Source organism: Bradyrhizobium genosp. SA-3 (assembly GCF_004212635.1).
GTDB lineage: Bacteria > Pseudomonadota > Alphaproteobacteria > Rhizobiales > Xanthobacteraceae > Bradyrhizobium.
In genome coordinates this window covers 1-56,337 of the sequence record NZ_PSRT01000018.1, presented here as the reverse complement: position 1 = coordinate 56,337, position 56,337 = coordinate 1, and the positions used below count along the sequence as shown (strand labels likewise).

Sequence of the window (56,337 nt, the reverse complement as noted above, 5' to 3'; positions counted from 1 at the left end):
GTCTGGCTCTTGGTTGACCGGCGGCTCACTCACAAGGCCGCTATGCGCCCAAGCGGCCTTCCCGGCCAAGTCGCAGTTTCACCCGCAGGCGACTGGCAGCATTTCTGTCGTTCTGGCGCTTAGGTCTGCTTCTGTGGAGCAGCTCACTGCAACCGCCGCGAAGTCTATCAGCCCTGCGAGATCACCCGCGGGGTCACGGAGCTGAAATCGCACTCATGTGTGAACCGGCTCACCAATCGTGCCGGCAATTTGTCGTATCATTTCTCCAAGATCGCGCTCCAAGCGTGTGGCAGGTCTTCGTCGCGTGTCTCGCTTGACCCCTGAGGCGCCTCCTCTGCCTTGCTGCGGAGGCGCGGCCTAACGACCGAAAGCGACACGGCCGGACCAAACCGTCTCGCGCACCGCGGCGATCTCAACGCTTCGAAAGGAACTCTCCATGCTCACCTTTCTGCGGCAAGACCCTTCCATTCCGGTCGATATCCAAGACACCGAGTTCACGCGGGATCTGCTCGGCCGATACGTGTGCAGCACCTATGACGAAGCAGCGAATAACGGCGGCAAGCCGTTTGATGTAGTTGTCATCGGCGCAGGCATGTTCGGCGCCTATGTCGCCGACAAGATCTATCGCGGCAGCGCCGACCAGAACCTCCGGGTGCTCCTGCTCGACGCGGGAGGCTATTTTGCTTCAACGCACGTGCAGAACCTGCCGCATCTCGGCCTCAATGCGCCGGATACCGTGCTGGTCACGCGTAACGATCAAGATCCGGGTGGGCGCAATGGCGTCTGGGGCATTCCTTGGCACAGCAACGAGCCGTTCACCGGGCTAGCGTACTGCCCGGGAGGCCGATCGCTGTTCTGGGGAGGCTGGTCGCCGCGGCTCACGCCGGCTGATCTGGCTGCGTGGCCCAAAGGCGCGCGCGATTTTCTGACAGCGAACTACCCGGACGTCGAGTTCGAAATCGGCGTTCAGGACAAGGCGGACTACCTCTCGGGTCCGCTCAATGCGGCGGTCAATGCAGCGCTCCAAGGCGTGGCGAGCGGCGCGAACATTCCCAATGTGACCGTCGATGTCGTCGAAGAGGCCCCGATCGCGGTGCAGGCAGGCTCACCGGGGCCCGGCCTTTTTTCCTTCGACAAATTCAGCAGCGGACCCATGCTGCTGGAGAGCATCCGCGACGATATCGCGAAGCGTTGGACGTTGAACGATAATTCGCGGCGGCGATTCTTCCTCGTTCCGCGGTGCCACGTGATCCGGCTACAGAACAGCGGGGGCAAGGTCACGGGCATCGATCTCACCTACAATGGTCAGTTTCGATCGCTCTCCGTTCCGACAAACCTCAGTCCCGATTGCCAGATTATATTGGCGGCGGGGACGATCGAGTCGACGCGGCTGGCGATCGAGTCGTTCCCGATCAATCGTGGTGCGTACAGCATGGGCGCCAACTTCATGGCGCATCTGCGCACGAATCTGACCGTGCGCGTCAAGCGCAGCGCGCTCGGGCTCGGAGCGGTCACCACACTTGAGCAGGGCGGAGCCATCGTGCGCGGCGAGATCACGAATCCGGACGGCAGCAAACGCCGCTATCATTTCCAGGTGCTCGCATCGGCCGAGAAAGGACAGAACCCGGAAGCAACGATGTGGACCATGGTGCCCGACATCGACCTGTTGCGGAACCTGCTTTCGAACGAGGACCCGGATTGGGTGGCGATCGTTTTTCGCGGTCTCGGTGAAATGGACGGCGACAAGAGCGCAGGCCCGGGCGGCGTCACGAGCTTCGTGAACCTCACCAATGCGGCCGATCCGCTTCAAAACGACGGCATGAGCGCGCGCGCGTGGGTCAATTTCACGCCGACGCCAAACGACTACGCGGCCTGGAGCAAACTCGCCGCCGCAGCGGTCAGCCTGGCCGGACGCCTCGGCAGGAGCGCCGGCGACGTCCAGTACCTGTACAACGGCGGCTGGCAAAGCACCCCACCCGCCGATCCGTTTGGTGCCACCAAGGACCAGCTGGGCAATACGCATCACGAAGCGGGCACGTTGTGGATGGGCGAGGATCCGGCCACATCGATTACCGACTCCAACGGACGATTCCATCACATCTCCAACGCCTATGTTGCTGGCCCTGCTATGTTCCCCACCGTCGGCTCGGCGAATCCGTCTTTGACCGGCCTTACGCTCGCGCGTCGGACGAGCGCGGCCGTCGTTGCGGCATCGACGCCGACGCCTTTGGCGCGTTTCAAGCCGCTCTACGCAGGAAGCTTGGCAGACTGGCAGATGTCGGGGTCCGGAAGCTTCCTGCCGGTGTTCGACATTCTCGAGTCCGTCGGCGGGCCCGGATTGCTCTGGTACACGCGCGAGAGCTTCTCCGACTTCGTGCTCGAGCTGGAATGGCAATACGCCAACCGCACGGACAACTCCGGCGTTTTCATCCGCGTGCCCTACCTGAACAGCTCGAATCCGAACGACTGGACGGCCGCAATCGACCAAAGCTACGAGATCCAAATCGATCCGCGAGGATACAACTCCGAAAAGAATGTGGAGAACGATCCGCTGCGAAGCACCGGTGCCATTTACAACATCAACGCCGCGGCCCGCGGCGATGTTGCGAAAGGCCCGTGGCAATGGAACAAATTCCTAATTGAGGCGATCGGAAATCGCATCAAAGTGACGCTTAACGACGTGCTCGTGAACGACTTCACGGATCCCACGTCCCGGTCTCTTCGCGGCCACATCGCGCTACAAAACCATCACGATGGATCGAAGGTGCAATTCCGCAACATCCGCATCAAGACGGTGTTGCCGGGAGTCACTGAGCTGCCTGTCCCAAGGGTCGCTTAGTCTTCTCATCGCCGTCCTGCACAAGATGGGGCGCTCCGCCGGAGCGCCCCTGGCAGTTGCGCGATCTGCATCGGAGGGCGGTCGCATTTGGCGTGATTTCAATGGCTTATCGAAATGGGCAAACGCGTAAGTGCATTTCGGGCCTATAGGCGCTTTTCAGGCACAGCTCCAAAGCTCTGAACTAGGTCGGGGTTTCGGGATGCCACGCCTCGCCATCGCCCGCTATTTGGACAGATGCCACGGCGAAGCCACGTGTTCACGCCACCCGCCACTGAGATTTCGGCCAATAACCGCCGTCAAACTGGCGGGGGTGGCGCGGCGTTTCTGTGGGCGTCTGCGGAGAAGCCGTATGATCGGAGCCTGCGGCTGCGCGGTCAGAGCTCCGTTCCCCGTCCCCGTGGCCGAGCAACTCTTTGCGTTCGCCGGTCAGTTGCTCCAGCGCTGACCGACTTCGTCATCCTGGTCACTGCCACCGCCAGGCCTCATCCTATGCGACCTTTCGACGATTGAGGCCGAAGCCTATCAACAGAGCCGCAATCATGAGTAGCTGGGCCGCGACCGTTTGCGTGGTTGGGAACAGACCAACCAACGAGATGCGTGGCACCAAGCGTAACGGCGCGATGCTGACGATGCCGGCCTCTTGCAGGGCGGCGATGCCCTTGCCCGCCAGCACGACCGTCAGAACCGCCATGAGCCACGAACTGTAGGTGAAGAACTTGCCGATTGGCAGCCGGCGACTATAGCGCAGCATCGCCCACGCGATAAGCGCCAGCGCCGCGCACGCGCTCAGCGCGCCCGCGAGTATCGTGCCGCCGTTTCCCTGGGTCCATAGCGCCGCGTAGAAGAGGATCGTCTCGAATACCTCGCGGTAAACCACGATGAAAGCGAGCCCGAACAGAAACCAGGCCGAACCACCGGACAACGCCTTTGCCATCCTTTCGCGAATGTAGCGCTGCCATTGATCGGCTTGTGCCTTGCCGTGCATCCAGATGCCAACCGAGAGCAGGACGACGGCGGCGATCACCGACCCGAATCCCTCCGTCAGCTCCCGGCTCGCGCCGCTGATTCCGATCACCCAGGTCGCGATGACCCAGGTTGCGAAGCCGGCGACGAGGGCGCCCACCCACCCCGCATGGACGTAGGGCATGACCTCCATCCGCTCAGCCTTGCGGAGGAACGCGATCATCGCAACGACGATCAGCAGCGCTTCCAGTCCTTCGCGCAGCAGGATCGTTGCCGCTCCGAGAAACGTTGAGAGGCCGCTTGCCGCATTGGGGGAAAGCGACGCCTCTGCATCATCAAAAAGATCGTCGAGGACCTGTACGCGATCGGCGAGCGCATCGGCATTTTCTCCGCTCTGGATGGCGGCACGGTAGTCGCCCATCGCGCTCTCGATCCGCTCCAGAAGCGCACGATTGCGCGCCCCCAGCGCCGGTTCGACCGGCTCAAACCCATCGAGATAGGCAGACAAAGCTAGCTCGCCCGCATGCTGGCGGTCCCCCGCACGATAGGCGGCAAGGCTCTCGGTCAAGCGGCCGCGCACCAGCGACAGGGATCCGGTCTGCTGCTGCGTGACCGTTTCTGGATGGCGACGCAAATAAGCCATGAGAGCGTCGGCCTTGTCCTGTCCGATCTTGCTCGCGAGCGCTGCGGGCGTCGTCCCGACGAGCGTCTTCAGATCGGGAACGAGCCTATGAAGCGAGGCGTCCTGCTTCCACAGCCGCTCGCCTTCGGCCGCGGCGACATCGTGGAAGGCGAAATGACCGGCGTAGAGGGCCAAAGCCCAACGATCATCAGTCGGAAGGCGGTCGAAGCTCGGCATCGCCGTACCATCAAGACCCTGGGTGATCACCTGGTAGAGCGCGAACACACTGCGCTGGCGAGCACGCTCGGCGTCCGTGAACGCTATGGGCGGCGTATCAAGCTTGACGGCATCTGGTCCATGGCCGTCGCCCGCGTCTCCATGGCAGGCGGCGCAGTTCTGACCGAACAACGCTGCGCCGCGTGCGAAGTCCGGAACCTTGTTCGGCGCCAGCGGCACGGGGTAGGTCGCCAGCAACGCAGCCGCCAGGCCATGCGCTATAGCTGCTACTTGCTCGGCGTCAGACTTGTCTGCGATGGCGCGCTGCAGGCGGGCAGCTTCCGTCGCAAGCGCTTGCCGTTCCGGCTTAGGTGGGAGTGCAGCGATCTTTGCGGCAACGGTCGCCGCGAACTCATTCTGCTCGGCATATTCGGAAGGGCTTAAGACCGAGCCATGTGATACGGCGCCGGCGTAATCCACCGCAATGTAATCCAACAGTCGCCACGTGGTTTCGACATCGCTCGTCTCGGCCCTCGCTGCGCCGCAGAATACCAGAGCGACCAGCGTGGCAAGCACTGCGAGACGCGGCGGTAAAGATAGCATGCTCACCGGGATGCCAAATTGAAGGTTGGGTCCGAGGACGGTCGTACCGCCGGTTTCGGATCGGTGCAATTTGAGACGTTCTAATTCAGCTCCAGGTCAACTTCTTTTGAGGCATGTGCGCCGGCCTTCTCGCCGCGGTAGGCGCTCCCGCTAACCGCGCCGGGCGAGTAGCGGCGACGACAGCAAGCGTCGCCTTTGCGCCATCGGCTCCGCCCTTCTCCGGCGCGCCAGCAAGTAACGCGATACGGCGTCCGAAAGACTGCTAGACTTAAGTTTCGGAGTTCGTGAGATCGTGCTTCGGCGCCAGGCCCACCCTACGTGGAGAAGGCCATGAGATTTGCGGTCGCTTCATTGTTGCTGGCAATTGCGCTCGGATTGGGTGCGGCCGTGGGAATTATGCCTGCTGCCGCCCGGACCTTCACTGAATTCATGCTGCCTCCCGCCAGCCGTCCGTCCGCAATCACCACTGGGCCAGACGGTGCGCTCTGGTTCACCGAGGCAGCGGGCAAGATCGGGCGAATGACCATCGATGGCAGCATCACCGAATTCCCGATCAAGGGCGGCGGCGTTTTGCATTCCATCACGACGGGGCCTGACGGCGCGCTGTGGTTCACCGAGTTCACGGCGAAGAAGATCGGGCGCATTCCGACGACCGCCACCGTCGAAAACCTAAAGCTGACCGAATTCGCAATCCCTGGATCGACGGGGCCACTTGGCATCACGACCGGGCCAGATGGTGCCTTGTGGTTCACCCAAGCGGTTGGAGATAAAATCGGGCGGATCACGACGACCGGCGAGGTCACCGAATTCAGGATTCCCACCGCCAGGAGCGGCGCGATCGCAACTGGGCCCGACGGCGCGCTGTGGTTCACATATTTTCGCGGCAAAGTCGGGCGGATGACTACGACGGGCGCGGTCACCGAGTTCACGATCTCCCCAGGAATAGTAGCCCCGCGGGTATTACGAGCGGGCCAGATGGCGCACTGTGGTTCACCGAGTCGGTTAGTGGCAAAATCGTGCGAATGACCACCGATGGCGAGATGACCGAATTCGCCCTTCCTAATCCTGATGCCCAGCCATGGGGCATCGCGACGGGGCCAGATGGTGCCTTGTGGTTTACCGAAGCCAGTTGCGTTCGCCAGCAAGCTTCGCGCTGCATCGTTGGCAACAGAATCGGTCGGATCACGACCAGCGGTTCAGTCACCGAGTTCGCGATTCCTTCGGACGGTAGCGAAACCCACAGCATCACGACCGGGCCGGATGGCGCGCTGTGGTTCACTGAGTATTATGGGAGCAGAATCGGACGCTTGGTGCTTCCTTGATCGTCAACGGTTCGTTGCGATTGCACGATCGGCGTCCCCACGATGCATTAACTTCACGAACCATACATGGCGGGGTCTAATGTCCCCAACACGCTGACGACGCCCACGACGACTAGGCCCACCACCTGCTCCCCAAGAACGTGACCGCGAAGCTTTGCCAGCATGCTTTCGGACCCGTTCGCAGTCGGCGATTGGGCCATAGCCGGAACAAGCCAGAACCGGTTGGCGGCAGCCAACAGCACCATTAGAGCGAACAGCCCCGATTTCACCAACAGCAGCTGACCGTAAGTCGTAGAGATCAAGTGCGACAGAGAGCCGACGAGGAACCAACTATTGATCGAACCGGAGGCAAGGAGGACCGCTACCGCAGCGTAGCCCATTCCGGAAAAACGCGACAAGACGCGCACGACTCCTCTATTCGGTACCCTGACCTTCTGATTGGAAGCGAGAAAGAGACTTAGAGGCAAAAGACCGCCCAGCCAAGCGCCAGCCGCAAGCAGGTGCGCTACGTCGCTAGTGACGTGAATGCGTGCCGAGGTCCCTTCGTTGACCTGGGTGTGCCCAATTCCGGCCAATGACACGAGGAGGATCGCTGCGAGAAACGTCACAATTGCGATCGCACGACGGTTCAAGTGAGATACGCCAGGCAACTGGATCGCCGCAACGAGGAGAATCATAAGCGGTGCGCGCACCGCCCATACGTGACCGAAATCGGTGTCCCATAGCACTGATGCCAACGTGTCACGATCCACGGCGTCTGCAAGCTCCCCGGACATGTTCGCCACGGTCAAGCCGAACCAGGCAAGGCCGCTTAAGAGCGCGCCAAGCGCGGCCGTGATCAGGATAGGATTCAGTTGGCGCCCAAGTCGCTCTGAGCTGTCGGCGCTCAGGCACGAATAGAGCGGGAAGAGTGCAGCACCGAAGGAAATAATGACGCAGGACAGATGAACGAAGCGGGCGCCAACGAGGCCCGCCTCCAGCATCATTGCGAAACCTTGAACGAGAAGTGGCCCTTCACCTTGTGGGTATCGGCTGAAACAGCATGCCACTCGACGTCGTAAATTCCGGCAGACAGCGACTTGACGATCGGAACGACAAGCTGTCGCTTATCATTCGGATCGATGGATGGACCTTCCGTCTGGATGAGAGCGCCCCTGCTGTCCTTGATTGTCAGCCCTGAGAATTTAGGGATGACATTCTCGCTGAAGGTCAATCGAACCTCTTTCGGAGGCGGTACCGTGGCATCCTGTCCGGGATTGCTGGCTTGGAGGGCCGGGTGAGCATAGGCCGATCCGGCCATGAGACCACTCACAAGAATAGCCAAGCTCGCGACAACACGTAGCATCGTCTCTCCTACCTAATTCGCACTCGTTCGGCCTAATTCGTGCACGTTTGGATATCGCCTTATGTCCAAATCCGGTCGCCGTATCAGCCTTTTTCGCTGGGCACAATCCATTTGCGGCGCAAGGCGCCTGCGGATCATGTCCTAGTCATCGTGATCGCCACCATTCCAGTCATGGTGCGGGCCACGGTGCCAATCGTCATGGCGCCCCTCGTGCGGGCCGTTGTGCCTGCCATAGTGCCAGCCATAGTACGGATCCCAATGGAACCCGCTGTGCTGACCATAATGCGGTCCGGAGTGCCAATCGTGGTGCCAGCCGGAGTGCCAATCGTGTTCGCGGGGTCGGTACCAGCCTTCCTCATCATGGGCACTCGCGGCGTGCGTCAACGTCACAAGTAGCGCGGCTCCGCCGACGAGGCACAACACCGGTCTTAGGCTCTTCTTTTGAAGCTCGTTCGCGTCCATCATCGTCCTCCGCGAGCGTGAACTGACTCGGAACCGTAAGAGATCCCATCCGATGGACATTTTCGAAGAGGCGAGCTGAACGAGATCGGAACGGCAAGTTTAATTTTGGTTCATCGGCCCCTGCCCGTCCGGCACGATTGGACCGACGGACTTCACCTCCGGATTGCCGCCTCCATTTGGTGCAAGCGCGTTGCAGCAATTGCGGTCGCGTCCCTGAAACTATGGAGCGGCATCTGCATAAGCATTCCGCTCGCGCTTCGCGCGGGTGTAAAATGTCAGCAGAATGTGCGTCCCGTAGTCGGACGGCTGACGTAGATTACTGGTCGAGATCAGGCAGGCCCTCGACAACCAGGAGTAACGACCATGAAAACCACCACTAATTTGTGCTTGGGGGCGGCGTTGGTTCTCTGCATCGCAACCTCGAGCTCAACTCTCGCCATGGCTCAAGGAATGCAAGGCATGGGTGCCGACATGATGCAAGAAGGCAGCGCGTCCAGGACTACAACTTCCAACATGCCCGAGCATGGGATGAGACAAGGCATGATGGATTCCGGGATGATGCGACGCGGCATGGAGCAAGGCATGATGTGTCCGATGATGGGCGGCATGATGCAGGGCGGCATGGGCCAAGGGATGATGGGGTCCAACATGATGGGGCAAGGAATGATGGGCTCCGACACGACGCGCGGCGGCACAGGCGGAATGTTTGGATCGCACGTGACCCCGATGATGAACCTGTCCGTCGAGGACGTGCGAAGCTATCTCGGCGTGCAGCTCGAGCGGCTCAACAATAAGCGGCTGAAGATTGGTAACGTCAGTGCCGACGGCGGGAGTATTAGTGCCGCGATCGTTACTGTCGACAATTCACTTGTGCAAAACCTGAAAGTCGACCGCCACACCGGGACCATTGAGTACGAAAACTGAAGCAATTTCTCGCCGGATGAGAGTTGGATGCAATCTGCCCCGCTGTGCCGATTGCGATAGTATATGCCCCCGCTGGGTGGCCTGTCTGAGAAATGCGAGGAGATCAGCGCGTTGCTGATCATTCTTGATGCCTGCGAACGTCATCTCATTGCCGGGTACGAAATGTTGCGGGTCCTTAAGCCACTGGTCGAGGGTGCCGATCGTTCCAGAGCACTCCCGAACTCTTCAGGGCGGAAGAGTAGCGTGGGAAGCTTGCCAAGGCTCCTGCCTTGCGGTTCCAAAGCTCCGCCAGACTTGGGCCCGTCATATTTCGGTTTGGCTCGAGCGAATGGCAGGCGGCGCACGCGGTAAATACGTGCTGGCCGCGCGTCGCATCTGCTTCGCCCGGCCGCGCTCGCGAACATCGTGATGGGCGCAATCGGAAGAAGCCGGTTCATCATTGCCTCCCTCGGAGCCAGGCGCTTATCGTGGTCGCGCGCTGCCCTCGTACATAAACGTCATCGGCTTCGGGCCGCGCATGTATCCGGTCTCGAGTCGATCGAACTGGAAACCGGCGTCCTCGATCAGCGTTCCGATGGCGCGGTTGAGATGGCAACCGCCACCGATCCGTTTCCAAATCGGAGTCAGACGATCCCGCCACCGCACCACGCTTGGGTCGGGGGCGCGCCCGTGTTCCACGAACAAGAGACGCCCGGCGGGCCTAAGCACGCGACGCATTTCGCCCAGCGCACGCGAGGCATCTGGAACGCTGCACAACGTCCAGGTCGTTACGACGGTATCGATGCTTGCGTCCTCCAGTGGGATCTCTTCGGCCGAACCCTCTACGAATTCAACTTTGCCCGACCCCGGACGCTCGGTGCGGCGCGCCATGGCAAGAAGCTTCGGCGAAGGATCAAGGCCGATCACCTGCTGTACCGTCGGCGAATAGAACGGCAGGTTCAGCCCGGAACCGATCCCGATCTCGAGCACGCGGCCCTGAGCCGCCGGGACAACGCGTCGGCGGTAGGCGGCGAGGTTCTTCTGCCGCATCGAGAAATTGATCAGGATCGGAAGGATCTGCTCTTGATAAATGCCCATAGCGACATTCGCTCCCAATAATCATCGGATGTGCTCTGCTCACAGCTCAATGCCGATCGCTATTGCTTTGCAGTGGTCTCTTTGCTCCTCGCCTCCGCCGTTAGCGCCTGGAGGGCTTTCACGTCCATTGCGCCCGTGGTGATCTTATCGCCGATCGCGAAGCCGGGCGTGCCAGTGATGTGCAGCGCTTGCGCGAGCCTGAAGCTGCGGGTCGGCCGACTCGGCTTGCTCCATCAACGGGGCCATCATGCGGCAATACGGGCAATTGTAGTCGAAGAACTCGGCGACCGTGGCATTGCCGTCCGGATTTCCGCCAACGGGACTGCTTGGATCATGGAATACCTCGTCGGCATGCGCCTTCAGAGCCGCCTCGGCTTCGTTGGCGGCCTGCTCGCCGCGTTGCGCCTCGAGGCGATTGATCGCTTCTGCGATGATCTCGGGATGCTCCAGAATGTAGCTGCGCACGCGCTGTTCGAATTCGTGTTGCGGAACACCGATACGATCGTTGAGCCCGCCTCGCAGCTGCAGAGCATTGCGCTCGGATGCGAACCAGGTGCCGCCCGCGATCAGCAGGACTAGCGGCAGAAGCACCCAGCCCACCAGTTTCCACCGCCGTGGTGGCGCGCTGTGGTTACTCATCTCTCCTCCCTGTCGCATCGCGGTCGTCCTGAAGACGCTATTTCACTGATCCTTGGGCGACAGATTGCCGGTTCGCTGGAGGCCGCATCATCGGCTCAAGCTCAACCAACCTCATTCTTTCATCGTGTCGTCGTGATGATGCATCATGGGAGCCATGTCACTGGGCCGCATGGCGCCGACCTTCGCAACCGGAACCGTGACGTCGACTTTGCCCGCCTTGGCAAACGTCAAACTTAGAGAGAAAGTCTGACCTTCTTTGAGCGGCTGCTTCAAGTCGACGAGCATAATGTGCATGCCGCCCGGATCGAATTTGGTCTTTGCATGAGGTACCAGATCGACGACGGGCATTTCGCGCATACGGGACATGCCATTCTCTTCTGTGGTGCTGTGAAACTGAACCTTGTCCGCAATCGGCGTCGTCGCGCCCAACAACTGGTCTGGGGATTCGCCGTTATTGATCAATGTAAGGTATGTTGCGCCGGTCTTGGCTCCGCCGGGCGTCGCTCGCGCCCAAGGTCGCTCGACTACGATTGAGCTCGAACCTGACATTTGCGCGTTAACCTGAACGCTGGCTGCCAAAACGAATGCGATGCTCAAGATCGGCTTGATTGGTTGTTTCATCAGTCGTCCTATCCGTTCTTGTGGACCATTTGCTTGCGCAGCCAAGCAGCGATCTCATCTCCACCTTCGCTGCTCTGGATCACATTCGCGAATCGCCCCTGTGGATCCATCAGATAGAGGTACGCGCTGTGCGAGACCGGATAATCGGCGTAATCCACTTCGGATTTCTGCGCTTCGGCGTACACGCGATATGCCCTCAGCACGCCGTCGATCTGCGCCTGGTTTCCAGTCAGGCCGACAATGCGAGAATCAAAGGACTTCAGGTAATCAGTCATGACGACAGGGGTGTCGCGCTGGGGGTCGACCGTGACAAAGAGCGGTTGGAGCTCGCTGGCATTTGGGCCAAGCTTTTCCAAGGCCGCACTCATGTTGGTGAGCGCGGTCGGACACGCATCCGGACAGAAGGTGTAGCCGAAGTAGATCAGAAGCCACTTGCCGCGGTAGGTCTCATCGCTCACTGTCTTGCCGTCGGTCGTTACCAGCGTGAACGGCCCGCCAATCGCTGCCGTGCCAGACGTGACGACCTTCGGATACGGAGTCGCCACAAACCATGCCTCAGCCAGCGCGATCGCGCCGGCGGCCGCAACAAGAGCTATGATGGTCAGGCGTCTGGTTCGTGTCTTCATCGACGGCTACTGTTTGGCCTTGGCATCCGGCGATCGAGGAGCGCGCCACTGGTCGTTGGGTCGGCCACTGCTGTCATCTCTGCCCATCATCGCGCCGCAATGGTTCATCATCCCTATCCGTTCCATCATTCCGCTCCCCCGACCCATCATTCCGACCATCGTCGTGGAGCTGGACGAGGCGTGATCGTCGGCATAGAGAGCCGGAGCCATGGTCACTGCGGCGACCAAGAACGCGGCGAATACAAGCAGAGTTCTAGCGGTTGATTGCATGTTCGGTCTCCTTTCGTCGGTTTCCGATTTCCGCAGGCTCGCCGCGCGTTCTTTCGGCGGCGTCCCCAGGATTTCGGTCTGGACCCCGACCCTGAGCGACATCTGCCGTTGCCTGGTCAAGGACCGGAGAATTCGTTGCCTGCCAGCCGACATTCGCTGCGCTTTGTGATGTGGAGGTTGCGCAAGAGCGGCCGATCAGGCGGTTCATGCACAGACCGAGCCCGCACATCACCAAGCATGGCAGTACGCTCAGCAGGACGGGCGCAATACCGGCAGCCACGAGCCAGTTCCATCCGAACGCGGTGCCGACGATCACGGCGATAACCGCGAGGATAACCAGTGCGCGCCGCTCCCCAAGATAACGCCAGGGCCGCCACGCGCGTACAGCAGAGATATCATCTGCTCTTATTTTCGTCTGAGGAGTCATCAGCTGTTTCTCTATTGAGGATCACTTCGTTAATGGGCGACATCAGCCAGTCGAACACACGCCGGAGCAGGCCGAGCGACGCGTGCAATCGATCAGGGTCTTGCCGCTGAGCGAAGCGATCGCCGGTATTGGTCATGACGGCTCGGAGCGTGTCGGCGATTTCTGGGGAATCCCACTCGGCCGGGCCAAGCGCGCGCCCGACTTCCTGGCCAGCGCGATCGATAATGAGCGTCGTCGGCAAGCCGATCGCGCCTACAGCACGCAACGCCTGCCCGGAAGGGTCGGTGTAAACGGCAAGGTTGCGAATGGTGACCTCGGAGTAGAACTTGCGGACGGCTTCGTGCCCGCCGCGATCCACCGAGAGAGGTACAACTTCGAGCTCGGCCCCGCCCAAGGCCGCTTGCAGCCGATCGAGCGCGGGCATTTCCTTTCGGCAGGGCACGCACCAGGTGGCCCAGAGATTGAGGACCACGACCTTTCCTTTGAAGTCAGCCAGACTTCGCGGTCGGCCTTCCTCATCACTGAACTGAACAGCGGCGACAGGTCTTGGGCTGTTATGCAGGACCACCTTTTTCGCTGGCTCCTGAGCAACGGCCAATTGAGTGGCCGCTGCGAGTGCGATTGCGACAGCGATCGCGGACTGAATCCGGCCGATACAGGGGACAAGCATCATTGCTGCTCAACCTTTCCGATCGATGGCAGGATCGCATCCACAAGCCGTTTGGGGACGATCGTTGGCCAACGTGCTTGTGGGGCGATGCGGGCCGACCTCGCCCGCTACCGACTGGCTACACGGTGGCGTAGACGGTCGGTGCCTTGTCATCCTTAGTCACGGCGTAGATAACGAATTTCTGCGTCTTCGGGCCGGTCATGCCGGGGGAGCCGGTCGGCATCCCGGGAAGGGTGATCCCCGCAATCGGCGGCCGCTCGGTCAGAAGCTTACGGACCACCTCCACCGGAACATGCCCATCGACCACGTAGCTGCCGACAAGCATCGTGTGACAGCCTTGATATTTCGCTGGCACGCCGGCATTTTGGCTGATCTCGGCGAGATCGTTGGTGGGCTTCACGTCAACGGCAAAGCCGTTCTGCCGAAGATACGCGGCATAGCCCTCGCAGCAGCTGCATTGCGGATTCTTGTACAAGGCCGCCTGGGTCGGAGCGGCAAACACTGGCAGCGGCAGCACGAGCGTCGTTAGCGCAGTACCAAGGAAGAATGTCCGCCTATTCATGTCGTTTCTCCTTTGCAAAGATCGGGTTGCTCATGCAACGCGTAGCACCGTCATCATTCCTGACGCCTGGTGGTCGGTGACATGGCAATGCAGCATCCAGTCGCCGGGATTGTCGGCGACAAAAGCGATCTCGACCGTCTCTTTCGGCCGTACGAGAACGGTATCGGCCCACTGCCGGTGCGGCACCGGTGCGCCGTTGCGGCTCAGGACGCGGAAACTGTGCCCGTGGAGGTGCATCGGATGCCACCAAGCGGTCTCGTTGCGCATCGACAGCACGCAGCTTCGTCCGCGCCGGAGCGTAAACAGCGGCGGCATCCCGGCGTGACCGTCGCCTGTCATCGAATGACCATTGATGGACCAGTTGGCTTTGTTGCCCATGCCCATCATTCCGCCCATCCCCATCATGCCGCCGCCACCCATCATGCCGCCCTGCAGCAGCAGTTGGCGCCGTTCGGCGGCGGTCAAGTCCGGCTCTGGCAAAGGATTGCGTGGCAAACGGAGCGGTGAATCGAGGCGATGCGCGCGGAGTGGCGGCTCGTCTTTGTAAGCGAGTTGAGTGAGCCAATAGGACAGGTCGTCGTAGAAATCGTCGACCACGCGGTATCGCCGTCCCGGTTCACCCTGCATATCGAGGATGAGGTCGACGCGCATTGCGGGAGCAAGAAGCAGGCGACCATTGTCCGGCTCATGCGGTTCGCAGGGCTGGCCGTCGATCGCGACGATTGTCGGACGATGGCCCTCGAAGCGCAGGGACATGATGCGAGCGAGCGAGGTGTTGATGAGACGCAGGCGAATGCGCTCCCCTGCCCGTACTGACTCCTCTTCGGACACCACACCGTTCACCGTGACGGTGTTGCCGACGCGGCCGGACATGGCGGCTTCCATGCCGTTGCCGAATCCAGACGCGATTTGCGCGTCAGATTTGAGCCGCCAGTCGCTCAACACCCAGACAACGTCGCGGTCGACCGGTACGGGTTCCGGCTCTTCAATGATCAGAGCTCCGGCCAGGCCGCGCCCCAGTTGCTGCAGACTATCGGCATGCGGATGGTACCAGAACGTGCCGGCGTCGGGCGGCGTGAATTCGTATGTGAAGCTTTCGCCAGGCTTGATCGGCGGCTGCGTGAGGCCGGGAACGCCGTCCATGGCATTCGGCAGACGTATGCCGTGCCAGTGGACGGTCGTATCTTCCGGTAACTGGTTTCGCACCACCAACCGAACGGGCTCGCCTTGGCGGAGCCGGATGTCGGGACCAGGGATGCGATTCCCGTAACACCAGACATTTGTTTCCGTGTCAGGCGAGCCAACGAGGGACACGCGACCGGGCGCCGCGGAGAGCTCAATAACCTTGGGTTCCACCGGTGCGGCTCGCGGTATTCCCGGGAACAGGGCGGAGGCCGCAACTGCGGTACCGCCTAGCAGCAGTGCGCGGCGACTGATCGTCGGACTCAAATCGGAATGCATGAAAGCCGATCCTGGACGTTGATCCGATGCCCGTGGCCAAGAGCCCACGTGCGTCATCACGATACGCTGTCGATGCGGTGGGCATCGTGCGCGCCAAAGGTCACATCGCGACCAGCGATGCGCCTTTAGTTCAGGACGGCAGGTCTGGGAGGATACGGGTCAGGCGGGATCGTATGCCCCGCAAGAATTGGGCTGAAGCAATCTCGCGCCGTCTCGACCGAGGATAGCTCAAACAGCGGTCCAAAGACGGGCAAGGCCACGAAACTTCCGCAAAAGGCGGAGCATGCCGCGGCCGTCATGGCCTTCTGATCGTCGCCGCAGCCGTGACATTTGCCTTTCATCGGCATATCGGTCGCGGCAGCCATGACCATGCTCACGTCAGCATGCGCAGCACGTATGCCATGCGGAACCAGCCCCACGATGAACGTGAGGGCCAGTGCCAGTCTCATGACGCGGCCGAGCTTCTCCGACATGCGACTAAGATAACGACCAGCGCCGAGAATAGCTAGGCCATTGGCGGGAGCCGCAAGATCAACCGGCGCTGCAGTTCACGGGTTTGTGAGCCCGATATCCTGCCAGTAACAGGCTGGCTTTCGATCTCCATCTGCGCGCTGCTTACGGTCCCGAGAGGTATTTAACGAGCGCCGCAATGCCGAGAATGAGAAGGATGAGGATGAGTACTCCGATCAGACCCATCCCCCAACCCATGCCACCCATCATGTTCATCATGCCATCCATCATGCCTCACACTCCCTAAGTAGCCCGATGGCTTGGCTCGTTCATCATGCGCAGCATTGCCGGACCGCCGGTCCTTAGAAATCTCCAGACAAGCGCAGTTGCTAGCGCGAGAACGGCGATATTCAACACGGTGGTGTAGTTGAGTGCGATCGATGCTTCAGTCACCTTGGCGTGGCGGGCCACACCGCGGCCCAGTCCATCACAAAATAGTGGCTGATCGCGAAAGATCCGGTCGGAAACCCATTTTCAAGCAAATAATGCTGATGCCGGCATGCCGCGCTGCAGCCAAGTCGCGAGCTTTGGGCGCAATGGCGTTCCGGATGCCGGAAATGTCGACGCCCGCAAGCGCGAACATCCCGCCCTCAGAGCCGAAGTCATTCTGCATAACGACAACGATGACGGCGCTCTGTGTTGGGTTGATGGAAAGAGCCTCAGGCTTCGCTTCGATAACGATCTGCCCGGATGATCGCATGTCGTCGTCCCCTTGAACGAGCACTGAGGGTAAGCCTAGAGCATCGCGCCGACAACCCACATGGCGCGTCACGAAACGCCACTAATACGACGTCCGCACCTGGACCTGGCCCCAACTTGGACCTCTGGCGCGGTCCGCTATCGTGCCCACTATCAGAAGTACGCCGAACCTCATATGCGCCTTGATCTCCGGCTGGAAGCTGACTACGCGGATCGCCACCCTTGGTCTCGGCTTCGCGGATGAGGCGTTTCAGGCGCTGGCTACAGCCAGTTGCTCCGACAGACAGAGCGCAGCGAAGTGAACCCGCGCACGCCGAGACGGAGTTGCGGACGCGGATACTGTGGAGTTACTGTGCACTGCTTCGGAGCATGCGCCTATGCCCACAAATCCCTTCATCGATATCGGTCATTTCCTGAGTGCGATGACGGGCGACTATCTCAGTCTCGGAAACTGGCGCTATCTGATCCTGGCGCTGTTCTGGGCGCTGCTGTTCGCCAGCATTGCAGTGGCCTTGCGAAATTGGCAGGAGGATTCGGAGCAACGTACCGGCCGACATCTCGGAATCTGGCTGGTTCGGGTGCTGGTCGGCTGTATGTGGTTTCAGGGCATGTTATGGAAGCTGCCGCTACCTCTGTCGGGCGGTCTGCAATACTGGACCGAACAGGAATCGACCAACGCGGCGTTCGAGTTTCACCGCAGCTTCATGAAGGATGTCGTGCTCCCGAACATGACCATCTTTGGGCCAATCGTCTTTGTTGCTGAGCTGGCATTCGCTGGGTCGATGATGCTCGGGCTTGCGGTGCGATTGCTGGGCGTGCTGGCCATCGCCTATGTGTTGCAGCTCTGGCTCGGCCTGTATGGCAATTCGTCCGAGTGGCCGTGGACGTACATCTTTTTGGCCATGCTGATGTTCCTGTTCACACTCGATGGCGCCGGCCGCAGTCTTGGCCTTGATGCCTGGTTGCGCCGCAAAATCCCTGCGGTGCGCGACGGGAAGGGATTAATCGGCGGGTTTTTCCACATGGCGGGCTAGTTGCGATCGTTTGAGTGAGAGAGTGACGACGTTGAGCCAACCTCGTGAACTCACAAGAGCCGACCAGCCGCACGAGATGCTTGGCGGGCATTTGATCGCTCTATTTCGCGCAGCCTCGCTTCTTGCGGTGCTGGGCCCAACTTGCTCGTACGCGGCCGATATCGGTTATCTGGCCCCATCAGGCGTCTCGGCATCGGAGTTCCCCTCGCCCCAGCGCCCGGTTGCGCCGATTGTCAGCCCAGGCCGCTCCGACGAGAGGCACCGTGACTCCCTGGATGAGACCGGCGAGATTGCTCGGCGTCTTGTGTTGAAGCCCGGCATGACGGTCGGTGATATCGGCGCCGGCCGTGGCTACCACACGGTTCGGCTCTCGCCCCTCCTCGCCTCCAAAGGCTCCGTCATTGCTGAGGACGTCACCCGAGATTACCTCATCGAGCTCGCCAAGCGCGTCGAGCGTCTTCGACTGACAAACGTCACATTAGCGCTGGGCGAACCGCACGACCCACGCCTGCCCGCCTCCTCGCTGGATGCCGCCATCCTCGTGCACATGTATCACGAGATCGCCCAACCCTATGCCTTTCTCTATAATCTCGCGCCTGCCTTGAAACCGGGCGCGCGGATCGGAATTGTCGACCTTGAGCGTCCGACCTCCGAACATGGCACGCCAATTGAGCAGTTGCGTTGCGAAGCGAGCGCCGTCGGTTATCGCGAGATCGCCACATATCAGCTCGCAGGCGATGGCGGATACCTCGCTGTCTTTTCCCCGCCGAATAAGGAAAATCGAAAGTCTCCCCGGGATATCGTTGCCTGTGAAGATCGTGCCGGCACGCACTGACTAGCTCCTCTTGCCGTGGTCTCGCAGCTCGAACGCGAGACGAACAAACGTCGCCGAAATCGACCAGGCTGCCTTGATGCCAGCGATGAGATTGCCGGAGACCTTCGACACTCCGCCGATTCGACGCCGCTGTCCGACAGCGATCTCAAGCATCGGTACACGCGCCGCGGCGACCCGCATCAACATCTCCAGATTCCAGCCAAATGTCTCTTCCTTCATATCGAGACGTATGAGCGCATCCCGCCGGATAGCGCGAAACGGCGACAGATCCGTGAAGTTTGCGCCATAGACGAAGCGCAGCAGAAGCCTGCCGACGTGGGCAGCGATGACCTGCTGTGGTGCCAGGCTGCCGGGCTCACGTGGGCCGCGAACACGCGAGCCGAGTACGAAGTCGGCTTGCCCAGCAATGATCGGCGACACCAGATCAGGAATGAATTCCGCAGGATCGCTGCCATCGCCGTCGAGAAAAACCAGAATGTCGGCGTTATCGCGCACAGCGGCGATGCCAGCCTGGATCGCGCGCCCGTAGCCGCGTCGCGGCTCGACAATTACGCGCGCTCCGGCGGCCTCAGCGCGCTCGACCGTACGATCTCGCGAGACCCCATCGACCACGATGACCTCGCTTACATTCTGGCCGAGCACCGCCGTCACGACCCAGCCGATGGCCGCTTCCTCATCAATGCAGGGAATGATCGCCGAAACCACCGGCCGGCGCTCGCTCTGTTCGCTCGCCTTGATCACCTGGCTCACAGGCTCCAGCGCAGGCCGCAATTGGCGCAGCACTTGGGTGGCTCGTCTGACAAGAGCGCTGCCCGAAAGTCCCGGTAGGCGGGCCCATTCCAGATGTCCCGCAGGGCCTGCTGCCGGGCATGACCGAGGGTGTAGTTGTCATAGCCATGCTGCGAGAACGGCGCGATACAGCATGGCAGCGCACGGCCATTGGCCGTAAAGTACATCAACGACCATGGCCGCCGGCAGAGCGACCATGGCGAAAGGTCTCCGCCACCCTTGAGGCTTAAGCTGGGCTCGCTCGTTGCGCCCGATGCGCTGAAGGTCATGCCAAGGGAGCGCGCGAGCTCCTCAGCCTGCTTCAGGTACGCCGCTTCCTCCTCCGTCAGGCGCTCGAACAGCGCCTGATCCGGCCGCGCCTTGCCAATGGCGGATTCATCGAAGAATACGAGCCGTTGCAGATAGACTTCCTTGACGCTGATCTCCGCCGCAATTTGCACAAAGGCCGGAAGCTGCTCGACAGTCTCTCTCAGACCGGTCAGCCAGAAGGATACCAGCGGCTTAGAGTGGCCCTCCCGCTCCTGTAGTTCGCGAAATGCTCGCACGTTGCGGATGATGCGGCCGAAATAATCTCTGCCGCGGATCGCCTTGAAGCTCTCGCGATTTGACGCGTCGAGAGAGACGCGCAGTTCATCAAGGCAGGCGTCGATCAGCGCACGGCCGTTGCGCTCACTGAGAACCGTTCCATTTGTGTTGAAGACGACATAAACGCCACGATCCTTCAGGTATCCGACCATGCGGGGCAGATCAGCGACCAGCATCGGCTCGCCGACGCCGTGCAGAACCGCCCGCGCAAGACCGGGGACCTGATCGACAATCGATACGAACAAGTCCCAGCTCATGTCCGCCGGCGGCTCGAGCTGCTCGTAGGTGCGCGGGCAAGTGGTGCACAAAAGATTGCAGCGGTTCGTCACCTCCAGATAAAGGCAGACTGGCGGGCGCTGGGCGACCTCGGTGCGCTCGCCCGCGACCGACTCGTGGTAGCGGCGCGGGTCGAACGGCGCGTGAGGGTTTTGCGCTTCGCGGGAAAGGCTCATTGCAACAGCCTTGCCTCTATGGTCCGCGGCATGCGGGTCCTCCAGACGACGAAGGCCCAAGCCAGCAAAAGACCTCCAAACAGGATTGATTTGCTTACCACCCTTGGAATGTAGAAGTCCCAGTCGAGTTGTTCGGACAGCAACAGCGCTCCGATCGAAACGACCCAGGTGGGCGCGGAGCCGCACAAGGCGGCAAACGGCGCAACAATCAGAAAATACCAGGGGTAGTTGGGCGACCACAACAGGAAAGCAAGAAGCAACAGCATGTTAATGTCGGCAACACGCGACGCGATGCTGTGATCAGAGCTGCGGGCAACCGTGAGCCCCTTGAGCATGAGGACCAGCCCCGCCAGTGCCACGTAGACGGCAACGTCGCGCTCATGCTCGCCGAACACAAGCCGCCAGAGCGACAACAGCCAGATATCGTTGCCGGCAACGATCCCCTCTTGGTTGAAATAGCCCTTGGTCAGGAACCCGAGAACGCCCCAGCCGACCGACAGATAAGGAAGGTAACAAAGCGCGATGACGGCGATCACAACGAGCGGCATTTTAGGGTCCCACGGCCGCCAGATCCCGGCGAGCACCGGCGCCGCATACGGTTTCACCAGCGTCGATAACGCGATCACGGCGGCCCCGCGCAGAGCGGAGCCGGTCAGGGCAATCCATAGGCCCAGCAGCACCAGCGCGACCATGAGCGCGTCGACGTGGCCGCTGTTGGCGATCTCCCACAGCGGCAGCGGATGCCAGAGATAGGCGATCACGCGCGTCACCGGGCGGTGCATGCGCCGCAGCAGCAGCATGATCATCGTGACGGTGACGGCCTCGCACCCCAACAGTGCGAGGCGCATCGTCGTCACGCTTTCACCAATCCGCGTGACAACGAGGAAGAAAAACTGCGCGACGGGAGGATAGATGGTGACGGCAGAGTCGGCACGGTTGATGTGCGGCAAGATCGCCCCGTCGCGCAGAGATGCCAATGCCTCATGAGCCGGGAAATAGCGGTACGGATTGATACCTGCGGCCTGAACCCTGCCATCCCAGACATAGCGATAGATGTCATTGGACAGAAGGGGATCGAACGCCAGCACATAGGCTCTCAGAACGATCGCCAAGCCAAAAATGAGCCATAGCGCGCGATCGGGTGGAGCCTGTTCGGCCATACTTGTCGCTAAGATCGTCAGCAGACCTGCAAGAATGGTCAGAGCAATGAAGGCATTATCACCGGCTGCCTCGAAGGCAAAGGGGGTCACCAGAGTGAGACCAAGCAGGACAACGCCAATACCGGCCAGCCGATGAAGCGGAGGCATTGTGGTAACCGAGCGCGCCAGTCCGCCGAATTGACTCGCAATGGTTCCCGCAATTGGCTTCATGGGTCTATCCGCTGCGCAGCCTTGAGAAAAACTCGGCTCGCCCGCGCCAGACCACCGCCGCGAAAGCGCGCCGAATTGCCGGCCAATTCGTCCTTAAGCCAAGTTAGCCCTTCAATGTCGTCGATATCGTACCATTCCGGCAGCAGTATCGTGGCAAGTCCGATCTCGGCGGCGCGATCGCATGTGCTGCGAGCTACAGTCTCCGTCCCCCATGCGATGCGCGTGAATAGCTGCCGATGTGGGCGCTTTAACCCAATGAGGTAATAACCGCCATCGCTTGCTGGCCCGAGCACCATTCTGTCGCCGGGCTCGCGAAGAGCTTCGATAGCCCGGACCAGGAAACGGGCAGGAAGGGTTGGGCTGTCGCCATTGACGAGCAAAACGCAGTCGTGTCCGTCGAGGAGATCGCGCGCGGCACCGAACAGCACATCTCCGAGATCGTCACCGACTTGCAGCAGAAGCCCGAACGTTGCGGGAAGCAGCTCCCGCATGATGTGCTCGACCCCCGCGGGCGCATAGACACCATAGCCGCGCCTGCCGAGGCTCTCCGGGACCGTCTCGACGGCGTCGGCGACGTCACGCAGAAAGCAAGCCGAGAGCTCCGAGGCGGCAACCGCGCCAATAGCCGTCGCAAGCCTGGTCTTTGCGCGGCCAGGCTGCGGCGCCTTACAGATGATCCCAATCGCCGCAACGCTCATAGCAGGAGCCGGGGCCGCGGGCGATCGGCCGGGATCGCGATCAATTGCCGCCACGCCAGACACACCTCCTTACGCAATCGCCGGTCGCTCGCAGCGCTTTTCACGACAGCTGACGAGCGCCGCCCCCCTGCTGCGATGATTGTCTCCGCCGGCCGCAGCCGGAACAAGCAAAAGGTGCGACCGACGTCTAAAAAATATCCTCCGGGTGACGTAACCAGATCGCTTTGAGCGGCGTAATAATTTGGGGGTACTTTGGCGTGGAGAAACCAACAGCGAGTATACGGAAGCGGTTGTGCCGCACGCTGGGCGTTCCGACCCGACAACATCCGCTGCAGTGCAATACAGCCGCCTGCAGCTAGTTCAATTCGACCGAGCACGACGGAGGGCTGTTATGGACCACGAGACTGCAGTTTCGCAGGCCAGGGAGATCGCCGACCGCATACTGGCGCCGGCGGCACGACAAAACGACAAGGATGCTCGATTTTCGTCGGAGGCAGTCGCGGCGCTCGGCTCGGCCGGACTGCTGGGGATGATGCTGCCCACCGAAGTTGGCGGCTCGGCTCTCGGACCAAGGACCCTCGCTGCCATCATTGCGATGCTTGCGGAAGCGGACGCGTCGGCCGCGATGGTCTATTTGATGCACATGTGCGCCACCGCGACGATCGCCGCGGCCCGTCCCGGTGCAGCCGTCGTGCAGACGTTGAAAGATATTGCAGCCGGTCAGCACCTCACCACGCTGGCATTCAGCGAAGCCGGATCCCGCAGCCACTTCTGGGCGCCTGTGTCGCGAGCGATCCGTAGTGGCACCAATGTGCGCATCACGGCCAAGAAATCGTGGGTGACGAGCGCCGGTCACGCGCAAAGCTATGTTGTCTCGGCGCTGGCTCCCGAAGGGAAGAGTCCGACCGATTCAACCCTTTACCTTTTCGCCGCTGGTGCGCCTGGACTGTCGGTCGCCGGCCCTTGGGATGGTCTCGGGATGCGCGCCAACGCTTCCGCGCCGATGATCCTTGAGGACGCCGAGGTCGGATCGAGTCTTCAGCTGACCGACGACAAAGCGGGCTTCAAGGCGATGCTGGAAATCGTGCTTCCGCTGTTCAACCTCGGGACATCGGCGGTCGCGCTAGGCCTTTGCCGGGCCGCCGTGGCGGGGACCACAGCTCACCTCAAGAGCGCTCGCTTCGAGCATCTGGGCCAGACCCTCGGCGAGAGCCTGCCGACGCTTCGCGCGCAACTTGCGACAATGCAAATCGACACTGATGGGCTCGCCGCGCGCGTCGACGATCTCGTCGGTCACCTCGAGCGCCCCCGAGATACCACCATGCTACGCGTGCTCGAGTGCAAAGCGTCGGCGGGTGATGTTGCTATCGGCGTCACTTCGGCGGCGATGCGGGTGTGCGGAGGTGCTGCGTTTTCCAAGCATCTGGCCATCGAGCGATTGTTCCGCGATGCCCATGCAGGCGCGGTCATGGCGCCGACGGGCGATGTTCTGCGTGAATTCATCGGCAAGGCCGTGTTGGGAATACCGCTGTTCTGAGCGCGGCAGGGTTGCCCTGCTGGCCGCGCTCGGATCGCGATTGATCGCATTTGAAATCAGGCGTGACAGGCGAGGAGTAATCATGAGCCAGACGATCTGGGTAGGTGCCGTCGCATACGATCCGAAGGTGGTCAGTATCTGGGAGGGCATGCGACGCTACTTTCACGAGGAGGCGCATCTCGCCGTCGAGGTCGTATTGTTTCAGAGCTACGAGGCCCAGGTCGCAGCGCTGCTGGCCTTGCCGGGCGAGCGGCTGCCGCGGATCGACATCGCATGGAACACGAACCTCGCCTATATCCAGGCCGATGCCTGGAGCGACAAGCGCTGCCGCCCGATCGCGATGCGCGACACCGACGTCGGCTGGATGACCAAGATCGTTGCGGTCACCGGTGGGCCGGTCGCTACGCTTGGCGATCTCAAGAACCGGACCCTGGCGCTCGGGAGCCGCGACAGCGGTCATGCGGCAATCCTCCCGGTTTATTTTCTAGAGCGCGAGGGACTGATTGAGGGGAAAGACTACCAAACGCTGCGCTTCAACACGGATCTCGGTAAGCACGGTGACACGGGGACGAGCGAGTCCAACGTCGTTCGCGCGGTGCTCGACGGCCGCGCTGATGCCGGCGCAATCGGCAGCCCATTCTGGAACGCGGTGCGTACGGAGCGTCTGGTGCCGGAAGGTGCGCTGACCGAAATCTGGACCTCGCCGCCATATAATCACTGCATGTTCACTGCCCGATCCGATCTGGACCCCGCGTTGGAGCAGCACTTTGCCAAAGCACTATTCGCCATGAGCTACGACAACCCGACGCATCGTGCTGTGCTCGAGGCCGAAGGGCTGCGCCAGTGGATAGCGCCGCAGCTTGCAGCCTACGCCGAATTGCGGGAAGCATCGGCGCAACAAGGCTTCTTAACGCGCCCCTCGGCTTAGCGATAGAGAGCTCCGCCCCTATCAGGCGCAATTGAAGATCGTTGCCAACCGGCGCTGATGCTCTTTTTCGCGATCAAAGGCACGGCGCACGGCTGCAAAGGATTCGGCGAGCGGAAAGATGTCGTGGCTGACCAGCAGGTCATTGTCCTCTGCGCCGACCGGATGCCAAAACACGCCTTCGGCGGTAATCGTTACTTCAGGAACCAGATCCGCCCTAGCCAACGCAATGCCCTGTGTGGCGGAGCCTCGCAGGACAATTCGCCGGATCACGCGGTTCTCCTCGCTGACGTGATTGGCATCCAGGAAGCTGCGGAATTCCTCGGCTTCCGCGTCACTTGACACCGTCGCCGCCAATCGCACCCGGAATCCTTCGGCGCACGCCAGCTCAACTCCTCTCCAGGCGCGTGCCCAGGTTCCCTTTCCACGGTGGCCGTCGTGGCGCTCCGGCGTCGGACTATCCAGGCTGATCTGAAATGTTACGCGCTCGCGCGGCAATGAGCGCAGCGTTGCGAGCCGACGTCCGGCAAACAGCATGCCGTTGGTGAGGACCGTGGTCGGCGCCGCCGCTGCGCATGCGGCAAGGATCTCGCCGATATCTGGCAACATGAATGGCTCGCCGCCGGTCACAAAGATTTCCCCCACACTGAGCTCGGCCGCCTCGACAGCGATACGTCGCACGCGCTCGATACCAAGAGCCCGGCGCGGAGCTTTGGGTGAGGAGCGCACGCAGCAGTAATCGCAGCTTAGGTTGCAGTCGAAGTTCGTATAAAGCCATAGACGAGAGCCGACTGGCCGATCTTCGACGCTTTCAGGAGCCTCTCCGTACCGAACTACCCAGCGGGTGCGACCTTGTTCGACGGCCACGTCAACCAAACTGTTACGGGTGAAGCGACACCATGCCTCAAGGTCGGGGCCGATGCTTGGATCGCCGCTGATCAAGGCCACCAGATCGCCCTTACGGCTGCGGCGCAGCGCGTCTATCAAATCAGCCAGGAGGCCCGAGGCAAATGTCTTGGTGCCGGCATCGAGTTCGAGCTTAGCGGCCGTTCTCATAAGGCGATACTATAGGTTTTGCCCAAGGAAATCCAAAGCGGTGTTGGATGGTCGATCAGACGTTCGCGTCTGCAGCAAGGGTGTCGCACCAAAACCGATTTCATCAGAAGGCAATGAACAAGGACAATCCAGAGCGCAAGCCTGCTGCGCCGATCGGCTGGGATGTCTTTCCGCCCACAGGCATTCTGGCTTCTCATCCTCTACCAACTGCTCGACCGACGAGTCTGAGTAGCTGTTTTGGAATATCCGGCCAGGACGTGGCATCTCGAGATGACCACCGTTTCTTTCTTGCGAGCACGGACGGCGTCCAGGCTTGACCGTCGTCGCACTCTGATGGAGGCGAAGCCACTCCGTTCAATGATAGCGGAATGCGGATTTGCCCCTCACCGTCGATCACCACCTCCGCTGCGCCAGCTTCCTTGGCGGCGCGGATCACGCGAGCAATTTCACCTTGAGTGATCTTGGCAGGACGACGCGGCATGGAGCGCACTAGAATCCCAGTGCTCGTCAGAACAGTGATGAAATGGGCCAGACAATTGTGAAGGATTTAGCTGGCTGACCGCAACTAGAGGGCTGGACACCTTAGCGCGAAAAAGATGCGGCCCTTCAGGCTGCGTGCGGTTAATAGGGCGGCGCACCACTTTCCAGTGGGTTACGACGGCGAATAAGTGCTCTTCGGGTAGTTTCAAAAAGAAACTATCATATATTTCAATGTCTTACGCGCTTGGTGCGCTCGGAGGGCGTTCGCATTTGCTGCGATTTCAATGGCTTGCACTGCTAAGCCAAGAAAATAGGTGCGTTTCCCGCCGACAAGTACCTTTCAGAGCGGATGATTTAGCACTGCGTCCAGGATTCGCATAACGAACCTAACGGCCAATTTTGACCAAGGCCCAGCGCTCCAATCGAGCCGACGACCGCGTTTAGCCAGCGAAGCCTTGGATGGGCCGCCCCGCGCGCCGCAGTTTCCACCTCCAACACTCGATCGCCGAGTTGTGCGTCAGCCCTGCGGCGATGACGACCGCATCGTGAGGGGACTCAGAAGACCAACGCAGCCAGGCGGCCCACCACGGCGACCGATAAGGCTACGAGAACGACGAGAAGTTGCCCGAACTGGACCTCTTCCATGTCGATGTCCGGCATCGTGATGATGGCGTATGCGATCATGTGGCAATTTTCCACGGCAGTTCCTCTCCTAGCTATTGTTCTGTCGACTTCCGGGCAGTACCAACCGGCCGGGAGCGGATCGCTCGAGGGCGCGACGCTTCGCAGAACACGCGCGGATCAGGCAGCCCTGCTTTCAAGCGCCGCCTGATGAGGTGCAGCAATCGTGCCCACGCAGGCTCCGAACCCGATGGATACAAAGCCATCGCGGCTGCAGCGCCCCTCAAATCTGATCTGATCGCCGTCGTGTAGAAAGCCGCGACGCTCTCCGTTGGGAAGCGCAATGGGGCGGGTTCCGGCAGAAGTGAATTCGAGCATGCTGCTCAATTCAGCGTCGGTAGGTCCGGAGATCGTACCGGTGCCGATCAGATCCCCCGGTAGAAGGTTGCATCCATTGATCGTGTGGTGCGCAACCATCTGCGCCGGAGTCCAATATAGATACTTGGCGTTCGAGCTCAGAATTTCGACCGGAACGTCCCTTGCGGCCCGCATCTTTTCGGTCGTGAGGAACACCTTCAGGCTTATGTCCAGCCCGCCACTTTTCTGATCATCATCGTCGAGCAGATATTTCAACGGCTGGGGGTCCCCGTGAGGACGAACCATCGCCGGAATGCGGAACGGCGCCAATGCGTCGACGGTGACAACCCACGGCGAGACGGATGTCGCGAAACTCTTGCTGAGGAATGGGCCGAGTGGGTACATCTCCCAGCGCTGGACGTCCCTCGCCGACCAATCGTTGAGAAGTGAATAGCCGACAATCTGTTCGCTTGCGCGCGCAACCGGGATCGGACTTCCGAGTTCGTTGCCGCCGCTGAGATAGAACCCCATCTCCAATTCGAAATCGAGCCGGTCGCACGGGCCGAAGCCAGGACTGCCTCCGTCGACCGATGGCGTCCGCTGTCCAATGGGTCGGCGAACAACACCCTGCCCGACTTGCACCGAAGACGCCCGTCCGTGGTAGGCAATCGGCACCCATTTGTAGCTGGCGGGCAGCGGATTTTCAGGCGTGAGAAGTGCGCCCGCCGCCTTCGCGTGATGTATGCCGGCATAAAAGTCCGTGTAGTTCGGCACCGAGGTCGGACGATACATCGTGCAAGCGCTCAGTGGGACCAGCAGGTCCGACGCACGGCGGCGCGCAGCCTCACCGCTTGAACCCGCGTCAAGCGCGGCACTGATTGCCTTTCGTAAGGTGTGCAACGCGCGAGGTCCCAACGCAAACAGCGAGTTGAGCGAGGAGTCGGCGACGGTCCACTCGGGAATTTCTGCCGGCAGGAGACCAGCCCTGTGCGCCGAATGGAGATCCAGGATCTGGTCGCCGATCCCAACCCCCGCGGATCGTTTTCCGTCCTTGCCACGGCTGAAGACACCGAGCGGCAGATTCTGGATGGGAAAGTCGCCGGAGGGATCGTTCGCGGACGACACAAAACTGCGGCGCGCCGGATCGTGGGTCTCGTCGATGTTGGCGTTCATCGTGCAACTCCCGCCAGCGCGTTGTTGCCTTCAGAGAGGCCGATGCCGATCTCCGATTGCACAAACTGAGCATCAAACGCGCGCCGCTCGGCCACGGCACGGGCTGTTCTGTCACTTAACGAACCGAGCCATATCGTCAGGAATGCAAGCGGCATCGAGAAGAGCGCCGGATTGTCGTAGGGAAACAACGGTACCGCGAAATGGAACACCGCGACCCAGACTGTTTTGCTCAGTACGACGAACACGAGTGAGCTGAATAGGCCGACCAGGCCGCCGGCAACCGCGCCGCGCGTGGTGGTACCGCGCCAGAAGATCGCCATCGCCAGCACAGGAAAATTGCAGCTTGCCGCGACCGAAAGCGCCAACCCCGCCATGAACGCGACATTCTGGTTCTCGAAAATGATGGCAAGGCCAACCGCGACGATGCCGATTGCGACCGCGGCGATCTTAGCAACCCTCACTTCACGTGCCTCCTGAGCGTGCCCCCTCGCAATCACCTGACCATAGATGTCGTGGCTCACCGCGGACGCCCCTGCGAGCGTCAATCCGGCTACCACGGCGAGAATGGTGGCAAACGCGACGGCCGAGATAAACCCAAGCAGAATCGGTCCGCCGAGTGCGCCCGCCAGGTGGACGGCCGCCATATTGGGACCGCCGATCAGATCGGTGACCTTGTTGAACTGGCCACCCAATCCGACGTTGAAGAAACTCGCATCCGGCATAAGGACCACCATCGCGGCAAAGCCGAACAGCGGGATGACCAGGCAGAAGTAAGCCACGCAGGTCGTCGCATAGAAAACCGACTTCCTTGCACCTGCGGAATCCTTGACGGTGAAGAACCGCATCAGGATATGCGGCAATCCAGCGGTCCCGAACACCAGCGCGAGTCCAAGCGAGATCGCGGAAACCGGCTCGGCGAACAGCCCGCCGGGAGAGAGAATTGCTGCACCTTTGGGGTGGACCCGGCTCGCCTCGGCGAAAAGGCGTCCAAGGCTGAAATCGAAGCGCCACAACACCACCAGCGCCATCAAGGTGCCGCCAATCAGCAGCAGCAGCGCCTTGGTGATCTGAACCCAGGTGGTAGCCTGCATGCCGCCGACAGCCACATAGACGATCATCAGAAGTCCGACGCCAACGACTGCGAACAGATAGTTCACGCCGAACAGAAGCTGAATAACCTTGCCGGCGCCGATCATCTGCGCGATCAGGTAAAACAGCACGACCACGAGACTACCCGTGGCGGCGACCAAACGAACCGAGGTGCGATCAAGGCGAAACGACGCTGCGTCGGCGAACGTGTAACTGCCGAGGTTCCGCAATCGCTCCGACATCATGAACAGCACGATCGGCCAACCCGTCAAGAAGCCTAACGCATAGATGAGGCCATCAAAGCCGGTCGCATAGATCAGCGCCGAGATACCAAGGAAAGCCGCGGCCGAGAGGAAATCCCCCGCAATCGCCAGGCCGTTCTGGAGCGGCGTGATCTCATGTCCCGCCGTATAGAAGTCCGCCTTCGATTTGGTTCGGCCAGCCGATCGATAGGTGATGAGGAGCGTGACGGCGACGATCAACAGGAACATGCCGATCGCAACCCAGTTAAGATCGCGCCCCGCTAGAACGGTGGTCGCCTGAGCATGCGCCGGAAAGGATACTGTCACCGCGATGGCCCCCAGTAGAATACGCATGATCATCGGCCACACTCCCGGCGAACGAGCTGTGTCAGGCCGTCGAAGTAGGTGTTGGAACGGCGTACATAGTAACCGGTCAGGGCAACGACCAAGGCGATCATGCCAAGCGCGATCGCCATGCCCAACGGAACGGCTCCGCCCGCCATGTTCTTCCCGAGCGCTGACGACGCCGCCGAAATCAGCCCGATGAAGCCGAAGAACATCAGCAACGTGACGATCGAGAGCCCCCACCGCAGCCGTGCCCGTGCGGCGGTCAGCTCCCGAAAAGACGGATTAGACAAGATTTTTCGCGCTTGTTCCGAAGACAGCGACAATGACATGATTTCCCTCCCGCATTTTTTGGCTAGTTGGCTTCGGCGCAGCTAGGACGCCTGCTTCAGGACATCGGCACTGTCGGGCGGCGCGGATGCTCCTATCAACCGCGAGGGTCGCGGCGGAATGTTCGTCAACAGCACGCCCGAATTGGTAAGGGCAGCAATCTCCTGATCGGAGTAGCCGTATTCCTTCATCACTTCGACGTTGTGTTCGCCGCGAAAGGCAGCTTCGCGCGCAGCGGCCAGCGGCGTTTTTGAGAAGTGCCAGGGCTTGCCAGGAATTCTGACAGCTTTGCCGCGGCGGTCGGTAACCTCTTCTATCGCGCCCCACCATTTGACCCAGTCCGAACCGGCGAAATCCTTGACCGAGCGGACCACGCCGAACGCCAGCTTCACTTCGTCGAGCTGGGCATCGAGTTCGCCGGCCGTGGCAAAGGAAAGAATCCACTGCTGGATGATCTCGTAAAGGGCGTTGAGATTCTTCCGGCGCGCCGCCGGCGTGGCGAATCGGGGATCTGAAGCGAGATCGGGGCGACGCATCGCCGCGATGTAATTCGGAAACGTCAGACTGCTGACGACACTGGTCGCGATTGTAATGACGTCACCGTAGCTTGTCTTGAAGAACGGCGAGTCAGCAGGTCCGAGCGCTGCGGGTTCGGCGCCGAGATCCGCGTCGGAGAGATCGGCGTGCACCCGCTCGTTGACGGCAAGCATGGTGGCGGCCATCGCGATATCGACATATTGGCCCTCGCCTGTTTGGTCGCGGTGATGCAGTGCTGCCAGAATGCCGATGATCGCTTCGAGGCCCGTATAAACGTCAGCATGCGAATATGCATCATGCCGCTTGACCGTGAGATCCTCGCCGAGATGGTCGATCATTCCGCCGACAAAGCCGGATTCGGCATGGACGGTCGGCGCGTAGGCGCTGCGGTGCGACAGCGCGCTGCCCTGGCCGTAGCCGCTGATCGAGGCGTAGATGACTTTCGGGTTGCGCGCGGCGACGGATTCATAATCGAGGCCGAAGAATTTCAATGTGCCGGCACGAAAATTCTCAACGATGATGTCGGCGCTGTCGCACATCTTGCGCACGACTTCTCTTCCTTCGGGGAAATTGAGGTCGATGCTGATGTTCCGCTTCCCGACATTCTGTTGAATATAGTAATAGGACATGCTCGCGGTTTCGTCGCCAGGCAGTGCGTGCCGCGAGATGTCTCCGCGCGGCGGTTCGATCTTGATCACGTCGGCGCCGAGGTCCGACAGGGCCCTGGTGCAATGGGGACCAGCAAGGACGCGCGAGAAGTCGACGACCTTGATTCCGGCAAGGGGGGCACGATTTGTCATGACGATGTCCCTCAGCGCCCGGAGAAGATGGCGTGACCAGGCCCGGCCTCACGGAAGGCCTTGAGGCCGACGATGAGGTCGTTGCTCTGGAAGATCGGACGCTGCACGTCGGACATTGCGCGGTCGGCTTTCACGACGCTCTCGTCCATGTATTCGCGGATTAGTCTTTTGGTGGCGCCATGCGCCACTGTCGGGCCCATCGCAAGCTCAAGCGCGAGGATTCGCGTCGTTTCTTCAAGCTGGGCTTCGGGCACGACGCGATTGACGATATTCCAGCGCTCCAGCGTCGCCGCATCATAGCGACGGCCGAACAGAGCCATTTCCCTGGCGCGCGCCACGCCGGCGCGCGATGCCACACGTTGTATGGCGCCCATCAGCGGATGCAGGCCCAGCGTCACTTCGACCATGCCGGCCTTCGCGGAGTCCGCGGCAACGATGATGTCGCAGGCCAGCGCCAGCTCGAATCCGCCACCGAGGGCCAATCCGTGCATGCTCGCGATGATCGGCACCGGGACCTGTTCGAGCGCATCCAGGCAGGCGCACACATCAATTTCTGGCAGCCGTTCGCCGCGATTGTCGAATAGTTCTATTTCAGCACCTGCGGAGAAGTGTCGCAACCCGCTGCGAAGGATAATGGCGCGCGCGCCTTCCTCATGAGCCTTTTCGACTGCGTCCAGGAGCGCAGTCAGCAGCGGCTTTGCTACGAGATTATAGGGAGCGAAAGTCATCGTCAGGGTAACGAGATCGCCCTCCCGACTGACGGTAACCAACTCGTTTGGTGTGGTCATTAGCTTCCTCCGGACTCTTTTTCAGCGGGCCTTAAAGTTCTATAATGGAACGTTAATCCAAAAAATCATACGGTCAATAGAAAAAAGATATTTTCGGCTCCGTCTTGTATTCTTCCGAATCCTTACGAAAATGGGAGGATGTCCCCAGACGCCACCAGTCTTACCGTTTCAGCCTACGCCCGGCTTCGCTCGGACATCTTGGCCTGCCGCTTGCCGGCCGGTGGGAAGTTGAAAATTCAGGATTTGGCTCAACACCTTACGGTGAGCCCGAGCGTCGTGCGGGAGGCGCTTTCGCGTCTCTCTGCGGAGGCACTGGTCATTGCGGAGCCCCAGCGGGGCTTCCGGGTGGCGCCCATCAATGCCGCCGACGTTTCGGACCTGACGGCCATCAGAATCGACATCGAACTGAAATGCATGCACCGCGCGATGAAACTCGGCGGCCTCAAATGGGAGGCTGCTATTGTCGCAGCCGATCATGAACTCTCGCATACGCCCCATGACATTCACGACCTGGGCGACGACTGGATGATCGCGCACGCGAAATTTCATGCTGCCCTGGTGGCGGCTTGCGACAGCCCCTGGCTGCTGCGAATTCGCGACCAACTCTTCGTCCAGGGCGAACGCTATCGTCGTATCAATGTGCGAATGTCGCGCGCGGATCGTGATTTGCGCGCCGAACATTCGGCACTGGCCCAAGCCATTCTTGGCCGGGATGCGAAACTTGCCACCGACCTGATGACGGAACATCTGCGCTTGACCGAGGTGCTGACGCTTCAGTCGCTTAAGTTGCAGGACGCAGCCGTCGCCTAGCAAAAGCGTCTCCCCGGTCCGATACATTCAGCTCGGCCAACTGCACTCAGTTGACCCTCCGCTCATATCCGTCCCAGTAGCGCTCACGCAGCAATCGCTTCAGTATCTTTCCGGATGGATTGCGGGGAAGCTCGTTCACGAATTCGATCGACTTCGGGATCTTGAACCCCGCCAGCCTTTCTCTCGCGAAATGCAGTATGCCCGCCGGGTCCGCCGAACGATCCGGTTTTAGTACGATGAGGGCCTTGACCGCCTCACCCCACCGGCCGTCAGGCACGCCGATGACGGCGACGTCGGCGATATCCGCGTGTCCGTACAAGGCACTTTCAATCTCGGCGGGGTAGACGTTCTCTCCACCGGAAACGATCATGTCTTTCAAGCGATCATGAATGTACAAGTAGCCGTTTTCATCAAGGAATCCGGCATCGCCTGTATGCAGCCACCCGTCCCTGAGGGTCCTCGCGGTGTCGTCCGTCCGATTCCAATACCCCCGCATATTTTGTGATGATCGACACACGACCTCACCCACCTGTCGAGCTGGCAGCGATTTTCCCGAAGCGTCGATGATCTGCAGCTCGACGCCTTCGATAGGGCGGCCACACGACCTCAAGAGTTCGCCATCGCCAACGGAGTGGTCCGCGTCTCCCAAAACGGTGATGACGCCAGTCGTCTCGGTTAGACCGTAGACCTGGAAGAACCCCGTATGCCTGAACACCCGGAGCGACTTCCTGAGGAGCTCCAGCGGTATCGGCGACGCCCCGTAAAGAATTTGCCTCAGCGAGGAGAGATCGCATGTCTCGACGTTACGTTCGGTCAGCATCGCCAATAACATTGCCGGAACGAGGAACGTGACCGTAACTCGATCGCGCTGTATCGTTTCAAGCGCCACCGATGGAACGAACTCGCGAAGCACGATCGTCTTGAGGCCGGCGACCAGACCGAACACGCCGGTACCAACCCCTGCGATGTGGAACAACGGCATTGCCAGCAACATGACGTCGTTGGACGACCACGCCTTCCAGTCAAGCGCGTGTGGCGGAAAATTTGCGTGAGAAAGCTGCACGCCCTTCGGATAGCCGGTCGTGCCACTTGTGTAGAGTTGCAGGCAAACGTCATCGGGGCTGACTGGCAGGCTCGCCTCAGTCGGCGGGTGGGCATCGCGCCACTTCGGGTAACGCGAGTCCAGCACAATGATTTGGTAAACAGTGTCCAGCTGATCCTGGATTTCAGTAATGAGTTTCTCGAACGATTCCCCGACGAAGAGAATCTCGGTTTTGGCATCGTTGACCGCGAAAACGACCTCAGGAGGTGCCAGCCTTGCATTGATGGGAACCAGGACGGCGCGGGCCTTGGCTGCCCCGAGAAGCACTTGAAAAAAAATATCCGAATTCTTGTCCAGGATCCCAATTCGGCTGCCCGGTCGCACACCCCCAGCCACGAGGCCATTGGCGACTTGATTGGAAAATTCGTCCAGGACCCGATAGCTTGTCTCGCGCCCCTCGAAGCTCACGGCGACAGCGTCGGGAGTGACCGCCGCGTAACGTCGCGGAATTTCAGCGATCGTCTGGATCGGGGTTGACAGCAAGGCCCCTTCCGATTTGGACATCCATCCCTCCCATGATGACTTTTGGGATGGAGGATGACCTGCACCGCTGCCGGCAAGTATCTAAATTCTGAACTACCGCTATTCAGCGCAGAATTACCACGGCCTGTTCGCGCGTCTTACAGCGATATTTCCCGACGCGGCGAAGGCAGCATGTGAGACGGCCTCAGGCCTTGCGCTTGATCACTCTCGCATTTCGAGGGCTGCCCGCGAGCCATTCCCTGGAAGCGGCGAATTCTGCTTCCAGGAATCGCCTGACTTCACGAGTTAATTTTCTCAGGTCGCTCTCGCGCCTGCGCAGCAGCCATACGTTCATCGTAACTGTCTCTTGCGGCAAGACCTGAACCAGTCCCTCGGCTTGCGCGAATGGTACAGCGAGAAGCGCAAGCCCGAGACCGCAACCGGCGGCGGCGAAATGGTTAGCAACCGGGTTGACCCGAACAACGCTGCGGATACCTGCCGCTTCCGAGAAATACTCCAGCAAATGTCTCTGATTGGGCCGAACGTTGCGGAAGGAGACAAAATCGGCAGTATGGCCGATGATGTCATGATCCCTCAGCTCTGACAATGACCGAGGCGCCGGGCGTCCGGCAAGGTACTGCTCGGAGGCAAAAATCCCCATCGGTACGTCCGCGACCCGCTTTCCAATGAGATCGTTCTCGCCGGGATCTCCCATCCTGATGACGTAATCCAGATCACTCGTTGCCAGGCTCTGCTGGTTCACCGTGGAGATGATTTCCAGATAAATCCGGCTATCGCGCCGTCGCAGCTCCGCAACCCGCGGGAGAAGCCAGTGCTTGGTCATGCCTTCGGTCGCCGATATCCTGACCACTGACGATCTCTGCCCGACCTGCGAACGCAAATCGCGATGAAACGACTCAAATGCGAGCATCATATCGCTAGCCGATCGTTGCAGGTCCTCGCCTTCTCGCGTCAGCTTCACCCCGGACGAGGCACGAAAGAACAGGGGAGCGGCCACGTAGCGCTCCAGCTCCTTCAGACGCCTGCTCAATGTCGGTTGGCTCATTCCCAGTTCATGTGCGGCGCGGTTGACGCTTCCAGTTCTCGCCACCACGGAAAACAAGCGAAACAAATCCCAGCTGGCCTCGGTCATGCTCGTCCTTTGCGCAAGCGCTTTGCGTCCCTTATCTCCGAGTGCGAACGACATCGCAGGACCCGGAAACGCAAACGAAAAACCATCGAATCTTGGCCGCTATTCAATATTGCGTTCCCCGTTCAACAAAATCGACATGGCTTTCCTCGCAGTTTGGGAAAATATGCGAAGCAGTTGAACCAACGGACACGGCGATGGCAAAGATCAAGCTCGAGGCGATCGGGGATTTCGTAGGCCAGAATCTCGGAACATCCGACTGGATCACCATCGACCAACCCATGATTGACCAGTTCGCGGCGTGTACTGGAGACAGGCAGTGGATTCATGTGGACGCGGAGCGCGCCAGCAAGGAAAGTCCAGCAGGCGGCACCATTGCTCACGGCTTCCTGAGCCTGTCGTTAATCGCGCCACTTGGCATGGACCTGGGGCTCACTCCGGTCGACGCATCTGCCGTCTTCAACTATGGTCTGGACAAGGTCAGGTTCCTGACACCGGTGAGATCGGGTAACCGCGTTCGCCTTCAGCTTTCCATGACCAGTGTCGAGCCGAAGGACAACGGGCGTTTGTTGATCAAGGGCAACGCGGTACTTGAGATCGAGAATAGCCAAACGCCGGCTCTGGTTGCCGAGACGCTGACCCTGGTGGTCCCCTAGCCCTCCACCTGCCACGAACGGTATCACCACAGTACCGAAGGCGGCTATATAGAGACGCTCAGGAGGACGATAGCACCGAAGTCAGACCGCCATCCACGGCAAGAATCTGTCCGGTAATGTGCTTGCCGGCGTCGCTGGCGAAGAGAACCGCGGCTCCTTTCAGATCGTCCTCGTCACCGATGCGGCGCAGCGGTGCACCGGCGGCGAGCTTCTCGACACCGACAGATTCGATCGTGCCCTTCGTCATCCTCGATGGGAAAAATCCGGGCGCCAGAGCATTGGTCGTAATTCCGTAGCGCCCCCAACTCCCCGCCAACGCCCGCGTGAAGTTGACCACCGCGCCCTTGCTCGTATTGTAGGCGACAGTCTGCATATCCCCGGTGCTTCCGAACAGGCCTGCGATCGAAGCAAGGTTGATGATGCGCCCATATTTGTTGGGAATCATCGATCCCTTCGCAACCTGTTGACTGAGCAGGAACAGCGAGCGGATGTTCAGGTTCATCACCTTGTCCCACGCTTCGATCGGGTGATCTTCCGTCGGCGCGCCCCAAGTTGCGCCCGCGTTATTCACCAGAATGTCCACCCGCCCGAGCTTCTTGATCGTTTCGTCGGCGAGCCGCTTGACGTCTTCGTCCCTGGAATTATCCGCTGCGATCCATTCCGCCTTGACGCCGAGCCCGGCAAGATGCGCCTGAGCCTTTTCCAGATCTGGCGCCTTGCGAGAGGAAATCACGACCCGTGCTCCTTGCTCACCTAGCACCTCAGCGATCTGCAACCCAAGGCCACGGGAGCCTCCGGTAACAAGGGCGTTCCTGCCGGTGAGATCGAATGCCTTCTTGATGCTTCCCATGTTCAAATCCTCTGGCTCGTGAGCGAAGTCCTACTGTGCGGTCCGCCGGATTCCTATTTCCCGCGGAACACGGCCGAGCGACGTTCCACGAAAGACTGGATGCCTTCTTTCATGTCCTCGCTGCTGAAGACGCGATCCTTGATCTTGGGAATGTAGTCGATCGCGGCTCTCTCGCCGGCCTCGATGTATTTCAACGCGGCCTCTTTCGTCACCTGAATGCCGATCGGTGCGTTCTTGGCGATCAAATTCGCAATCTCCATCGCGCGCGCAATCTGCTGGCCGGGTGCAACGACTTCCTGAACGAAGCCGATCTTGTGAGCTCGGGCTGCGCCGAACTCGTCACATAGGAACAGGTGATACATCGCGTCTCCCCAGCCCGCCCGTGTCAGATACCGGAAATGGGCACCACCAAGAGGCGCGATCCCGCGTTTGGATTCCATCTGACAGAACCGGGCGTCGTCGGCCGCCACGACGATGTCGCCAGCCAGCATCATTTCGATGCCAATCGTGAAGCAGATCCCCTGCACTGCCGTCACAATCGGCTTGCGGCACCGGCTCTTCAGGGCGAACGCATCGATGTTGCCGGGCTTGATCTCGGTATTCTCGGCCTTGGGTCCGAAGAATTTCGGCATATCCAGCCCGGCAGTGAAATCCGGACCCTCGGCGCAGAGCACCCCGACCCAATAGTCGTCGGTGCGATCGAGAAGCGTCATCGCATCCGACATCTGCGCCATCATCTGCGGACTGAAGGAGTTCTTCTTCGCCACGTTGTCGATGATGATCTTGAACACATGCCCGTGCACCTCGGTGCGGATCTGGCCGACTTGGGTCTTGGTGTCGCTCATTGTTCGTCTCCGTTGCTTCCAGGTGACTGCGCAACGACGCGCCGGCTCCTCCCGTCGACTGGTGCGTAGCCGATCATTCCAGCCAGCTTGGACCGACCGCCGAAGCACCGGCCACCGCAAATTTGGATAGCTCTTATTCAGCAGCCATGCTGCTCTGCCCCAAACCCTTTCATCGCTCCAGCCTAGCTCAGCGCCGCAAACGCGGTCCGTTCGAAGGCCATCAATTCCTCCGTCCGGCCGTCGCGTATCTTTAGGAGCCACTGCGGATCCTGAAGCAGCGCCCGCCCCACCGCGACAAGATCGAACTCCTCGCGATCGAGGCGGCGGATCAGTTCGTCGAGGGACGCCGGACGGGAGCTCTCCCCGCCATATGCCGCGATGAACTCGCCGGTCAGGCCGACCGACCCGACCGAAATCGTCGGCACTCCCGTCACCTTTTTGGCCCATCCGGCGAAGTTCAAATCGGAACCATCGAACTCCGGCTCCCAGAAGCGTCGTTGTGAGCAATGCAGAATGTCGACCCCCGCGTCGACCAGAGGTTTGAGCCAGGCTTCCAACGCGCGAGGCGTATCGGCCAGCTTCACTTCGTAGTCCTGTTGCTTCCACTGGCTGATGCGGAGCAATATAGGAAAGTCTGGTCCGACCGACTTGCGCACCGCGTGAACGATATCAGCGGCAAACCGGGCCCGGCCCGGCAGGTCCTTGCCTCCATAGGCATCCTCGCGGCGATTGGTGCCTTCCCAGAAGAATTGATCGATTAGATAGCCGTGCGCGCCATGCAATTCGACGGCGTCGAACCCCAGGCGCTTCGCGGCAAGCGCCGCATCGGCGAAGGCGCGGATGGCGTCTGCGATGTCCTCTTCGCTCATCGGCTCGCCGAATTTCTTCTCCGGTCGCGACAGACCGGACGGACTGTCGTAGGCGCCCGGAGGAGACCAATCCTGGGCGCGGGTGCGAACGGCTCCGACGTGCCATAGCTGCGGTGCCATCAGGCCACCCGCGGCATGCACCTCGTCGACCACACGCCGCCACCCCGCCAGCTCCTTCTCTCCGTGAAAACGGGGAACGTTCGGATCGTTCAGGGATGCCGGACGATCCACGCCGGTGCCCTCCGATACGATGAGGCCGACCGCTCCTTCGGCACGGCGGCGGTAGTACCGCGCGACGTCTTCGGTCGGAATCCCGCCCGGAGAGAATGAGCGCGTCATTGGCGCCATCACGACCCGGTTCGGCAAGGTCAGCCCTTTGAGCTTGAAAGGCCGGAAAAGAACGTCGCTGGACATCCGTGCTCCATGATTCAGTTGGTCGTTTTGCGGGCTTAGATCATCCGCCCCGCATGTTCAGAAGGTACAATTCACTTTGCGTCGGCGCTGAGTACGTCACCGAATTGCTCCCACGTGGTCCCGTTCCAGCGCTGAAGCTGTAGCTGCGTGTACGCCATGCTGCCTTCCGGGCCCGTGTTGATCACGACACCCGGTATGGAAGTGGGAAGCGAGAGCCCACGTATGCTCCGCGATTGCTTGACGATGTTCTCGCGCGAGAGATCGTTGCCGCACTGCTTGAGCACCTGTTCCAGGATCTGTCCCTGCTGGGTACCGAACAGATAATTGTTATCGCCGATATCGGCGCCTGGCAGGTATTTGGCAAAAAATTCGCGGTACCACTTGATGCCCGGATCATCGGCCCACTTCTTGTCGTTCGGATCCTTGGTGATTGTCGCGGCAACTATGCCCACGGCCTTTTCCGGCCCCGCAGGGACGATGGTCGACGACACGGAGCTCGAAACGAAGTTGATCAGGAACAGCGGCTTCCAACCGATCTCGTCGACCTTCTTGATGGCCTGCGCTGCGAATTTCGGCGTGCCGGCCACCAAAAAGGCCTCTGCGCCAGACGACTTCAGCGACACGACGTGGGAATCAATGGTCGGCTCGGTCACCTCATAGGAGGACACGACGACCTTCTTGTCGAAATCGTCCTTCAGGTAGGACTTGAATGCATTGACGAAGTCCTTACCCAAATCATCGTTCTGATAGAGTATGGCGATCTTCGCGTCGGGCCGGGTCTGGGTGATGTATTTTGCGTAGATTCGTCCTTCGGTGTCGTAGCTTGGCAATCCCGTCGTGGTCATCGGGAATTCAGCGAAGTTCGTGAACTTGCTGACCCCGCTCACGACAAACAGATGCGGCACTTTCTTCGCGTTGACGTACTTGATCGTGGCGCTGATGCCGGGCGTACCCAACGGGCCAAACAGGAACGCCACCTCGTCGCTCTCGATGAGTTTCCTGGTCTGCTCCACCGTCTTGGGAGGGCTGTAACCATCGTCGTAGGTGATGAGATTGATCTTCCGCCCGTTGATGCCGCCACGCTCGTTGATCGAATTGACGTAGGCGATCATGCCCTTTCCGGTATTGCTGAGCGGCGAAGCGGGGCCGCTAAAAGGGAACGTCGCCCCTATCTTCACCTCGGATTCGGTGACGCCCGGCGTCTGCGCATGCGCGCCGGCTACGGATGCCGCGAGCGCGGCTACAATCATGGCGCTTCTCATCATTGTCATCTCCCTCCGGCGACAGGTCCGTCGCTCGCCGTTCTTTCCTGCAGCGCATATTCCGTTCAAATCACTCCTGACGCCCGTCAGCCAGCGGCTGCCGCACGCGACGCCTTCGGGGCGGCCTGTTCGTTCGCCATCTCCCGCAGCTTGTGTTTCAGTATCTTGCCGGTGGAGGCCGAGGGCAGAGCGTCGAGCACGATCAATTCGGTCGGACGCTTGTAGGACGTGAGCAATTGGGCCGTGTACGCTTTGAGGTCTTCCGCGCTGATGCTCGCACCGGGGAGAAGCTGAACGAACGCGACGACCTCCTCGTTGCCCTCGACCTTTCGTCCGACGACGGCCGACTGAACGACCTGGTCGTGCGCGTTCAGGACCGCCTCCACCTCGGCGGGATAAACGTTGAAGCCGGAGCGGATGATAAGCTCCTTGGTGCGGCCGGCGATATAGAGATGCCCCTTGCTGTTCACCCGCGCGAGATCCCCCGTGTTGAACCATCCCTGCTCATCGATCGCCGCCGCCGTCAGGTCGGGCGCACGATAGTAGCCGAGCATGATGTTCGGACCTCGAACGTGTAATTCGCCTACTTCACCGGTCGCCACCTTTTTTCCTTGTCCGTCCACGATCCGGTGCTCGATGCCGGGAAGAAACGGGCCGACCGACTCGTCCGACACAGGCTGTTCCGAACGGACCCCCGTGAGGCCTGGTGAGCATTCCGTTATGCCGTAATTGTTCAGCAGCGGGATTCCAAACTCGTCCTCGATCCGCTTCTTGAGATCGAGGTCGAGCGGAGCGCCAGCCACCGCCATGATCCGCAGGCTGCCCCGTTCGAGCCGTTGGATGCCCTTGACCGCCTTGTGTTCGAGCAGACGCTGATATGTGGCAGGCACGCCGAACAGGCTCGTAATCCCCTCCTCGGCTATGGCATGAGCCAGCGCAGCGGGATCGGCCTTGGCTACGACATACAACGTGCCGCCGTGCATCAGCGTCGAAATCAGCAGGATCGCATACCCGACGATGTGCGACATCGGCAGCACGCCGTAGATGCGGTCGTCTGGACTGCTCCGGCGAAGGATTCCCGACGTCCTTGCGGTGAAGAGGAGGTTGCGGTGACTCAGCATGACGCCCTTCGGTGCACCGGTCGTGCCCGAGGTGTATAAAAGGCCTGCGACCTGGCGGGCGCCATCCTTCTCGACGGGCTCCGCTTCCGCATCCGCATTGAGAGGGCCGACACCGATTCCACCAAATGGCCCGACGGCGCCGATTGTCGCACCGACGCGGGTGGCATGATCGGCCGCTTCCTTCGACAGAGCCGAGTTGAACAGCACGCGTCTGGCGCCGCTGTGCGTCCCGATCAGATTGATCTCTCTTGGCGAAAGGCGAGGATTGACCGGAATACCCCATGCATCGAGCTTGCTCGCCGCGAAGAGCGTCGCTCCCAGGGCCACGCTGTTCTCGCTTGCAATGATCACGCGATCACCGGGCCTGATGCCCAAACCGGCGAGATTCCTTGCAGCAGCGTCGACAGCGTCCGAGAACTGCCGATAGCTCCAGGAACGCCCGCCTTCCACGAAGGCCGGATGATCCGGAATATCCCGCACGAACGGCGCGTAGACCTCGTGCACTCTGGACGGCAGGCCGTCCAACAATTCGGCCGCGGTGAGCTCGTCCACGCTCCTCATGCCATCCTCCCTCGCGCCTTGTTTTCGGCAGCGTGCGCGGCCCCCTTCAACCGGGAGGTCCGCACACTTCATTCCTATTGGTCGACGGAGTAAACCGTTCTAAAATAGAACTGTTAAGTCAAGCCAACGTCAATGAACTGTAGATAATGGAATTTTGGCACAGCAAGAGAATTCCAATTTAGAATTGGCTGCCTCCGCGCAATTATTCGGAAGATCAGCTGAGCGTAATTACCATTTCTCGACCCACGGCCGCAGCACGACTTCAAAAGCCCAGGTCGACCGATGCTGGCGGTGCAGCTGCAGATAGGTTTCCGCGATATGGACAGGGTCGGCCATGTTGTCGTCCACGGTCGTTCCCGCCAGCCGGTGCGCGCGGGTCCCGTCTTCCTGAGTCCAACCGATCGCGGCATCGATCGGCACATTCGCCACATGGATTCCCTGCGGCATCAATTCTCTCGCCATGCTTTGCGCGAGTCCGGACTTGGCATGGCACGCCATCGCAAATGCACCACTCGATGGAAAGCCCTTGAGCGCCGCGCTGGCGTTCGTAAAGATTATCGTTCCTCTCGTACCATTGACGTCGGGTTCGTTTCCGAGCATGAGCCGAGCTGCCTGTTGACCTACCAGAAACGCGCTGAATGCCGAGTTTCGGATTGTTTCGAGCGCCATCATCGGGTCGGCTTCGAGAATGCCCTTGCGGAAAATGCCGGGAACGCGGCCATCGATGTTATGCACGACAAGCCTCGGCGCTCCGATCTCTCGAGCGACATTCGCGAACAGCTGTGCCACGGCCTCCGGTTCGCTTGCATCGCAGGCGTACCGACGCACGCCGTGCATCTTTTCAAGAGTCTCAAGGACGGCTTTTTCCGGATTCCTGGCTGCGACGGCGACACGCATGCCGTTTTCCGCGAACAGCCTGGCGCAACTCGAACTGATGCCCGGGCCACCGCCGACAATGAGTGCAACGTCCTGCAGGAAAGGCTGTGTATCGCGGTTGGATTCAGTCATGTCGTTTCCTCGGATGCACTTGGTGCCGGCCGGCGTATGGCGTCGCAACGCAGGCGGCACCGTTACGGAACTATTGTTTCACCGCAATCACGACCTTGCCCCTTGCTCGACCGGTCTCGACATAGGCGAGCGCGTCACCGGTTTTTTCGAACGGGAAAACCTGGTCCACGACCGGACGGATCACGCCGGATTCGATCAGGGACGTGATTTCGCGTAGCTGCTGTCCCTGCGCGCGCATGAACAGGAATGAGAAGCGCACACCAAGTTTTCTGGCTTTCTTCCGCACACCATGGCTCAGCAAACGCAGCACCAGTTTCAGGAAGAGGTTCATCCCCTGCTCCCTCGCGAATACGGGGTCGGGCGGCCCGGAGATTGAGATGAGCAGGCCGCCCGGCTTGAGCACGCGCAGAGATTTTTCAAGCGTCTTGGCGTCCTGGCTGTGCAGGACCAGATCGTAGCCCGACAAGACCTTCTCGAAATCCTGGGTCTTGTAGTCGATGACCAGGTCCGCGCCGAGGCTCTTGACCAGTTCGACATTCTTCGCGCTCGTCGTCGTCGCCACGACCGCACCGAGATGCTTGGCGAGCTGGATGGCGAAACTCCCCACCCCGCCGGAGCCTGCCTGGATGAAGACCTTCTGGCCGGGCCTCAGCTTGCCCACCTCGACCAGCGCCTGCCAGGCGGTCAGTCCCACCAACGGGATGGAAGCGGCCGCTTCCATGCTGATGTTCTCGGGCTTCGGCGCCATGTCGGCTTCGTTCATGGCAATGAATTCGGCGAATGTTCCGATCCGATGATCGCGCGGCCGTGCATAGACCTCGTCGCCTGCCTTGAATCGCCTGACATTGCGGCCAACCCTGACGACCGTCCCGGCAACATCGTGGCCCAGAATGAAGGGCGGACGATACGGCAGGATGAGTTTGAATTCTCCATCCCTGAGCTTGGAGTCCAGGACGTTCACAGCAGTTGCGTGAACCCGAACCAGGACATCATCGTCCCGCAACTCCGGTTCTGGCATGGTTGCCGAGCGCAGAGCGCCTTTCTTCTGATATTTGTCGACAACGAATGCCTTCATGATGTCATCTCCAATTTGAAATTTGGTCCCGGCATCAGGTGTCGAGGAACGACAGCGCCTTCGGCACGAAATCAGCGTGGTACTGGAAAATCCCGCCATGCCCGGCATCTTCGTAGATGACCAGTTGTGCGCCCGGGATACGCCGTGCCATGTCGGTGCTGTTTGCGGTCGGCACCATGATATCGTTATCGCCATTCGCGATCAGGACCGGAATGCGGAGGCTGCCGAGATCCTGAGGCGCCTGCTGGCCCCAGCTCTTGATCGCCTTGAGCTGCCGCAACAAGGCCACTGGCGTGGCTCCTTTGTCCCGATTTGACTTGCGCTCCTTCAACCTTTCCAGAAAGGCCTTTGCGGCCCGGCGTCCATTGGCCGTGGAGGTGAAGAACAGATAGAATTTCGGGTCTCGCAAAGTCAGCAAGCCCTTGATCATCAGCGGCCAGGACACCGGCCCGACCTTCTCGATACCTTTGCCGCCTGCCGGGCCCGTGCCGGTCAGAATCAGCTTTCGCACGAGACCAGGGGCCTTCAGCGCGATATCTTGGGCTACGAAGCCGCCGAGGGAAAAGCCGAGCAGATCGACTTTTTCAAAGCCCAGCGCGGCGATCAGAGCGATGGTATCTTGCGCCATTTCGCCAACGGTAACAGGCGCTTTCCCGCTTGAAGCGCCGATACCTTGGTAGTCGATCGCGATCACACGATGCCTGGTGGCGAGCCCATCGACGATCCGTGGATCGAAATTGTCGAGAACCGCGCCCCAATGATTGAGAAGGATCAATGGGACGCCACTGCGCGGACCGATATCGCGATAGGCAAAGGTTGTTCCTGCAGCAGGTATCGAAAGATTTGGCGCATCGATATAGCGCACAACCGATCCGGCGTGGCTGACATAACTGGACATCACTTACTCCATGGTTCGGCTGAAACCGGAATCCCCAGAGATCGGAGGGACCCGGTCGGATCGCGCGGCTTCGCCTTTGCGCACCAAGGGATGCGCGTGCGCCGCAACGCTGGCCCAGACACCAGCCCAATGCTGGCGGAAGCACCGGAGATCAGCGCATTCCGCGTTCTCTCCTGCTCATCGGCTCCGGTTCTTTCAATTTGTCGTGGAATATCGACGAACGACCTGTTACTATCAATTTAGTACCAAGTCACTACTAAAATGAAACTGACATGAAAAAACTTTCGAACCAGCCTTGCCTCATCGCCCGTAGCCTGGCGCTTGTCGGGGACGCATGGAGCATGCTGATCATGCGCGATGCCCATGCGGGGCTGACCCGCTTCGACGATTTCCGTAAGAGTCTCGGTATCGCGCCGACGATGCTGGCGGGGCGGCTTTCAGCCCTGGTTGACGAGGGCTTACTGGAAAAACGTCGTTATTCAGACCGCCCGCCACGGGACGAATACGTTCTGACTGAAGCCGGGCGCGACTTTTTGCCGGTGCTCTTCGCGATTGGCGCGTGGGGACGCAAGCATCGCGGCGGGGGCAAGGTGACTCGGTTCTTCGACGCCGAGAACGGAACGGAGATCGATCCCCTCACCATCGACCGCGCGACCGGCGCTCCGATCGGAACGCGTCCCATTCGTATCGCCGCAGTCGAATGAGCAATTAGCTTGGCAGCTCCAGCTTGTGCGGTTGCGGGTGCGGCCCGCTAGGCCTTCGAAGTAATGACCTGAAAGAGTTTCACCTGTAAGTCGGCGGACGCTTCTCAATAAAAGCCCGGACGGCTTCGGCGTGCTGCGCAGTGCCCGCCGCGAGGACCATCCTCTCGGCCTCTTGATCTAGTGACGTCAAGAAGTCGGCCGACAGCGCAAGATCGAGATTATCCTTCATGGAGGCATACGCGCTCGCCGGGCCATTCGCCAATGCTCTCGCCATTTCGAATGCTTCGCTTTGCAGTTCGGAATCAGGCACCACGCGATTGATAAGGCCCAATGCTTCGCAGCGCCGTGCACTGATCCGTTCAGACAGAAACATCAGTTCGCGAGCACGTGCCGTCCCGGCAAGCCGGGTCAACAGCCACGAAATGCCGTAATCGCCGGTGAGCGCAATCCTGGCATAGCCTGTCGTCATGATCGTGGATTCGGCTGCAATACGAAGGTCGCAAGCGAGTGCGATCGCAAGCCCGGCGCCAGCCGCCGGTCCCGGCAACGCCGCGATGGTGGGCTTGCGCACCGAAACAAGTGCGCCGGTCAGGGTTCGCTGACGCTCCCGCAATCGCGCAACCTTGTCGCTGAATGACATCGCCGGCGCGGCAGCGTTGCCGCCCATCCCCTTAACATCGCCGCCCGAACAGAAGGCAGTGCCTGCACCGGTAATCAGGAGGGCTCCGACCTCAGGATCATCTCCATTCTGTTTGACCATCCGGCGCAACGCCGGCGTAAGATGATCGGACAACGAATTTCGGGCTTCGGGTCGGTTCAAGGTAATCACCGCGACGCGATCCCGGATCGCGCACAGCAGTTCGTCCGTCCCCGTATCAACCGAGATGGATCCATCCGTCATGTTTCTGACCTTTCAAGTCCCACGGGGAGCTCTCCAAAGTGACCCAGCGCGCCGTGCCCGTGTTCGAGCATCACCAGTTTTCCGTTGAATGGCCGCAGTTCCGTGAGAAACGACCAGGCCGATCGGTCCTGACCGTAGAGATGCAATAATTCGTTGGCGATCGCCGCCGGCTTGATGAAGAACTCATCCGGTTTGTCGCTCATCCGCGCGCGCATCCGGGGCGTATCGATAACGGCGTCGATGAGAACGTAGGAGACGTGCACGCCGAGAGGTCCCATTTCGCGTGCGATCGACTCGGCCAGAATGCGCTGCGCTGCCTTTGTTGGAGCGAAGCCGGCGAAATTGGCTTTACCTCGGATCGAAGAGGTGTTTCCGGTCACCAGGATCGCACCCTTGCCGCGATCGATCATGTCAGGAGCTAGCTCGCGTGCCAGGTACAACAGACCCATCACGTTGACTTCGAAGTTGCCCTTCAGCATCTTCGGATCGATCTCGCGAAAATTCCCCCAGCCTCCTCCTACCGCGTTGTGGATGAGAACTTCGGCGGCGCCAAAGCGGCGCTTTACCTCAGTGACAACGATCCGAACCTGACTCTCGTCCGAGACGTCGCAGGTCATCGCGTGCACGTCGGGAAGCTCTTGCGCAAGGCGATTGATGAGTTCCGCAGAGCGAGCAAGCGCTATGATACGAAACCCGCCGGCAGAGAAGCGCTTGACGATGGCAGCTCCCGTGCCCGGCCCTACGCCGGTCACGATCGCGATTGGCTTCTCGGTCATTTGACGCTCCTTTCGGGCTATCGTCCGGCCGCTGTCTTATGAATTCGCTCGGACTGCGACTGATAGGTCGCAGCCTCATGCGCGGGCACCAGGGCCAGGCGAACCGCGACGTTCTTGTGGTAGGGCGTGCCCGCAATGGGGTCTCGGTTGCCGCTCTCCGTCAGCAGATTGATGCGCGGCCCGTTCACGAGGCGCTCTCCATCCGACGTAGGATACGCCTGACCATAGCCATGCGGCAGCGCGAGCTGGCCATTCCGCATGGCATCGTCGACCTTGCAGCGTACGACGAGCCGCCCGACCACCGACTCAACGGCGATCCAGTCACCATCCTTCGCGCCCAACTCGCGCAGATCGCTCGAATTGATCAACAAGGCACCATCGGGATCGTCGCGACGCCAGGCGGGATCGCGAAAGATCTGGTTGGCATTGAACATGCGACGGCCGCCGGCCGCCAGCATGAACGGAAACTCCTTTGGCGCGCCCGCGGTCTGCGGATCGAGACGCGCCAACCATTCCAACATCTGCGGGACGACCAGCCGAACCTTGCGATCCGAATGGCTGATCAATGACCAGACCTCGTCATAGTCGTGCCGGGTAACCGCCGTGCCCTGCCGGGTGGCCACGATAGTGTCGAACAGGAGATAGCCGAGCTGGTGATCCGCCACCTCGTCCGATGCGTTGATCGCGCGCCGCACCGCTTGCGGCGATCGCTTCGCGCAAGCCAGCGCCGCGCTCCACAACGGAGCCGCGGCCGCGGTGCCATCCGGAAGCGTCTGCCCAAGCGTATGGTAGAGCACAAGCGCGGGCACTGCCTGGGGGTTTTCCGCGATGAAAGCACGAAAGGCGGCGGCGAACTCCGGGCGGGAGCGACGTGCTGTCTCGCGCAGGGGTGCGAGCACATTGTCACCCGGCAGAAGCCCCAGGGCGATGGCGAGCCGCGTGTAGATCTCGGGCTCCGGCAAGGTACCGGCGAGCGGCGGCAAGACACCGGCGCGAACGTGAAAATAGTTCGTCGGAAAATCGAAGTTGAATAGCGTAAATTCGGTCTTCTCGTATTGTGTGGACGCCGGGAGAACGTAGTGCGCGAGCCGTGCGGTTTCGGTCATCGCAACGTCGACGACAACGCATAGCTCGAGCGAGCGCAGCGCTCGTTCCACCGCCTCGGTATTTGCGGCGGTGTTGGCGGGATTGGAACTGTCGATCCAGGCGCAGCGCAGCCGGTCTGGATGGTCCTTGAGCACCGCTTCGGGGAAGATGTTGGGAGGCAAGAGGCCTCCGATGATCGCGTCGCCGGTCGGAGCAAAGGTCTGGTTCGGTGAATTGCCCCATAGTGGTTGAAGCCAGCTGTGCAATTGGTTGGTACCTTTACGGCCGAAACTGCCGGAAAGCATGATCAAGAGTTTTTCGAGATAGGAATTGAGCGTCGAGTTGATGCCTTGCTGGATACCAAGCTCGACCCGCACCACCATGGCCTTCGCTGCTGCGATCATCGCGGCGCAACGCTCCAGGTCCGCGATCGAGATATCGGCCGCAGCAGCCCATTCCTCCAATGGGATGTTCAGCAGCGCCTGCCTCACTTCCGCGAAGCCGATCGTGTGCTCCTCAATGAACGCGTGGTCGATCCGGTCGGAGCGGACGAGCGTAGCCAGCAACGCGCCAAGCAGGAACGCGTCGGCGCCGGGACGAACTGCGAGATGCAGGTCCGCCATCTCTGCGGTTTCGGTTCGCCGGGGGTCGATAACGATCAGCTTGCGCGCGGGATCCTTGCGGATTTGATTGAGGTGGTCGCGCGCATTGGGGAAGCCGTGTGCGATCCAGGGATTGGCCCCGATGACAAGCAAGAGATCGCAATGATGGACGTCCTCGGCGGTGTGGCAGGTTTGGCTGCCGAACATGTGGCCATTGACCCAGAAATCGCCGGTTTTCTCCTGCGAAAGGGCGTTGAAGACGCTGCGCGAACCCAGCGCGCGCAACAGTCCACTGGCGTAGGCGCCGCCGGCGTGGTTGCCCTGCCCGCCGCCGCCATAAAGGGCAATGCTCTTGCCGCCATACCTGTCGACGATATCTCGAAGCCGCTCCGCGATCTCTGCGATCGCCACGTCCCATTCGATCTCGTCAAAGCCGCCATCGGCGCGACGACGCAGCGGGGTCGTGAGCCGATCCTTGTCATTCGCATAATAGGGAATACGGGTGGCCTTGTTGCACAGATAGCCTTGCGACTTCGGGCTTGAACGGTCGCCTCGCACTTTCTCCAGGCGACCGTCATTCACCCAGGCTTCGATCCCACAATTTATGTAGCACAGGTTACACGCTGTTTTGAGCCACTTGCCGGCCGTCATGGTGACCTCCCTGACCTTATGATTTATCGCAGCGCATCGCCTTTGCTGGTCTACCCTGCGGCTTCCGAATCCGGCTAACGACGGCCACGCGGCCTGCGTCGAGAATGCCGTCGGAAACATTCCCGGCGCCGACGGCACGCGACAGCACGATCGATCCAACCATGGTTGCGATAGCGCCGGTCGCGATTTGACGTGCCTGCTCTGGCTCCTCGTCGGGAAGCAGATCGACAAAGACGTCGATCATCTTCTCGAGTTTGGAAGCTAAGGCCCGCCGCTCGCTCGGGCTCGATCGAGCAACGTCGGCGGCCAAGGCTGGGAGTGGGCAACCGTGTTTGGAATCGTCGCGATGCCGGGGACTGAGATAATCGGCGATCACCGCCTCGAAACGCTTCCCGTTGGCCTTCCCATTCGCCACCCGCTTCCACCGCTCGGTCATTTGGTCCATTGCAAAAGCGATCGCCTCGCCGACAAGAGCGGCACGCGAATCGAAATGGTTATAGAAGCCGCCATGCGTCAGACCCGCCAGCTTCATCAAGTCGACAACGCTGAGCCCTTCGGCGCCCTTCTGCCGCAAGCCGTAAGATGCATTTTCAACGATCCGACTGTGGGTTTGACGTCTGTGGTCTTCTACGTAACGCATCGCCCCTCCGTGCGAGCTCATGGGTGACCGGCTGCACAAGCCGTTCCCCATCCCCTCCCTGCAATTCTGGAACCGCGCTTTTGCAGACCACGGCAACATTTCATTGCGATGCCGGCTATCTTATATGACTATCGTCATATAACAACAGCGATCAACAGGAGAATTCGCCATGGCCGCCGCTTCCGATCCCGTCGTCATCCTTTCCGCCGCCCGTACGCCACTCGGCCGCTTCATGGGCGAGCTCTCGCCGCTTAGCGCACACAAGCTCGGCTCTCACGTAATTGGAGCAACTCTGGAACGGGCGAAGCTTGCGCCGGAGAAGATCGACGAGGTGTTCATGGGCAACGTGCTACCGGCCGGCCAGGGCCAAGCACCGGCGCGCCAGGCCGCCCGCGGTGCCAAACTGCCGGATGCCACCGGCGCCACCACCATCAACAAGGTCTGCGGCTCCGGCATGAAGGCCACCATGCTCGCTCACGACATCATCAATGCAGGCTCCGCCGAGATCGTTCTGTCTGGCGGCATGGAGAGCATGAGCAATGCGCCGTATTTGCTGGCCAAGGCGCGTGGCGGTTATCGCGCTGGCCACGACCGCATCATCGACCACATGCTGATGGACGGGTTGGAAGACGCCTACGAGACCGGACGCTCGATGGGCGACTTTGGCGAGGCCACGGCGGAGGCCTATCAATTCACCCGTAAGGACCAGGACGACTATGCGATCGAGACCTTGACCCGCGCCCGCAAGGCGGTTGAAGGCGGCGCGTTCAAGGCTGAGATTGCTCCGATCACGTTGACCGAGAAAGCCGGGCCGCGGATCGTCTCAAATGACGAGCATCCGCTGAAGGTCGATCCCGCCAAAATCCCAGGGCTGAAAGCCGCGTTCCGCGCCAACGGCACAATCACGCCCGCCGCCTCCTCCGCTAACGCTGACGGCGCTGCGGCGCTCATCTTGGCGAAACGCTCGCTCGCCGATCGCGACGGCCTTCCGGTGCTCGCCGAGATCAAGGGCCATGCCACCCACAGTCAGGAGCCACAATGGTTCACGACGGCCCCGATCCCCGCTATTCGCAAGCTATTGGACAAGGTCGGCTGGAGCGTTGGCGACGTGGATCTGTTCGAGATCAATGAGGCATTTGCGGTCGTAGCTATGGCGGCGCAGAAGGATCTCGCCATCCCCAGGGAGAAGCTGAACGTCAACGGCGGCGCCTGCGCGCTAGGTCATCCCATTGGTGCCACCGGCGCGCGGCTGATTGTGACGCTGTTGCACGCGCTCGAAACGCGGAACCTCAAGCGCGGCGTCGCGTCACTCTGCATCGGCGGCGGCGAAGCTACCGCCATCGCGATCGAGCGCGTCGTCCGCCGATAACATGGCTGGGCGGACAACAACGGACAAGGCGAGTGGCGCGAACCGCCTTACTCGCCGCCTTGATCTACCTATCCCCATCACACGAAAGATCCCATGGCTGACCTGATCAACGCCGCGCCGCGGGACATTCCCACCTCCAGCGCCCTGCCCATCGCCATCCTTTCCGTCCTGGCCGCGATGGGAACGCTGGCGACCAACATTCTGCTGCCGTCTCTGCCGCAGATTGCGATCTCATTGAATGTCACGAGTGCGGCGGTCACGTCCGCCATCACCGTCTTTCTTGCGGTGTTCGGGGTGGGCCAACTCCTGGTTGGACCGCTTTCGGATCGCTACGGAAGACGTTGGCCGGTCCTGATCGGGTTCGCCGTATTCTTCGCCGGGAGCGTTTGGTGCGGTCTGGCAACCGACCTGCCCAATCTCCTCATCGGCCGCGTCGTGCAGGCAACAGGTGCTTGCGCGACGTCAGTGCTGTCTCGCGCTATCGCCCGCGACATGTTCAGTGGCGCCGCACTGGCGCGCGCGATGGCGCTCATCATGATCGTGATGTCCGCGGCTCCCGGGTTCTCACCGCTGCTTGGCGGCGCCCTCGACCACAGCCTGGGCTGGCGCGCCGAATTCGCGCTGGTCGCGGCCTTTGCCGCCCTCAGCGCCGTTGCCTACGCCATCGTTCTTGGCGAAACCCACAATTCGATCCGCACGCCGTTCAATCCAGTTGTCGTCGGCAGGACCTATGCCGGTCTGATTGGAGACCGTCGCTTCGCTACCCCCGCGGCCGCCTCGAGCCTCACTATGGGCGGCTTGTTCTCGATGTTTTCCGCTGCGCCGCGCCTATTCATCGAAGCGTTGCACTTCACGCCGATCCAGCTCGGGCTCTTCTTTGCCGGCACCGTCTTCATCGTATTCGCCGCGGGTATGCTTGCCACAAGATTGGCACCACGCTACGGGCTCGATGGTCCGATCCGGGCAGGTTTGTGCGCGACGACCGCCAGCAGCCTTGCGATCCTGCTCATCTCGATGATCAGTCCGACTTTCTTGCCGTTCTTAGCCGCAATGAGCATATATCTCCTCGGCATGGGCATTGTCGGTCCATTGTCCACAGCGCGCGCGCTCTCTCCATTCGGCGAGAAAGCCGGCGCTGCCTCGGCGCTGCTGGGTTTCTTGCAGATGATGGTCGCCGCGATTGGGGTGTGGCTTGCTGCCACAGTGTCACATGAAGCAATGTTGGCGCTGGGCGTCGTGATGAGCGTGTTTTCCCTGCTGGCTCTTGGCCTGTACGCGCGGGGCCCGGGGTCTTGATGGGCGTATGACTCCGGACGCGTTTCCGTTCGGTCACTCATCGGCTTTGCGAAGTCGGGCTTAGGCCTGTCGGGCAAAACGCGGCAAGGCTTGGCCAGCCCGACAATTGAGCCTGTTTCCAGCGCAATCAGGTCCCGTGAAATTCCGGCTTGCTGCTGCCCGCTGGGCGCTTCATCTCGAACATGTTTTCCGTCCTGACCTCGAGATAATCTCCACCACGGCCGGCACGCAGAATGGGTCGCGCAAGCGCCGTGTTGTAGACGCCGTCCTCAATCAAAGACTTGTCGATGAATACCGCGACGACCTCGCCGAGTACGAACCACCCTTCTACTTTCTCACCACGCGCATTCGCCAACTGAGAGACATCGACGACCTTGCATTCCATTGCCGCCCTGCTCTCGCCTACCCGCGGCACAGCTACGTGGCGCCCGGGTATTGGCGTCAGCCCGGCAGCTTCGAACTCGCTCACGCCGTGAGCGAGAGGCGCCGCAGTCGTGTTCATGCGCTCGCCCAGATCCATCGTAACTAGATTCCAGACGAACTCACGGGTCTCGCTGACGTTCTTGACGGTGTCCTTCCATGAAATCGAGGAGAATCCGATGATTGGAGGGTCGTAAAGAAACGCGTTGAAGAAGCTGTATGGCGCGAGATTGAGTTGACCAGCCACGTTCCGCGACGAAATCCAGCCAATCGGACGCGGCGCGACAATCGCGTTGAACGGATTATGTCGGAGCCCGTGGCCCTTCGAAGGCTCGTAATAGTGGAAGTCGGCTAGATCCATAAATTTCCCCGGAGCTGCCGAAGCGCAACAATCGCAGGCGGTTGGGCTTCATCAATAACAATCACGCAATCGCCCGAACGACGGCCGGCTTTTGCTCTGCACCATCCAGGAAACCAGTCAAGCGCTGCCGGATAATTCGTTCGGCGTCGGCCATGATGCGATCGATCAGTTCCTTCACAGTCGGGATGTCGTGAATGAGTCCCACGACCATGCCGCAGCTCCAGGCGCCCGCATCCATATCGCCGTCGATCATCACCTTGGGATAAACGCCCGCCACCTGATCGTGGATGTCCTCGATCTTGAGACTCTTGCCCCTCTCCCGCTCAATCTCGAGCAAGTTCTCGACGCCCTTGTTGTTCAGAACCCGCTCGGTATTTCGCAGCGCCCGCATGACCAGGCGCGTGTCAAGCTCGGTTGCCTTGACAAGGGCATTCTTGACGTTCTCGTGCACCGGCGCTTCCTTGGTGGCGATAAAGCGCGTGCCCATGTTCATCCCGGCGGCGCCCATCGCCAAGGCCGCAACCAGACTGCGCGCGTCGGCCATGGCGCCAGAGGCAACGAACGGTATCTTCAATTCCTCGGCCGCGCGCGGCAGCAGGATCATGTTTGGCATGTCATCCTCGCCGGGATGGCCGCCGCATTCGAAGCCGTCGACGCTGACAGCGTCGCAACCGATCTGCTCGGCTTTCAGCGAGTGCCGAACGGAGGTGCATTTGTGGATCACCTTGATGCCACCCGCCTTTAGGGCCAGCATGTACTGCTCGGGGCTGCGACCGGCGGTTTCAACGACCTTAATGCCGCCTTCCCTGATCGCCGCAATGTATTCCGGATAGGGTGGCGCACTGAAGGTCGGCAGGAACGTCAGGTTCACGCCGAACGGCTTGTCCGTCATGTCCCGGCAACGCGCGATCTCCTTGGCCAGAAGTTCGGGCGTCCTTTGGGTCAGGCCGGTGATGATGCCGAGGCCGCCAGCGTTTGACACCGCGGCTGCCAGCTCGGCGAACCCGACATAATGCATGCCGCCCTGGATGATCGGATGTTCGATGCCGAACAGTTCAGTGATCGCTGTCTTCACGAATGATCTCCCCGCGTTTGCCGCTCAGTGGATGATTTCAAACAGGCCGGCCGCGCCCATGCCGCCGCCGATGCACATGGTCACGACGCCGTATTTTGCCTTGCGCCGGCGACCCTCGATCAGGAGATGGCCGGTAAGGCGCGAGCCGGTCATGCCGTAGGGATGACCGATCGCGATCGAGCCGCCATTGACGTTGAGCTTCTCAGGGTCGATGCCGAGCTTGTCGCGGCAATAGATCACCTGCACCGCGTAAGCTTCGTTGAGCTCCCAGAGATCGATGTCGTCGATCTTCAAATTGTGCCGCTTGAGCAGCCGCGGGATGGCGGCGACCGGACCGACGCCCATCTCGTCCGGCTCGACTCCGGCGGCGACGAAGCCGCGGAAGATGCCGAGGGGCTTGAGGCCCTTCCTCGCCGCGATCTTGTCGCTCATGATGACGCAGGCCGACGCGCCATCGGAAAGCTGGCTGGCG

General features: G+C 60.7%; 55 protein-coding genes and 1 pseudogene. 13 read left to right on the top strand and 43 right to left on the bottom strand.

All coding sequences use genetic code 11. From position 1 onward, the window contains the following. Positions 1-436 precede the first annotated feature (436 nt). On the top strand, positions 437-2,839 hold the full coding sequence (locus CWO91_RS08460) for a family 16 glycoside hydrolase (RefSeq protein ID WP_130213053.1): 2,403 nt from the start codon (positions 437-439) through the stop codon (positions 2,837-2,839). A 487-nt stretch (positions 2,840-3,326) separates the two neighbouring features. Here the strand turns inward: CWO91_RS08460 and CWO91_RS08455 are convergent, their stop codons facing one another. Further along, positions 3,327-5,216, bottom strand: a complete 1,890-nt coding sequence (locus tag CWO91_RS08455; RefSeq protein WP_245471171.1) for a cytochrome c/FTR1 family iron permease — start codon at positions 5,214-5,216, stop codon at positions 3,327-3,329. A 357-nt stretch (positions 5,217-5,573) separates the two neighbouring features. On the opposite strand from CWO91_RS08455, the gene CWO91_RS43680 reads away from it, so the two are divergent. Beyond that, positions 5,574-6,269 carry a Vgb family protein gene (locus tag CWO91_RS43680; protein ID WP_208753000.1) on the top strand — a complete coding sequence of 232 codons (696 nt, stop codon included), beginning with the start codon at positions 5,574-5,576 and terminating at the stop codon, positions 6,267-6,269. Next, positions 6,203-6,565, top strand: a complete 363-nt coding sequence (locus CWO91_RS43675) for a Vgb family protein (protein WP_433995549.1) — start codon at positions 6,203-6,205, stop codon at positions 6,563-6,565. Before CWO91_RS43680 ends, CWO91_RS43675 begins: the two co-directional genes overlap by 67 nt. Before the next feature lie 53 nt (positions 6,566-6,618). Here CWO91_RS43675 and copD read toward each other — a convergent pair whose 3' ends face one another. Together copD and copC are read right to left on the bottom strand one after the other, a co-directional pair. After that, positions 6,619-7,551, bottom strand: coding sequence for a copper homeostasis membrane protein CopD (gene copD, locus CWO91_RS08445; RefSeq protein ID WP_245471170.1), 933 nt, complete (start codon positions 7,549-7,551; stop codon positions 6,619-6,621). Further along, positions 7,548-7,910 (bottom strand): copper homeostasis periplasmic binding protein CopC, encoded by a 363-nt coding sequence (copC, locus tag CWO91_RS08440; RefSeq protein WP_130213052.1) that lies wholly within the window; start codon positions 7,908-7,910, stop codon positions 7,548-7,550. The genes copD and copC overlap by 4 nt, the downstream gene beginning before the upstream one ends. An 825-nt stretch (positions 7,911-8,735) precedes the next feature. Here copC and CWO91_RS08435 point away from each other — a divergent pair. After that, positions 8,736-9,296, top strand: a complete 561-nt coding sequence (locus tag CWO91_RS08435; protein ID WP_130213051.1) for a hypothetical protein — start codon at positions 8,736-8,738, stop codon at positions 9,294-9,296. Positions 9,297-9,471: 175 nt separating this feature from the next. Here the strand turns inward: CWO91_RS08435 and CWO91_RS44110 are convergent, their stop codons facing one another. From CWO91_RS44110 to CWO91_RS08375, 12 genes are all read right to left on the bottom strand, one after another. Next, on the bottom strand, positions 9,472-9,714 hold the full coding sequence (locus tag CWO91_RS44110; protein ID WP_245471169.1) for a c-type cytochrome: 243 nt from the start codon (positions 9,712-9,714) through the stop codon (positions 9,472-9,474). A gap of 44 nt (positions 9,715-9,758) precedes the next feature. Further along, a complete protein-coding gene (locus CWO91_RS08425; protein ID WP_130213050.1) occupies positions 9,759-10,373 on the bottom strand; it encodes a class I SAM-dependent methyltransferase in 615 nt (204 codons plus the stop codon). Between the two features lie 144 nt (positions 10,374-10,517). Continuing rightward, complete coding sequence (locus CWO91_RS08420; protein WP_165405304.1) at positions 10,518-11,012, bottom strand: thioredoxin domain-containing protein; 495 nt, start codon at positions 11,010-11,012, stop codon at positions 10,518-10,520. Positions 11,013-11,123: 111 nt separating this feature from the next. Continuing rightward, positions 11,124-11,633, bottom strand: a complete 510-nt coding sequence (locus tag CWO91_RS08415; RefSeq protein ID WP_130213048.1) for a copper chaperone PCu(A)C — start codon at positions 11,631-11,633, stop codon at positions 11,124-11,126. Positions 11,634-11,641: 8 nt separating this feature from the next. Beyond that, on the bottom strand, positions 11,642-12,259 hold the full coding sequence (locus CWO91_RS08410) for an SCO family protein (protein WP_130213047.1): 618 nt from the start codon (positions 12,257-12,259) through the stop codon (positions 11,642-11,644). 6 nt (positions 12,260-12,265) lie between these two features. Beyond that, the gene (locus CWO91_RS42800) at positions 12,266-12,631 is read right to left on the bottom strand and encodes a hypothetical protein (RefSeq protein WP_165405303.1); all 366 of its coding nucleotides are present in this window, start codon (positions 12,629-12,631) and stop codon (positions 12,266-12,268) included. A gap of 293 nt (positions 12,632-12,924) precedes the next feature. After that, the gene (locus tag CWO91_RS08400) at positions 12,925-13,629 is read right to left on the bottom strand and encodes a TlpA family protein disulfide reductase (protein ID WP_245471168.1); all 705 of its coding nucleotides are present in this window, start codon (positions 13,627-13,629) and stop codon (positions 12,925-12,927) included. A 115-nt stretch (positions 13,630-13,744) separates the two neighbouring features. Next, positions 13,745-14,188: a DUF411 domain-containing protein gene (locus CWO91_RS08395; protein ID WP_130213045.1), complete on the bottom strand. Its 444-nt coding sequence runs from the start codon at positions 14,186-14,188 to the stop codon at positions 13,745-13,747. A 30-nt stretch (positions 14,189-14,218) separates the two neighbouring features. After that, positions 14,219-15,649 (bottom strand): multicopper oxidase family protein, encoded by a 1,431-nt coding sequence (locus CWO91_RS08390; protein ID WP_130213044.1) that lies wholly within the window; start codon positions 15,647-15,649, stop codon positions 14,219-14,221. A gap of 125 nt (positions 15,650-15,774) precedes the next feature. Further along, positions 15,775-16,098, bottom strand: coding sequence for a hypothetical protein (locus tag CWO91_RS08385; protein ID WP_130213043.1), 324 nt, complete (start codon positions 16,096-16,098; stop codon positions 15,775-15,777). A 166-nt stretch (positions 16,099-16,264) separates the two neighbouring features. Further along, entirely contained in the window at positions 16,265-16,390 is a 126-nt protein-coding gene (locus CWO91_RS44975) for a hypothetical protein (protein ID WP_256477618.1), read from the bottom strand. A 196-nt stretch (positions 16,391-16,586) separates the two neighbouring features. Beyond that, entirely contained in the window at positions 16,587-16,859 is a 273-nt protein-coding gene (locus tag CWO91_RS08375; RefSeq protein ID WP_130213042.1) for a hypothetical protein, read from the bottom strand. Positions 16,860-17,235: 376 nt separating this feature from the next. Between CWO91_RS08375 and CWO91_RS08370 the strand changes: the two genes are divergently transcribed. Both CWO91_RS08370 and CWO91_RS08365 read left to right on the top strand, forming a co-directional pair. Then, positions 17,236-17,892 (top strand): DoxX family protein, encoded by a 657-nt coding sequence (locus tag CWO91_RS08370; protein ID WP_130213041.1) that lies wholly within the window; start codon positions 17,236-17,238, stop codon positions 17,890-17,892. A gap of 76 nt (positions 17,893-17,968) precedes the next feature. Then, entirely contained in the window at positions 17,969-18,727 is a 759-nt protein-coding gene (locus CWO91_RS08365; protein ID WP_130213076.1) for a class I SAM-dependent methyltransferase, read from the top strand. Here the strand turns inward: CWO91_RS08365 and CWO91_RS08360 are convergent, their stop codons facing one another. The 4 genes from CWO91_RS08360 to CWO91_RS08345 are packed head-to-tail and all read right to left on the bottom strand — an operon-like array spanning position 18,728 to position 22,621. Beyond that, positions 18,728-19,510 (bottom strand): glycosyltransferase family 2 protein, encoded by a 783-nt coding sequence (locus tag CWO91_RS08360; RefSeq protein WP_208752998.1) that lies wholly within the window; start codon positions 19,508-19,510, stop codon positions 18,728-18,730. It lies immediately after the preceding gene. Next, the gene (locus CWO91_RS08355; protein ID WP_130213040.1) at positions 19,474-20,553 is read right to left on the bottom strand and encodes a radical SAM/SPASM domain-containing protein; all 1,080 of its coding nucleotides are present in this window, start codon (positions 20,551-20,553) and stop codon (positions 19,474-19,476) included. The genes CWO91_RS08360 and CWO91_RS08355 overlap by 37 nt, the downstream gene beginning before the upstream one ends. Continuing rightward, positions 20,550-21,923: a glycosyltransferase 87 family protein gene (locus tag CWO91_RS08350; RefSeq protein ID WP_130213039.1), complete on the bottom strand. Its 1,374-nt coding sequence runs from the start codon at positions 21,921-21,923 to the stop codon at positions 20,550-20,552. The genes CWO91_RS08355 and CWO91_RS08350 overlap by 4 nt, the downstream gene beginning before the upstream one ends. Beyond that, positions 21,920-22,621, bottom strand: a complete 702-nt coding sequence (locus CWO91_RS08345; RefSeq protein WP_130213038.1) for a TIGR04282 family arsenosugar biosynthesis glycosyltransferase — start codon at positions 22,619-22,621, stop codon at positions 21,920-21,922. The genes CWO91_RS08350 and CWO91_RS08345 overlap by 4 nt, the downstream gene beginning before the upstream one ends. 391 nt (positions 22,622-23,012) lie before the next feature. Here CWO91_RS08345 and CWO91_RS08340 point away from each other — a divergent pair, with 391 nt between their 5' ends. Beyond that, positions 23,013-24,158, top strand: coding sequence for an acyl-CoA dehydrogenase family protein (locus CWO91_RS08340; RefSeq protein ID WP_130213037.1), 1,146 nt, complete (start codon positions 23,013-23,015; stop codon positions 24,156-24,158). Positions 24,159-24,240: 82 nt separating this feature from the next. Continuing rightward, on the top strand, positions 24,241-25,086 hold the full coding sequence (locus tag CWO91_RS08335) for a phosphate/phosphite/phosphonate ABC transporter substrate-binding protein (RefSeq protein ID WP_130213036.1): 846 nt from the start codon (positions 24,241-24,243) through the stop codon (positions 25,084-25,086). Positions 25,087-25,107: 21 nt separating this feature from the next. Here CWO91_RS08335 and CWO91_RS08330 read toward each other — a convergent pair whose 3' ends face one another. The 7 genes from CWO91_RS08330 to CWO91_RS08305 all read right to left on the bottom strand — a co-directional run bounded on the left by CWO91_RS08330 (position 25,108) and on the right by CWO91_RS08305 (position 32,901). Continuing rightward, the gene (locus tag CWO91_RS08330) at positions 25,108-26,139 is read right to left on the bottom strand and encodes an Rv1681 family radical SAM protein (RefSeq protein WP_130213035.1); all 1,032 of its coding nucleotides are present in this window, start codon (positions 26,137-26,139) and stop codon (positions 25,108-25,110) included. A 1,035-nt stretch (positions 26,140-27,174) separates the two neighbouring features. Next, positions 27,175-27,303 (bottom strand): hypothetical protein, encoded by a 129-nt coding sequence (locus tag CWO91_RS44970; protein WP_283810939.1) that lies wholly within the window; start codon positions 27,301-27,303, stop codon positions 27,175-27,177. A 117-nt stretch (positions 27,304-27,420) separates the two neighbouring features. Beyond that, the gene (gene fahA / locus CWO91_RS08325) at positions 27,421-28,770 is read right to left on the bottom strand and encodes a fumarylacetoacetase (protein WP_130213034.1); all 1,350 of its coding nucleotides are present in this window, start codon (positions 28,768-28,770) and stop codon (positions 27,421-27,423) included. Beyond that, positions 28,767-30,461, bottom strand: coding sequence for a cation/acetate symporter ActP (gene actP, locus CWO91_RS08320; protein ID WP_130213033.1), 1,695 nt, complete (start codon positions 30,459-30,461; stop codon positions 28,767-28,769). The genes fahA and actP overlap by 4 nt, the downstream gene beginning before the upstream one ends. After that, a complete protein-coding gene (locus CWO91_RS08315) occupies positions 30,458-30,778 on the bottom strand; it encodes a DUF485 domain-containing protein (protein WP_130213032.1) in 321 nt (106 codons plus the stop codon). The genes actP and CWO91_RS08315 overlap by 4 nt, the downstream gene beginning before the upstream one ends. A gap of 42 nt (positions 30,779-30,820) precedes the next feature. Beyond that, positions 30,821-32,113: a CaiB/BaiF CoA transferase family protein gene (locus tag CWO91_RS08310; protein ID WP_130213031.1), complete on the bottom strand. Its 1,293-nt coding sequence runs from the start codon at positions 32,111-32,113 to the stop codon at positions 30,821-30,823. 11 nt (positions 32,114-32,124) lie between these two features. Continuing rightward, positions 32,125-32,901: an enoyl-CoA hydratase/isomerase family protein gene (locus CWO91_RS08305; RefSeq protein ID WP_165405302.1), complete on the bottom strand. Its 777-nt coding sequence runs from the start codon at positions 32,899-32,901 to the stop codon at positions 32,125-32,127. Positions 32,902-33,039: 138 nt separating this feature from the next. Between CWO91_RS08305 and CWO91_RS08300 the strand changes: the two genes are divergently transcribed. Continuing rightward, positions 33,040-33,711, top strand: coding sequence for a GntR family transcriptional regulator (locus tag CWO91_RS08300; protein ID WP_130213030.1), 672 nt, complete (start codon positions 33,040-33,042; stop codon positions 33,709-33,711). Positions 33,712-33,757: 46 nt separating this feature from the next. On the opposite strand, the gene CWO91_RS08295 is transcribed toward CWO91_RS08300, so the two are convergent. Both CWO91_RS08295 and CWO91_RS08290 read right to left on the bottom strand, forming a co-directional pair. Further along, the gene (locus CWO91_RS08295; RefSeq protein ID WP_130213029.1) at positions 33,758-35,317 is read right to left on the bottom strand and encodes a fatty acid--CoA ligase; all 1,560 of its coding nucleotides are present in this window, start codon (positions 35,315-35,317) and stop codon (positions 33,758-33,760) included. Positions 35,318-35,480: 163 nt separating this feature from the next. Further along, complete coding sequence (locus tag CWO91_RS08290; RefSeq protein ID WP_130213028.1) at positions 35,481-36,428, bottom strand: LysR family transcriptional regulator; 948 nt, start codon at positions 36,426-36,428, stop codon at positions 35,481-35,483. A gap of 194 nt (positions 36,429-36,622) precedes the next feature. On the opposite strand from CWO91_RS08290, the gene CWO91_RS08285 reads away from it, so the two are divergent. Next, the gene (locus CWO91_RS08285) at positions 36,623-37,081 is read left to right on the top strand and encodes a MaoC family dehydratase (protein WP_130213027.1); all 459 of its coding nucleotides are present in this window, start codon (positions 36,623-36,625) and stop codon (positions 37,079-37,081) included. Positions 37,082-37,139: 58 nt separating this feature from the next. On the opposite strand, the gene CWO91_RS08280 is transcribed toward CWO91_RS08285, so the two are convergent. The 8 genes from CWO91_RS08280 to CWO91_RS08245 form a co-directional block, all read right to left on the bottom strand. Then, positions 37,140-37,931, bottom strand: a complete 792-nt coding sequence (locus CWO91_RS08280) for an SDR family oxidoreductase (protein WP_130213026.1) — start codon at positions 37,929-37,931, stop codon at positions 37,140-37,142. A 53-nt stretch (positions 37,932-37,984) separates the two neighbouring features. Continuing rightward, entirely contained in the window at positions 37,985-38,776 is a 792-nt protein-coding gene (locus CWO91_RS08275; RefSeq protein ID WP_130213025.1) for a crotonase/enoyl-CoA hydratase family protein, read from the bottom strand. A gap of 182 nt (positions 38,777-38,958) precedes the next feature. Continuing rightward, positions 38,959-40,059, bottom strand: a complete 1,101-nt coding sequence (locus CWO91_RS08270; protein WP_130213024.1) for an NADH:flavin oxidoreductase — start codon at positions 40,057-40,059, stop codon at positions 38,959-38,961. Between the two features lie 71 nt (positions 40,060-40,130). Further along, positions 40,131-41,324 (bottom strand): ABC transporter substrate-binding protein, encoded by a 1,194-nt coding sequence (locus CWO91_RS08265; protein WP_165405301.1) that lies wholly within the window; start codon positions 41,322-41,324, stop codon positions 40,131-40,133. Between the two features lie 83 nt (positions 41,325-41,407). Further along, a complete protein-coding gene (locus tag CWO91_RS08260; RefSeq protein ID WP_130213023.1) occupies positions 41,408-43,003 on the bottom strand; it encodes a class I adenylate-forming enzyme family protein in 1,596 nt (531 codons plus the stop codon). A gap of 228 nt (positions 43,004-43,231) precedes the next feature. Beyond that, positions 43,232-44,011: an SDR family oxidoreductase gene (locus CWO91_RS08255; RefSeq protein ID WP_130213022.1), complete on the bottom strand. Its 780-nt coding sequence runs from the start codon at positions 44,009-44,011 to the stop codon at positions 43,232-43,234. Positions 44,012-44,081: 70 nt separating this feature from the next. Continuing rightward, positions 44,082-45,086, bottom strand: coding sequence for an NADP-dependent oxidoreductase (locus CWO91_RS08250; RefSeq protein WP_130213021.1), 1,005 nt, complete (start codon positions 45,084-45,086; stop codon positions 44,082-44,084). 34 nt (positions 45,087-45,120) lie between these two features. Next, complete coding sequence (locus CWO91_RS08245) at positions 45,121-45,984, bottom strand: alpha/beta fold hydrolase (protein WP_130213020.1); 864 nt, start codon at positions 45,982-45,984, stop codon at positions 45,121-45,123. A 272-nt stretch (positions 45,985-46,256) separates the two neighbouring features. Here CWO91_RS08245 and CWO91_RS08240 point away from each other — a divergent pair, with 272 nt between their 5' ends. Next, the gene (locus tag CWO91_RS08240; protein WP_130213019.1) at positions 46,257-46,688 is read left to right on the top strand and encodes a winged helix-turn-helix transcriptional regulator; all 432 of its coding nucleotides are present in this window, start codon (positions 46,257-46,259) and stop codon (positions 46,686-46,688) included. Between the two features lie 79 nt (positions 46,689-46,767). Here the strand turns inward: CWO91_RS08240 and CWO91_RS08235 are convergent, their stop codons facing one another. From CWO91_RS08235 to CWO91_RS08220, 4 genes are read right to left on the bottom strand one after another with little or no spacing between them, the layout of a single operon-like run. Then, entirely contained in the window at positions 46,768-47,589 is an 822-nt protein-coding gene (locus CWO91_RS08235) for an enoyl-CoA hydratase-related protein (protein ID WP_130213018.1), read from the bottom strand. Then, positions 47,586-48,365: an SDR family NAD(P)-dependent oxidoreductase gene (locus tag CWO91_RS08230; protein ID WP_245471166.1), complete on the bottom strand. Its 780-nt coding sequence runs from the start codon at positions 48,363-48,365 to the stop codon at positions 47,586-47,588. The genes CWO91_RS08235 and CWO91_RS08230 overlap by 4 nt, the downstream gene beginning before the upstream one ends. Before the next feature lie 17 nt (positions 48,366-48,382). Beyond that, a complete protein-coding gene (locus CWO91_RS08225; RefSeq protein ID WP_130213017.1) occupies positions 48,383-50,704 on the bottom strand; it encodes a molybdopterin-dependent oxidoreductase in 2,322 nt (773 codons plus the stop codon). A 16-nt stretch (positions 50,705-50,720) separates the two neighbouring features. Further along, on the bottom strand, positions 50,721-51,344 hold the full coding sequence (locus CWO91_RS08220; RefSeq protein ID WP_130213016.1) for a TetR/AcrR family transcriptional regulator: 624 nt from the start codon (positions 51,342-51,344) through the stop codon (positions 50,721-50,723). 169 nt (positions 51,345-51,513) lie between these two features. On the opposite strand from CWO91_RS08220, the gene CWO91_RS08215 reads away from it, so the two are divergent. Then, a complete protein-coding gene (locus tag CWO91_RS08215) occupies positions 51,514-52,713 on the top strand; it encodes an acetyl-CoA C-acyltransferase (protein ID WP_130213015.1) in 1,200 nt (399 codons plus the stop codon). A gap of 93 nt (positions 52,714-52,806) precedes the next feature. Beyond that, positions 52,807-54,009: a multidrug effflux MFS transporter gene (locus tag CWO91_RS08210; protein ID WP_245471164.1), complete on the top strand. Its 1,203-nt coding sequence runs from the start codon at positions 52,807-52,809 to the stop codon at positions 54,007-54,009. Between the two features lie 127 nt (positions 54,010-54,136). Here CWO91_RS08210 and CWO91_RS08205 read toward each other — a convergent pair whose 3' ends face one another. The 3 genes and pseudogenes from CWO91_RS08205 to CWO91_RS08195 all read right to left on the bottom strand — a co-directional run. Then, positions 54,137-54,790, bottom strand: coding sequence for a flavin reductase family protein (locus tag CWO91_RS08205; RefSeq protein ID WP_130213014.1), 654 nt, complete (start codon positions 54,788-54,790; stop codon positions 54,137-54,139). A 61-nt stretch (positions 54,791-54,851) separates the two neighbouring features. Then, positions 54,852-55,865 carry an NAD(P)H-dependent flavin oxidoreductase gene (locus CWO91_RS08200; RefSeq protein ID WP_130213013.1) on the bottom strand — a complete coding sequence of 338 codons (1,014 nt, stop codon included), beginning with the start codon at positions 55,863-55,865 and terminating at the stop codon, positions 54,852-54,854. 24 nt (positions 55,866-55,889) lie between these two features. Then, a pseudogene (locus CWO91_RS08195) lies at positions 55,890-56,337 on the bottom strand (acetyl-CoA C-acyltransferase); the annotation flags it as partial.

Coding starts and splice junctions, on each gene's coding strand:
- CWO91_RS08460 (WP_130213053.1), top strand. CDS start 437: ATGCTCACCTTTCTGCGGCAAGACCCTTCCATTCCGGTCGATATCCAA.
- CWO91_RS43680 (WP_208753000.1), top strand. CDS start 5,574: ATGAGATTTGCGGTCGCTTCATTGTTGCTGGCAATTGCGCTCGGATTG.
- copD (WP_245471170.1), bottom strand. CDS start 7,551: ATGATGCTGGAGGCGGGCCTCGTTGGCGCCCGCTTCGTTCATCTGTCC.
- copC (WP_130213052.1), bottom strand. CDS start 7,910: ATGCTACGTGTTGTCGCGAGCTTGGCTATTCTTGTGAGTGGTCTCATG.
- CWO91_RS08435 (WP_130213051.1), top strand. CDS start 8,736: ATGAAAACCACCACTAATTTGTGCTTGGGGGCGGCGTTGGTTCTCTGC.
- CWO91_RS08425 (WP_130213050.1), bottom strand. CDS start 10,373: ATGGGCATTTATCAAGAGCAGATCCTTCCGATCCTGATCAATTTCTCG.
- CWO91_RS08420 (WP_165405304.1), bottom strand. CDS start 11,012: ATGAGTAACCACAGCGCGCCACCACGGCGGTGGAAACTGGTGGGCTGG.
- CWO91_RS08415 (WP_130213048.1), bottom strand. CDS start 11,633: ATGAAACAACCAATCAAGCCGATCTTGAGCATCGCATTCGTTTTGGCA.
- CWO91_RS08410 (WP_130213047.1), bottom strand. CDS start 12,259: ATGAAGACACGAACCAGACGCCTGACCATCATAGCTCTTGTTGCGGCC.
- CWO91_RS42800 (WP_165405303.1), bottom strand. CDS start 12,631: ATGTCGCTCAGGGTCGGGGTCCAGACCGAAATCCTGGGGACGCCGCCG.
- CWO91_RS08400 (WP_245471168.1), bottom strand. CDS start 13,629: ATGATGCTTGTCCCCTGTATCGGCCGGATTCAGTCCGCGATCGCTGTC.
- CWO91_RS08395 (WP_130213045.1), bottom strand. CDS start 14,188: ATGAATAGGCGGACATTCTTCCTTGGTACTGCGCTAACGACGCTCGTG.
- CWO91_RS08390 (WP_130213044.1), bottom strand. CDS start 15,649: ATGCATTCCGATTTGAGTCCGACGATCAGTCGCCGCGCACTGCTGCTA.
- CWO91_RS08385 (WP_130213043.1), bottom strand. CDS start 16,098: ATGAGACTGGCACTGGCCCTCACGTTCATCGTGGGGCTGGTTCCGCAT.
- CWO91_RS44975 (WP_256477618.1), bottom strand. CDS start 16,390: ATGATGGATGGCATGATGAACATGATGGGTGGCATGGGTTGGGGGATG.
- CWO91_RS08375 (WP_130213042.1), bottom strand. CDS start 16,859: ATGCGATCATCCGGGCAGATCGTTATCGAAGCGAAGCCTGAGGCTCTT.
- CWO91_RS08370 (WP_130213041.1), top strand. CDS start 17,236: ATGCCCACAAATCCCTTCATCGATATCGGTCATTTCCTGAGTGCGATG.
- CWO91_RS08365 (WP_130213076.1), top strand. CDS start 17,969: ATGCTTGGCGGGCATTTGATCGCTCTATTTCGCGCAGCCTCGCTTCTT.
- CWO91_RS08355 (WP_130213040.1), bottom strand. CDS start 20,553: ATGAGCCTTTCCCGCGAAGCGCAAAACCCTCACGCGCCGTTCGACCCG.
- CWO91_RS08350 (WP_130213039.1), bottom strand. CDS start 21,923: ATGAAGCCAATTGCGGGAACCATTGCGAGTCAATTCGGCGGACTGGCG.
- CWO91_RS08345 (WP_130213038.1), bottom strand. CDS start 22,621: ATGAGCGTTGCGGCGATTGGGATCATCTGTAAGGCGCCGCAGCCTGGC.
- CWO91_RS08340 (WP_130213037.1), top strand. CDS start 23,013: ATGGACCACGAGACTGCAGTTTCGCAGGCCAGGGAGATCGCCGACCGC.
- CWO91_RS08335 (WP_130213036.1), top strand. CDS start 24,241: ATGAGCCAGACGATCTGGGTAGGTGCCGTCGCATACGATCCGAAGGTG.
- CWO91_RS08330 (WP_130213035.1), bottom strand. CDS start 26,139: ATGAGAACGGCCGCTAAGCTCGAACTCGATGCCGGCACCAAGACATTT.
- CWO91_RS44970 (WP_283810939.1), bottom strand. CDS start 27,303: ATGATCGCATACGCCATCATCACGATGCCGGACATCGACATGGAAGAG.
- fahA (WP_130213034.1), bottom strand. CDS start 28,770: ATGAACGCCAACATCGACGAGACCCACGATCCGGCGCGCCGCAGTTTT.
- actP (WP_130213033.1), bottom strand. CDS start 30,461: ATGATCATGCGTATTCTACTGGGGGCCATCGCGGTGACAGTATCCTTT.
- CWO91_RS08315 (WP_130213032.1), bottom strand. CDS start 30,778: ATGTCATTGTCGCTGTCTTCGGAACAAGCGCGAAAAATCTTGTCTAAT.
- CWO91_RS08310 (WP_130213031.1), bottom strand. CDS start 32,113: ATGACAAATCGTGCCCCCCTTGCCGGAATCAAGGTCGTCGACTTCTCG.
- CWO91_RS08305 (WP_165405302.1), bottom strand. CDS start 32,901: ATGACCACACCAAACGAGTTGGTTACCGTCAGTCGGGAGGGCGATCTC.
- CWO91_RS08300 (WP_130213030.1), top strand. CDS start 33,040: ATGTCCCCAGACGCCACCAGTCTTACCGTTTCAGCCTACGCCCGGCTT.
- CWO91_RS08295 (WP_130213029.1), bottom strand. CDS start 35,317: ATGTCCAAATCGGAAGGGGCCTTGCTGTCAACCCCGATCCAGACGATC.
- CWO91_RS08290 (WP_130213028.1), bottom strand. CDS start 36,428: ATGACCGAGGCCAGCTGGGATTTGTTTCGCTTGTTTTCCGTGGTGGCG.
- CWO91_RS08285 (WP_130213027.1), top strand. CDS start 36,623: ATGGCAAAGATCAAGCTCGAGGCGATCGGGGATTTCGTAGGCCAGAAT.
- CWO91_RS08280 (WP_130213026.1), bottom strand. CDS start 37,931: ATGGGAAGCATCAAGAAGGCATTCGATCTCACCGGCAGGAACGCCCTT.
- CWO91_RS08275 (WP_130213025.1), bottom strand. CDS start 38,776: ATGAGCGACACCAAGACCCAAGTCGGCCAGATCCGCACCGAGGTGCAC.
- CWO91_RS08270 (WP_130213024.1), bottom strand. CDS start 40,059: ATGTCCAGCGACGTTCTTTTCCGGCCTTTCAAGCTCAAAGGGCTGACC.
- CWO91_RS08265 (WP_165405301.1), bottom strand. CDS start 41,324: ATGATGAGAAGCGCCATGATTGTAGCCGCGCTCGCGGCATCCGTAGCC.
- CWO91_RS08260 (WP_130213023.1), bottom strand. CDS start 43,003: ATGAGGAGCGTGGACGAGCTCACCGCGGCCGAATTGTTGGACGGCCTG.
- CWO91_RS08255 (WP_130213022.1), bottom strand. CDS start 44,011: ATGACTGAATCCAACCGCGATACACAGCCTTTCCTGCAGGACGTTGCA.
- CWO91_RS08250 (WP_130213021.1), bottom strand. CDS start 45,086: ATGAAGGCATTCGTTGTCGACAAATATCAGAAGAAAGGCGCTCTGCGC.
- CWO91_RS08245 (WP_130213020.1), bottom strand. CDS start 45,984: ATGTCCAGTTATGTCAGCCACGCCGGATCGGTTGTGCGCTATATCGAT.
- CWO91_RS08240 (WP_130213019.1), top strand. CDS start 46,257: ATGAAAAAACTTTCGAACCAGCCTTGCCTCATCGCCCGTAGCCTGGCG.
- CWO91_RS08235 (WP_130213018.1), bottom strand. CDS start 47,589: ATGACGGATGGATCCATCTCGGTTGATACGGGGACGGACGAACTGCTG.
- CWO91_RS08230 (WP_245471166.1), bottom strand. CDS start 48,365: ATGACCGAGAAGCCAATCGCGATCGTGACCGGCGTAGGGCCGGGCACG.
- CWO91_RS08225 (WP_130213017.1), bottom strand. CDS start 50,704: ATGACGGCCGGCAAGTGGCTCAAAACAGCGTGTAACCTGTGCTACATA.
- CWO91_RS08220 (WP_130213016.1), bottom strand. CDS start 51,344: ATGCGTTACGTAGAAGACCACAGACGTCAAACCCACAGTCGGATCGTT.
- CWO91_RS08215 (WP_130213015.1), top strand. CDS start 51,514: ATGGCCGCCGCTTCCGATCCCGTCGTCATCCTTTCCGCCGCCCGTACG.
- CWO91_RS08210 (WP_245471164.1), top strand. CDS start 52,807: ATGGCTGACCTGATCAACGCCGCGCCGCGGGACATTCCCACCTCCAGC.
- CWO91_RS08205 (WP_130213014.1), bottom strand. CDS start 54,790: ATGGATCTAGCCGACTTCCACTATTACGAGCCTTCGAAGGGCCACGGG.